The sequence below is a fragment of the Vibrio sp. 10N.247.310.17 genome (genome assembly GCF_041466605.1).
In the GTDB taxonomy this organism is placed as follows: Bacteria; Pseudomonadota; Gammaproteobacteria; order Enterobacterales; family Vibrionaceae; genus Vibrio; species Vibrio tasmaniensis_A.
The window spans coordinates 1-51,090 of the sequence record NZ_JBFSTC010000031.1 but is presented as its reverse complement, the minus strand read 5'-3'; the positions used below and the strand labels follow the sequence as shown (position 1 = coordinate 51,090).

Sequence of the window (51,090 nt, the reverse complement as noted above, 5' to 3'; positions counted from 1 at the left end):
ACAACGGTATGCTAAGAACAAAAATGCCGTTCACTCTTAAGTGAACGGCATTACTCCAGATTGCCGCTTTTTTAATTGTGACGTTCCCACCACGAGTCTGATAGATATCAATAGAGACGAGAATCACTGTTAGCAGGAAAAAACCCGCATAAGTCGTCATGATTGGCGATGAAAAAAAGGATTCACTATTTGTAGATAATAGAGATTGAGTTGAGTTCATTATTCCTCCGGGCGGAAGAACTTTACAAAGACCTTCCGCAAACAAAACATATCAAGTTCCACGACGGATCTTGATTGTGATTGCGTTGGTCTCGTTGAAGTGAAATATGGGATTTCACCTTTACATACCGGATAGGCTCTTAGCCTAACGAGATGACGACATGTAAACTTGCGCTAACTACTCCCCAAACGCGTGGATAATATTCCCCTATTTGTGTTTCGTCTATTAAAATTTGCACTAGAAATACAAAAAAGGAGCAAATGCTCCTTTCTTATTGATGCCACCCTGTCAAATAGACACTCGAATTGATTCTAAGAATAAATCCGCTAACCAAATTCACGATGGCACTGCATAGTTACACTGCAAAACGATCAAGTAATAATTCTGCGCAAATTACAATCTTGCGTAAATTACAATCCTGCAGTCGGTATCAAATACACTAACGCAGACCAAACCGATACCCAACCAACCACCGCTACTGCATCTAACCAATCTTTCTTATCCATGCTTATCTCCACAAGAAGTGTGACCTGCAGGAATAAAGCATAAACAGTGCCAAATTTATAAACAGCTAGAACTAATAATGTTAAGTGCAAGCATTGGCGCTGATTATCTAAAACACTCCATGCAATTCAGCGGTTCATTGTGTTTAAGAGATTCTGGGTATTCTTGTAGAAACTCGATAAAACAGTCTGCCATAGAATCGGTCGTCACCACGCCATCACCTATCATATCTAAGACGGCGTTATAGCCCTCTTTTCCTTTCATGGTGTAGGCTGACGACGCGCCTCGGTAAATACGTTCACGCACAACAGCTTGCCAACCCGATACTTCAGAGTGAATTTCTAAATGGTGAATCCTATGTCCTAAGGGTGCTTCTTTGTGATAACAAAATCTCAAGTTATGAGTATAAGGAAAGCTGCCAGAACCCGTACCGACCACACCATTATCAATCGCGTTATTGATTGCACCTTCAAGCATGCCAGCAATCGTTTCACCTTTTACTTCATACACACCAATGGGTACGGCAAACGGTAGTAGTTTTCCGGCAATATCGGCAACAGAAACATCGCCGCTATTCAGTGAATTTCTAACACCACCTGCGTTGTGAATGGCAAAGTCAACCTGATGCCCTTTCTTGTTCATTAGATGGTGAAATGATTGAGCAACCAAGGGCGCGAGTTGACTCGGGCCTTTATCATCTGGAATACGTACATGGCGAAGTTTGGTATCTGCATGAGCAATCACTTGTTGCTGAAGCTTTCGAACTCGCGGCTGGTATTTATCCGTAAGAATGCTCTGCAGCTCAGGATCTTTCTTACACACTGCGATATTGGGGTGATTATTCAAAAACTCACACGCCATGTCATGAGCGTCGTCTTGCCCGACTTCACTTAGCTTTGCATCTATAAAGAGTCGACGGCCTAATAACAGTTCGTTCTTACCGTTAAAGTGAGCCACTTTGCCTTCAGCATCGAACTCGATTTCGCAGTGTCCTAGGCTCATGGCGTGGAAACCCGCTTGCACAACATAGGTGTCACCGACTTTCACACCGTAGTCATCGTCTTTGACTAAGCCGATATCAGAGAAGTCGCCCTGCAAGCGGTGGCTGTGCCCTCCCACAATGACACCAATACCTGTTACGTTGGCTGCTAACTCTAAATCCGCTTCGTAACCAAGATGACTAAGTAACACAATCTTGTTGATACCAGCTTTATGAATCTGCTCAATGGTCGCTTTTGCGGTTTCTAAAGCATTTTCAAATGGTGTATCGATATCTGGATTAGCAATGCCTGCCATCTTATCGATGCTTAAGCCGAATATTGCAACCTTCTCGCCATCAAACTCTTTCGTTATAAAAGAAGCACTTCGCGTTTCAGTCAGATAAGGCTTAACAATTTCGTTGTCCGCTAAGGTATGAGTTTTATTGATATCCTCATTCGATAGGTTCCAGTTACCGGACAACAGTGGGAATTTGATTCTTTTAGCGAAAATCGCAACGGGCTCATTACCCATGTCTAGCTCGTGATTGCCGAGCGTCATGGCATCTATATTAAGGGCGTTCAACAAATCGGCGTTGGCTTTTCCCTTGAATAAAGAAAAGTACAAAGTGCCCTGGAAGCAGTCACCAGCATGCAGGAACAGGGTTCCAACCTTCTGACGCTGGGCATCTTGTTCTATTTGTTTGAAGCGTGTTGAAATTCGAGCAAAGCCACCAGTACTGACATAAGGTTCAATGATGTGGTTGTTCATTTTAAGTGATAGCTGTAACGAGGTTGGTTCAAAGTATGAGTGGGTGTCGTTGATGTGTGCCAACACTATTTTTGTCGGCTTATTCTTTTTAGTCATATTTTCTTCTCTCTTTGTCCCTTCATACTAGGTCGAGAATCATGACAGAATCGTGAATTTTATGAAACTGCACTGCAAAAAAATACTCGAGATAGATCGAAAATCTCATTTTGCACCGTATAAATAAACAACGGGTTTTGTGACAGGTGAGCATACCAGATTTGTGTTTTTCGATTATGATTAAAGATATCTGTTAGCTTTCAAACAATTAGCAGAGCCTTCCGTTAGGAGTAAGCCTATGCAACTAGAAAGAATCGAGATTTCTGGCTTTCGAGGTATTAAGCGCATGTCTCTTGCGTTTGATGAGCTAACCACGCTTATTGGTGAAAATACTTGGGGTAAGTCTTCATTATTGGATGCCCTTTCCGTCGTTCTCCCTTCAGACGGAGTTCCATATCACTTCGAAATGACCGATTTCCATGTCGATTACTCAGTTTCACATCCACAGTCTCAACACCTTCAAATTGTTCTCGCATTAAAAGCCAACGATAAAAGTGAGCTAAATGCAGGACGTTATCGCAAACTCAAACCGGTTTGGGTTCAAGACGAGTTTGGTGTTTTTCGTATCTATTATCGAATCAGTGCCACGTTAGAACAATATGAAACCACAACACACTATGCATTTTTGGGGTTGGACGGAAACCCTCTCAAGCTTCATCACTCAGAAAAGCTCGCTCAAGAATTAATGACGTTACACCCTGTAATTCGTTTGAGAGACGCAAGGCACTTCGATCGCCCTTTCAACGGCAATTCACTTAACCACAATGCTCATCTACCGGGTAATGTTCACACTAACACCGTTCATGCTAGTAACGGGCACGCTAATAATGTGAGTGGAAATGGTAACGGCCAGAGTCAAACAACCAATGGTAATGGCAGCAATGGAAACGGAAATGGGCGTCAGGCAAGGATAGAAAAACGCATCGACAACACCTGCCGTCGCCTTATGGCGATACCCGGACATGTTAATAAAGGTGAAATGCGCAGTAGTCTTGAGTCAATGCAAAGCTTAATAGAACACTACTTCTCATTTAAGAGTGTCTCACGTAAGAATCCGAGAAAACCGCGTGACGGGCTACTGTACTCAGCTGGAGCGAACGACAAGAGCATTCATCAATTGGTCGAGGAGACCAAGAATAAACAAACTCGGCTGTTATTCATGGGGTTACTTAACGCTTATCTACAGGCCAAAGGGCCGACAGACTTAAGACGATGTGCGCGCCCTCTTTTGATCCTTGAAGATCCAGAGGGTCGACTGCACCCAACGCACCTAGCAAGGGCTTGGAGCTTGATGCAGAAGTTACCCATGCAAAAAATCCTTACCACCAACAGTGGCGATCTACTTGCTGCTGTACCACTTCAATCGATTCGTCGTTTGGTACGTCAGTCAGATAAAACCATAGCCAACCAGCTCAATGTGAACCACTTCAGCAAAGATGAACTTCGTCGAATTGGTTTTCATATTCGTTTTCACCGGTCCGGCGCTCTGTATGCTCGCTGTTGGTTGTTGGTAGAAGGTGAAACCGAAGTCTGGTTGTTTAACGAGTTAGCCAACCAATGTGGGTATAACCTTGCTGCGGAAGGCGTTCAAATTATTGAGTTCGCGCAGTCTGGTCTTAAAGCGCTCATTAAAGTAGCGCAAGAGTTTGGCATCGATTGGCACGTGGTGACTGACGGAGACGCTGCTGGTAAGAAGTATGCGGCGACTGTGCTATCTAAACTTGGTAATGATCAAGAACGACATCGCCTCACAGAACTGCCTGATAGAGACATCGAGCACTACTTGTACATGAATGGGTTTGAGAACTTTTTCAGAGACATGGTTAAGATTCCTTATGATCACCCTATTCCAGCGAAAAAAGTTGTGGCTAAAGTTCTCAAGAAACACGCAAAACCAGACCTGGCTTTAGCGATCGTGTCTCATTGTGAGAATCAAGGACAAGACTGTATTCCATTGTTGTTGAGATGGACTTTGAAACGCGTGATCACCATGGCAAACGGAAATACCTAGCTTCTTGCTTATCTGATAAGTGCTATTAGTTCTTCTGTTGATAATTTCTTGAATTGATTAAGAAACCAAAACCAGAACCAAAAAAGGCACACCAAGTGGTGTGCCTGTATAAATCGATATACAAATTAATTGGGGGTTATCTTGCAAGAGTTCACAGTGACTAAACTAAGGTTAGGTTAACGAATTAAGGCTAGGTTAACGAATTAAGCCTTGGCTTGCTTAGCGTGTTGTTCAACCGCTTCCGAAGATTGAGTCGATTTTTCGTGAAGCCAAAGCCCCGTTGCTTTCATCAAGTATCCAAAGACACCACCAAGCAGTAAAGATGGCACGACAAGTTGCCAATCGCCGCCGGCTGCAAACGTCGCGCAGCAACCAATGAAGGTTCCTGGGATATAACCTAGCCACGCTTGTTTGGCTTGAATACACATAAAGAAAGCGACAACAGCGGTAATCATATAGCCTAATATCTCTAACCCTGCGAAGGTTGAGCTTTCGATAATCACCATTGCCCAGAATACACCTGTCATGTTGGTCAGTAAGCTGCCTGCTAGTCCTTTAACACCGCCCGTTGGCGAAGCAAAATAACTGGTGCAACCTAAGAAACCGGCCCATGACAGCAAGCCGAAAGAGATAGCTATCCATCCCCATAGACCTGACAAAATACCTGTTGTTAATGAAATCGCGACTAATGTACTCATACTATTTCTAAAGCCTAATTACGAAATTCATCGCACCGGATTTAGCCTCACTTAAAATCAAGTAAGCATATTATGGGAAGAACGCCTTCTTTTAGCCGATCATGATCACATTAATAATGTACGCGAATGTGCATTTATCACCAGGTAGAGACCGGTATCGCTTATTCAACATATTAGGTTATCAGAATATTATCAAATTACCGTTATAGAACTGACGGTTTGCCTTTCATCATGCGCTTGCCTTCTCGCTTAATACATTCAGCAAGTGGGTTTTCTGCCATATCCGCACGCCAAATAAACGAAAGCGTACGTTCCATTTCAAGCTCAGGAACATTCAAAGTAACGAGCTGGCCAGATTCAACAAACTGCTCGACATCGAGATAAGGTAAACACGTTAAATATGGGCCGTTTGCTACCAAACTTCTTAAAACAGGAACGTGTTCATATTCTCGCCAAACATCAAGATCACCAATTAAATGATGAATAGAGCTATCAAAAACTTTGCGAGTACCTGAACCATGTTCACGCAATACCCACTTCGCTTGTTCTAGTTGCGCCAAACTGACACGTTCACGCTTTGCAAATGGGTGATGAGCCGATGCAACCACCGTTAAATGGTCGGTACACCACACTTCTTGATGAACTCGGTTATCGTCGCAGCGACCTTCGATAACGCCAAGGTCATATTGGTAATCTAATACGCCATCTATAACCGCATCGGTACTTTGTACACCAAGCGAGATTCGCATCTCAGGAAAGTCGTTATCAATAATACTGATGAGGTCTGGAACCAGGTGTTCTGCCGGGGTTTGGCTCGCACCGAGTTTGAGCTCTCCACTCAATAAATGCTGCTCGTAAAACCCCATTTCAATTTGCTGTGCATCTTGCAGTAAACGCTTCGCTTTTGGCCTAAGCCACATGCCCCAATGAGTGAGCGCCATTTGCTTGCCCTGCCTTTCAAACAAAGGCCTGCCGAGCATTTTTTCCAACTGTGCAAGAGACATACTTGTCGCCGACTGAGTCAATGCAAGCCTATCAGCTGCCTGACTTACGCTTCCCGAATCTGCTACCGCGTCAAAGACGGCGAGTTGCTTTAATGAATAACGCAAAATCTATCCTTAATTCTTTTAATAACTTATGTCCTGCTGCTCGTTTTTTGTTAAGCCGATGAGCAATCAATTTCATTCTACGCCTAACCAAATCTATATCAATATTTTTGATGTGGTTTCTAAAAATTATCAATTTTACCTCTACCCCTCAACACCCTAATCTGGAATGGCAGGACACAACGAGCCCTGCAAAACATTACTGATTAACCATTACGGATTAACCAAGTCATTAACACTAGGAATTACACATGACGGATTGTTTAAGGGGGGGATATGGCAACCAGCACTTCTGAAAATCAGCAACTGTTCTCGCCAACAGAAATGATGGCGGAAGCCGAGAAATTTGCATTAAGCAAAGCAAATAAAACCAGCAGCATGACATTGAGTTTGGCAATCATGGCTGGCGCATTCATCGGGCTTGCTTTTTTATTCTACATCACGGTGACCACAGGTAGCGCTGATGCAGGATGGGGATTAAGTCGCTTAGCCGGTGGTCTTGCATTCAGCATGGGGTTAATCCTGATTGTGATTTGCGGTGGCGAGCTGTTTACCAGTTCAGTTTTATCAAGCATTTCATGGGCTAACAAGCAAATCACCTTCACTAAGATGTTGTCTATCTGGGGCAAGGTCTACGTCGGTAACTTTATCGGTGCCATGTTCCTATTGGCTTTGGTAAGCGCAGCAGGCTTATATCAACTGGATGGCGGGCAATGGGGCTTAAACGCTCTGAACATTGCTCAACACAAGCTACACCACAGCCCTGTTCAAGCTTTCGCTTTGGGTGTGCTTTGTAACTTACTAGTGTGTTTAGCAATTTGGTTAACGTTCAGCTCAGCTAACGCCATGACTAAAGCAATGATGACCGTATTACCCGTTGCAATGTTCGTTAGCTCAGGCTTTGAACACTGTGTGGCGAATATGTTCATGGTTCCATTAGGCATCACAATTCAAGCATTCGCACCAGAGAGTTTTTGGATGCAAATTGGCGCAACATCAGCCCAGTATGCAGACCTGAACATCATGAAATTTGTCACTGCAAACTTAATACCAGTGACATTCGGCAACATTGTAGGTGGTGCGGTATTGGTCGGCTTAGCCAATTGGAGTATCTACCGTCGCCCGCAGCTTAAAGCGGCAAAAATTACAGCAATAACTCAAACAACAGAAATTACGTCAGTTAAGGAAACCACTATGAACACTACAACTACTATCAAGCAAATCATGAACACTCAACCAATTACACTGAGCGTAGAAATGCCTACTTCAGTGGCGATTGATTCACTTTTAGATGCTCAACTTGTTAGCGCTCCTGTTTGCGATGTTGAAGGCCGCCTAGTAGGTATCCTATCTGTTCACGACGTAATGGTTGACCTTTGGTGCCAAGACTACATTCCGACTAAAGGTCAGAAAGTGGTAGACCTAATGAGCCGTGACGTAGTGGCTATTGATGCAAACGACAAACTGGTCGATGTTGCTGAGTTCCTATGTATCGATAAAGAACAACTGTACCCGACAACAAGCATGGGCTATGCCACTCGCCTGACCTCTCTTTCTTTAGAAGAGCGTGCAAAAGCGATGAAAGTAAGCCAACCACATATGCTTCCAGTGCTAGAAAATGGCGTAATGGTCGGTGTGATGACTCGTACTGAAGTTATGCAAGCACTACGTCCAATCTATGGCGACCGCCTAAACGTGGTTCCAAAGGCTGAACTAGAAACGGCTTAACTAGCGACTGTTTACAAAGCAAGCGTTTCATTAGAAACAAAGTAACGAATCGTAGGCTGAACTATTAGGGATTAGTCGTTCAGCTAGATAACTCAGTCATTGCAACGTTGACTGGCAGAGGTAAATGGTGGCTTAAGACGCAGTAAAAGGTTTGACACAAAACAGACCTAAACGCGTGGCCATTTACCTCAATAAAAAAGGCGCAAAGTGAAAACTTTGCGCCTTTCTCTATATTCTAGCTGCTTTGCTACTTTCCATATGACTAAATAACCGGCTAACAGCCGACCTATCTCGTATCGACTAGGATTTTGATCTTTCTAAATATGTTGATAGCGATTATTGATAGCTAGATTACTTCTTTACACCTTCAACATGCAGATCCATGTCGACATAGCTTGAAGCGCCCATTACTGGGATATTGAAGTCAGCAAGCTCTAGACGAGTTGTACCAACAAAACCAGCACGCTCACCGCCCCATGGGTCTTGACCAGCACCGATGAATTCAGCTTCGATTACGATAGGCTTGGTTACACCGTGAAGTTTAAGGTCACCCATAACTTCAAGTTTGCCGTCGCCTTTATCAACCACTTTTGTGCTGTTGAATGTCGCATCAGAAAACTTACCAGCATTGATGAAATCACCGCTACGGATGTGCTTATCACGCTCTGCGTGGTTTGAGTCAAGGCTAGTTGTATCAACCGTTACGCTGATTTTAGACGCTTCAACGTTGCTCTCATCAAATGAGAAGTCACCTGAGAATGTGTTAAAACGACCTTGGATAAAGCTGTAACCTAGGTGGCTAACTTTGAAGTTAACTGAAGCATGCGCACCTTTTGTATCAATCACGTAATCAGCGGCGTTCGCAGCGAAAGGCATTGCCATAGCAAATGCTAATCCTGTAGCGATAATTGACTTTTTCATTTTGAAGCTCCTATCATTTTTCGTAGCGTATCGTCTTTGTCGATAACGTGGTGTTTTATCGCCGCTAAGGCGTGCACTGATGCCATAATGATCAGTACCCATGCAGCATAGTAGTGAACCGTTCCTGCGAGATCAGATTGGTTTGCAAATAGTTCACCCATACTTGGTACAGTGAACCAATTGAATACCTCGATCCCACGGCCATCTGATGTCGAAATCAAATAACCTGAAATAAATAAAACCGCTAAGTTAATGTACATAAATCCATGAGCGATCTTCGCCGCTACAACTTCATAGCTTTTACCTTCCACATTAGGTGACGCGGTAACCAGCTTCCAAAGCAAGCGGATAATGGTAACGGCAGCCAAAAGAATGCCTACCGAACGGTGGTAGTCTGGTGCTGTTTTGTACCACTCACTGTAGTAAGAAAGATCAACCATCCATAGGCCTACATCAAATAGGCCAAATATTGCGAGTGCTGAGATCCAATGCATTGCTCTTGCTAAAGGATTGTAATTTTTGACGTTGTTGTTCATGCATCTCTTCCGAATGTTACGTGTCGTGTAGTTTTGAAAAGCGTACCCTACACCAAGTTTGCGTAACATATTATTTACCAAGTTTTACATTAGTTACATCATTTCAAATTAAACGAGTTATTCAAAAATTTTGAACAAGTTGCTTTATGGACAAATTTCTTTGTCGAACAATCGCTTGCTGAGTTATATCTCAACGATTTGTTCAATTTCATAGAGCTCATCTGATATGTCTAACATCTTACGTTCCATCACTTTTTGAGCGTCTTCTATCCCCTTGTTGTAATACACGGCTCCAAACTTTTTACTGATGAAGTCGACTAAGAATTCAGTGTCGAACTGACCAAGCTCTACATCGAGCTCATCTTGTAGATACTTTTGAAGTGTATGAGTGAGTTCGGATTTTTGCTTTGAATCTAATTGAATGGTCATGGGTGTTTCCAAATAAAGAGTATGTAGAACAATTGTGATTAGCCGACTAAGCTATAATTTCGTTAGCTCACTGCAACTCTGCCAATCAGTTCAAGTTTTCTAACTAGCTATAATTCCTCATAATTTAGTTTACAGACCAGTAGAGTGCCAGTGCTATCCATAAAATCGCTCAGTAATGGTTAATTTTGATAGAGGGATCAAGAACTCGCACTTTGACAATAGGTAATGGCGCCGAAATTACCGTACTATTGCCCATCAATAAGATAGCAACCGTGTATAAGAGGCTTCATTGTTATTAGATCTGGTGATTAAAAGCGTCAATCAGTTTCAAGACGATTGCTTGAAACTTTGTGAGCGTCATTACCCTGCCGTACACAATCAAGGGATCAGTGAACATCACATAGGCAAAGCGTTTGCGAGACGAATGGAGCACACTTTCGTTAGCTTCAATCATGCAAGCAACGTAAGCCCACTAGAAATGCTCTCTTCTGGTGAAACGCCACGACACTTCCGAATCTCTTCTGAAATTGGTACCGTTTGGATGATTAGCCACCATATGGTGAGCGCAGGAAAGACTTGTCGTAAAAAGTTGATGCTGGACATTCATAACTGGCAGCAAGAGTACGGATTTGCCATTCAACCCAATGACCTATTGATTATTGTCTCCGACCATTGGATAAGTCGAAGCAAAAACAGTGGTGAACTCTTGCATTGGTGGATGGGGGAACTCCCAGACCAGATTAGCGACTACAGCCTACAAGGTATCACGCTAAGAGAGAGTGATACTCAATTCGCAGATGATTTAAATAGTAACTTCAAAATCAGTCCGTGTTTTATCCGATTCGCTCACCCGCTAAAACGCTCTGGAAATCAACAACTAGTTCGTAAATACCTGCAACTTTATGCGGTAATACAATGGCAGTAAAATACAAGCCAATTTTCAATTTGATATATAATGTAAATAATTATACCTACACTATTATTTTATAAAATAACGCCTATATTCCACTCATTTATTATCCGGATTCTCCAGTTTACTAATTAATAACTTAACAACCTCAATATTAATTTTGAGAGACAGACATCATTTTTATGTAACCACAAAGATCTATTTATTTTATTATTTTGATACTCCCCCAGAATGCAAGCCTTTAACCATATTTATTTCAGGTGTATACGTGTTAAGGCTTTATATTGATAGGGTTGATATGATATAGGTTACTCAGACATCAAATTCACTGAACCTATTAAACAAGCTAAGCAATATATACCCTTGATACATAATGACCTTTATCATCCTGATTTTTCGCTGACTTTAATTATTTAGATGTTACCGTGACAAATTAATTTTTATTAATTGACAATTTATCAACACCTGTCAATATTATGACAACTGTGACGTATATTCTCGTCACTGAATAAACACCTTTTATTAGCGATTATGATTTTATCAGACAGAAGTGAATTTATTAGTTGTATATCTGTGGATGCCGATATGCAGTTTATTGCGAAATACCAAGACTTAACACTTACAAGTGTCTACCAACCTATATTTGATTCTTCTTTGACTCAGATAGGTGTAGAGGCTTTGGTTCGTATTTCCAATTGTAAAGGTGATGTCGTTCGCCCAGATCACTTCTTCCATTCAGACGAAACCTCATACACAGACAAAATCAACGTAGAGAGGCTGAGCCGAGCAATTCACATCCGTAACTTCGCACAATCGACGGTCCGTCACTTAAACCTTTTTTTGAACGTTCTTCCAAACGTTGGTGAGTTGTTTGCATCAGAAAAAGTAAAAGACACTCTGTTAGCTAAACGTCTTCACGAGCTTAACTTATCGTGCGAACAAATCGTCATGGAGTTGGTCGAACTTAATGTAGAAAGTGAAGAGCGTTTAAAAAACGCGGCCCACTCACTTGCAGATAATGGTTTTCAAATCGCGGTTGATGACTTTGGAGCACAGGCGTCAACAGAGCAACGTGTTCGTCATATCACTCCTCATATCATCAAAATCGATCGCTCTGTGATGTTGGATTTTGAAAACGGTGATACTCAAAAAATGGAGTTAGTAGTTAAGCTTGCCAATCAAATCAGTGCAAAGACGGTCATCGAAGGGATAGAAACCCAACAGCAACTGACTGCGATGCAAAGTTTAGGCTTCGATATGTATCAAGGCTATCACTTAGCCATGCCAAAGCCGATTGAGTTGGATATCCGCCTAGCAATCTAGAATCTAGCCCCTATTCTCTATTATACCGGAAGCCGCTTTACCATTGGCTAACCACTTTTGTAATACCTATCTTTTAAAACGATCCTTGTTAAGGCACGCATTGCTATCGCAACGTCCTCTTAGTTCGGACCTATCTTCGTCTTGTTTTATTAAATCATATCCGTAAAAAAGCCCAATCAAAATTGACTGGGCTGGCTTAAAAGAATCTGTTTTATATCAATCCCTAATAACCCGCAGTGGACGGTTTGATTCTATATAGAATGGCGAACATCACTGGTACTACTATTAGCGTTAGTACTGTAGCAAAGCCTAAGCCTGCCATGATGGTAATCGCCATCGAGCCGAAAAATGCATCGAATACCAAGGGAATCATGCCCAAGATAGTCGTTAGTGCTGCCATAGATACCGGTCGTACACGACTGATCGCGCTGTCGACAACCGCTAAATATGGGTCTTTGCCTGTTTGTAGCTCACTGTTGATCTGGTCAAGCAGTACGATACCGTTCTTCAAAATCATGCCACTTAAGCTCAGTAAGCCTAGGAAAGCCGTGAAACTGAATGGCATATTGGTACCTAACAGACCAATCGAAACACCAATGATAGAGAGTGGCACCGTAAACCAAATTACAAGTGGCTTACGAACCGAGTTGAACAGAAGCATAGTGATGATAAACATCAACAAATAACCCATTGGCAGTGAACCAAATAGAGATTCTTGTGCATCTTTTGAACTCTCGTACTCACCGCCCCAACTGATGCTGTAACCTTCTGGTAGAGCCAATGCTTCTACTTGTGGTTTTACGCGAGCAAACAAGCTAGCTGGTGTTTCATCACCCAATACATCGTGATCAGCCAGAACCGTTAACGTACGCTTTCTGTCACGACGTTGAATCAGTGGCTCAGACCATTGAAGCTCAACCCCATCGATCACTTGTTCTACAGGAATGTAGGTTTGCAGTGATGGGCTCCAGATCTTCACATTGTTCAGTGATTCAAAGTCAAAACGCTCTTCTTCAGGCAGGCGTGCCACGATAGGTAACATGTGCGTACCATCGCGCAGTAAACCGATGTTGTAGCCACCAAACGCCATCTGTAGTGTCTCAGACAGATCCGTCTTTGAAATGCCAAGGCGACGTGCCTTTGATTCGTTAAACAGTGGCACGAGCTCTTTGGTGCGTTCACGCCAGTCGTGACGCACATTTCGAGAACCAGGATCCGCCAACAAGATATCTTCTACCTCAACAGCTATGCTGCGAAGGATCTGCGGGTCTGCACCGCTAATGCGAGCTTCGATTTTTGACGCTGGCGACGGGCCAAACTCAATCAATTTAAATTGGAACGTAGGTTGTTCAAATTTATTGGCCAAGTCCTTGTCTAGCCCTTCTAGGACTTTAAACATGGTGTCTCGGTCAGTCGTTCGTACCTGCAGTTGACTGTACGCTTCGTAATTTTTCTCGGGTTGGTATGTCAGCGCAAAACGTTGCATGCCTTGGCCAACTGTTGTAGTTACAAACTCAACGTCATCTTGCTGGCGAATGTAGCTTTCAACTTTTTCTGTCTGCTTAATCGTTTCACGTACATCGGTACCTTCCGGCATCCACATATCGACGTAAAACATGGGCGTATTTGATGGCGGGAAGAACTGCTGCTTCACCATACCAAAACCAACCACAGAAACTGCTAATAGCGCGACCATACTTACTACGGTAAGCCACCTAAATCGAAGTGCTACTTTCAGACACGCGCCGAATACAACGAACAGAATACCTTTGTATGGGTCTTCGTTCTCATCGACCTTGTCTTCTTCTTTCAGCATCATTTCTGCAAGGAACGGAGTCAGCGTTAGCGCTGTAACCCAGCTCAAGAACAATGAAAAACACAAAACCCAGAACAGTGAGCCCATGAATTCACCTGTCGCGTCTTTCGACAAACCGATTGGTGCAAAGGCCGTGATAGCAATAATGGTCGCACCCAATAGTGGCCATTGTGTTTGTGTCACGATGTCTTTCGCTGCTTGAAGCTTGGTTTTGCCTTTCTTCAAGCCAACCAAAATACCTTCAACGACAACAATCGCATTATCCACCAGCATACCGAGAGCGATGATAAGTGCACCCAGTGAGATACGGTGCAGTTCGACATCGTTGTAATCCATCAGGATGAAGGTTCCAAATACCGTCAATAGAAGCACTAGACCGATGATCAAACCACTGCGTAAACCCATTGCAAAAAGCAGTACGATGATAACAATAGCAACGGCTTCTACTAGGCTGATTAAAAAGTCAGCCACTGATTTGTCTACTTCTTGCGCTTGGTTGTAGAAGTAGTTCAGCTCTACACCGGCAGGCTTAATGCTTTCTAAACGATCCAGTTCGGCATCTAACGCGTTACCAATTTCGACGACGTTTACGCCTGAAGAGAACGCAATACCTAGGTTGATCGCTGGTTTGCCATTGTAAGTTAATACGTTACCTGGCTTTTCTTGGATACCGCGAGTCACGTCAGCGACATCTTTCAAGCGAATGAGGTTGCCCGTATCACGACCATGAATGATCAGGTTTTCTAACTCTTCAACCGTGCTCAAAGTGCCGTTAGGCTTGATCGTTAGGCTTTGACCATTCAGCATCACCTCTCCAGCCGAAACCACACTGTTTTGTTGTGATAGCAGTGAAGTAACCATCGACATATCTAGATTCAGCGCGGCTAAACGCTCAAGTGACATCTCAACAAACAATTGCTCTTGTTGGTCACCCGCAATACTCACTTTGCCAACACCGTCAACCAATTCGATTTCACGCGTTAGGTAATCTGCGTACTGTTTTAGCTCGACATAATCGTAACCATCACCGGTCAGCATGATCATCACACCAAATACGTCACCAAAATCATCAATAATCTGAACTGAATTAACACCAATGGGCAGTGTTGGCTGTAGATCGTTGATTTTACGACGCATTTCATCCCAAATTTGGGGCAACTCGTCTGGACCGTAGTCCATCTTCATGCTGACCATAATTTGAGACATACCATTCGACGACGTTGAAGTGATCTTGTCGATATAAGGCAGTTGTCGTATCTCTTTTTCAAGTGGATACGTTAACTCTTCTTCAACTTCCATAGACGTAGCGCCAGGGTAAGTTGAAATAATCATTGCATCTTTAATGGTAAAAGCTGGGTCTTCTAAACGGGATAGCTTGCCAAAAGACGACACACCGCCAATGGCCAAAATGACTAGAAACAGCCAGCTGATTACTTTGTTTTTAATTGAATATTCTGCGATGTTCATTCTGCTTTTCCTGACAATTCGATTCCGTCACGGAGTTTTCTTAGATTCGAGTTTACGAGTCGATCACCTTGCTCAACACCATGAGCGATTAATGCGCCTTGGCCACTGATTTTGTCGACTTCTACTTCGCTTTTGAATGCTTGTCCGTCTTCCATTTTCCACACATAGAACTGATTAGCTTCAGAGCCCGCTTCTAGCGTTGTCATTGGTAACTGGTAACCTTGAACATCACTCAGACCCGCTTTCGCCATATCCACATTGACCGTAACGCTCGTGCCCGGCAGAATTTCACTTTCAGGCTGCTGCATCTGCATCCAAAACTCGTAGGTACGTGATTGTGGGTGCAATTCGCTAGTGTGCTCTAGATACGTCAGAGGATATTCCCCCGAGTGACCTCCAAAAGTTGCTTGTGGGCGGTAACTGCTCGAACGCATGTCTGGGCTGATCGACGCCAAAATAGAATCTGACACTTGAATTCGCACATACACCTTATCGTTCTGGTACACACTCAGGAGTGTTTCTCCAGGAGTCGTGTTTTCGAATCGTTGCTTATCGACGGTTGAAACTGTTCCTGAGAATGGCGCTAAAAGCTCTGTGTAACTTAACTTGCGTTTTGCTGCCGCCAAATTCGCCGATGCTAGTTTGTAGTTAGCCGTCAGTTGGTCGTGTTCTGATTGCGATAACATCTTGCTGCCAAACATCTCCGTACCACGGGCCAACTGTTTGCTCGCCAGTTTGAATTGAGATTTAGCATCAGTTAGATCTTGAAGGTACGTTGCGTTATCTAAGGTGGCTAATAACTGCCCTTTTTCGACTTTGTCACTGGCTTCCACCAATACTTGTTGAATTTCGCCTGCAAGCTTAAATGCCAACGGTGTAAGTTCTGCAGGCATCACCTGTCCATTAAAACTTCTGAACTGATCAGTCAGCGGCGCGCCAACGTCAAAGGTAGAAACCAATAAAGGCGGTTGTTCACGGTGTACAGCTTCATTGTTACAGGCTTGAAGTAACAAAACCGACGCGACAACAACTGATAATTTTAAAAGGTTCATTAAATACCCCCCTCACGAAGCCAAGCTTTTACCTGCTGTCCGTCAGATAACACATCCACACCGGCTTCAACGATAAGATCACCAGAAGAAAGACCTTCTATAACTTTACCTTGCTCATCAAGCAGGACTTGTACTTTAGAAATCGATCGAGAGTCTGGGTTATAGCGCCATAGCTCGCCATGGTCAGCTTGTTTGGTTAGCCAAGCTGAATCAACAATGCCAATACCGTAGTCTGACTTACTCTTCTGAACTTCAACTTGCGCTGTCATTCCAGAAAGTAGATTGATGCCTACCGGCTTGTCGATAGATACAACCGCTTGGTAGCTGTTGGTGTCTTCATCTGGTTGTGTAGAGATCTCTTTAAAACGCGTTGGGATACGAATACCGCGGTGGCTATCATTACAACCCACATGTTTGAGCTCGTTAGGTCTTGAATAGAACGGTCTTCAAGCTTAGATACCGGAATAGAGAACGTCACATCCATTTCACTGTGATTCAAAATATTAAGAACTGGCTGCTTTTCAGCAATTAACTGATATTGCTTACCAAACACCATCGATACCACGCCATCGAATGGAGCAACTAATGTGGTGTAACCAAGGTTTGTTTTTGCTTGTTCCAACTCAACGTCAGCGGCAGTAAAGGTGTTGACGGCTTGATCGTAGTAATCGGTACTGGCTAACTTTTTCGAATACAGCTCAGAAGCTTGCTTGTATTGGCTGTTCGCCAAGTCAAATTTAGCTTGAGCTGCATCAACGGCAATACGGTAATCCGTCGCGTCTAATACGGCTAGCACCTGACCTTTCTTAACTTCTTGTCCCATACGAACATCGAAAGCTTCGATATCGCCACCCACTTGAAATGAAAGCGCAGCACGGTCGGTTGCATCCACTTTTGCGATAAAACTATCAAGCTCGATATCTGCCTGCAGAGGAATCTCAAATAACTTTACAGGCTTGATTACCTGCTCATTTCCCTCTGACTGAACTTTGTTACATCCAGTTAGAGAGCCTGCGAGCAATAGTGCGGCAATAACCGCGCCCGTACGCTTGGTCGGTATCGCTTTGATAGACAAATTGGATTGCATGATGCTTCTCCATTTAATTATTATGATTTATTACACAGGTGGGCAGTATATTTATTATTAAAGAATTCTCAAGCTTTACTTTCCACCTGTGCAGTATTTTTTATTTCAAGGAAAACAGTGTAGAATGTGGTAATCAGGTAAATGTAGAAATGAAGATGACTGAAAAGAAACAAGGCAGAAGAAGCGCGAAAGACGCTGAAGAGACGAGATTTTTGATCATGGGTGTAGCTGCGGATATGTTCTGTGAGCATGGTTATGACAGTGTTTCTCTTCGTAACATCAGTGAGAAAGCAGGCGTATCTCATAGCCTTATTCGCCACCATTTTGGTAGCAAAGAGAAAATCTGGCATGCTATAAGTGATTGTTTACATGATTATTTTCAGTCATACATTGCTAAAATCGTAGAAGAATTACCAAAAGGCGTCGCGCCAAACATTACTATCTATTTATTCAGTATGCGCCTCTTTAGCAACATGATTCACTCACGCAAACCGATGCAACTTATCACCGACTCTGTTCGCCAAAAAGACAACTTGGTCGATTACTTTATCGACAATGTTGGTGATATCGAAAAACAAATCAATATGTTGGCAGATGAATATAATGATGCGAATCCAGATAATTTGATCAACATTTACGAAATTAAATGGCAAATGATCATGTATGCGCACGGAGCGGTATGTCTTACTCCTTTCATGGAAAGCACATGGAATGAAGGCGCCATGCAATCGACCCCTGAAGAAGCATTGTTAAATCATTGGCAATTGTTCAACAAGCAAATGATCAGTACGTTCAATATCAGTGATGAATGGGTATTGAATACAAGTTCGATTGAAGAGCTTATTTATGAAGTCCCTTGTGTGTGGAAATGTGAACATTAGCAAAACAAACACTAAAATCGCGGCTTCAAGTTTCATGCTTAGTGCTTAGTGCTTAGTGCTTAGTGCTTAAAATGAAAACGAAAACGAAAATGCCCCGCTACTGATAACAGTAGCGGGGCATTTTTATGTCTGAGTGAGTCTGCTTATGTTTTAAACGATTCAACCAGTAGCAGGTTTAGCGACGTGCTTTACCGCGGTTTTGGTGAATCTTAAGCTTCGCTTTCATCTTACGTTTTTCTGATGAACGACTTTTACTGCGACCACCTCGATCGGGGGCTAGATCTTTTTCTAGGCTTGGTTCAAAGCCCTCTAACCACTCTTGAGGCAAGCGCGTATCCAGCAATCGTTCAATATCACCCAGTAGGTAAGCTTCATCCTGGCTCATCAAAGAGATCGCTAAACCACTGTTGCCAGCACGGCCAGTACGACCAATACGGTGAACGTAGTCTTCCGCTTTAAATGGCATATCGTAATTCACAACTTGTTCTAGCTGCTGGATATCAATACCTCGAGCTGCCACGTCGGTTGCAATTAACGCACGTACTTTGCCTGACTTGAAATCGTCTAATGCTTTTTGGCGCGCACCTTGGCTCTTATCACCATTGATTGATGCCGCTTTAATGCCATCTAGCTTAAGCTCTTTAACTAGAGCATCGGTACCCTGCTTAGTCTTAGTAAACACCAACACTTGTTGCCAGTTCTTTGAGCCAATCAAATAAGCCAATAATTCACTCTTGCGCGATTTATCAACGGGATAAACCATCTGGGTAACGGTGTCAGCGGTACTGTTTTTTGGCGTCACTTGAATTTCGCTTGGCGACTGCATCATTCGATGTGCCAGAGCTTTAATTTTGTTATCAAACGTTGCAGAGAAGAACAGAGTCTGTCGCACCTCATTCATACGAGAAAGAATGCGTTTGATATCAGGCATGAAACCCATGTCTAGCATGCGGTCTGCTTCATCCAGTACCAACACTTCAGTGTGGCTCAACATGATGTTCTTAGTGAACATATGGTCGATAAGACGGCCCGGAGTCGCGACAAGAATATCAGCTCCCCCGCGTAGGTTTTCAGTTTGAACCTTCATACTAACGCCGCCGTAAGCCACCACGACTTTGATGTCGGTGCCCTTTGCGTAGCTGGTTACGTTATCGAAAACCTGTTGCGCTAGTTCACGTGTTGGTACCAACACAAGCGCACGAACTAGCTTCGGGTTTGGAATAACGTTGTCTTTTGTCTCGATTAATCTTTGGATAATTGGTAAACCAAATGCGGCCGTTTTACCTGTACCCGTTTGAGCACCAGCCAATACATCTTTGCCTTCTAATACCAATGGAATCGCTTGCTCTTGAACACTGGTAGGAGCCGTAAAGTTAAGCTCTGATAGCGTAGCAAGAAGATGCTCAGATAATCCTAGTTGGTTAAAAGATTTTGTAGATTCAGACATAGTATGATGCTCAAAGATTAAATAGGCGCGGATTGTAGCAAACCTGCATTACGCTGTTTACCTTTCCTTTTGATTTTTCTTCATTTGAAGCGAATTAAACTGCTTCGCTTCTTCTAAAACACTAGGATAAAGCTCATAAAAGTGACACTGCAACGTGTTGTAGTGATACTCTAGGTCGTGATAGCAAGATTTAAGCATCCCAAGCTTTGGCCGTCTCAAAGCCATGCGTTGCAATACCACCTCAATGGAAGACATGTCTTGATAACTTAGCAACCAACGTTGTTCTGCCATTTTCTGGTGAACAGTAATGAAGTGCTCAGGCCAATGAGGCTCTTGGTGTTCAAAGATCTGTTGATGGCTGTCTACGCAAAAGCGCTCAAGTGATTGCGTTGAGAACTGAGCCCAATGATTGGCTAAGCAGTGATCCCAAAATACATCGAGTGCGATAGGTGCAAAGCGTCGTGTTTGGTGTGAGAAAAGCGATTTTGCAGAACGAGACACATCATGAAGATCAGTATAGCTATCAACGAATCGATGAAGTCTTATTCCGTCTGAAAGTGAGTTTGAATAGTATTTACTAGGGTCGCCTTTAACGAAGTCACCTAACAGATTACCCGCTAAGTTACTTTTACAATGCTTGGCGATGTGGAGGTGTGCGAGAAAGTTCATTGAACCTCATTAAAGTATCGAGAACTAAGTAACATGGTAAACGTACTCGTTTATCTTCGCGAACTTTAATGAGGATAATTTTGTTATGACGTGTGAGCTAATGAGATTTGCTCAGTTTAAGAATTGTTTAATTTGAGAACGTTGAACTACAGAAACCTTTAGCTCAGTAAAACCTAATTAAAGATTTTAAAAACTTAGTTCGAAGACTTGAAAAGCTCTTCTGCTAATTGTTTAACCGTCTGTTCATAGTCAGATAAATCGATACCAATTTCCATAGCATCTAACAACTCTAGACTTTCGTCATTATAAGATTGGTCACTCATAGTGCCCCCTCTATTCCTTGGTGTGGACATGTTGTCCGATTAACTAGTGCACCATCTTGGACTTATATTATGTCACTTTGATGAACGCACTCTACTCTACCCATTCCATATTTATAGCTTGAAGCTACTCGCGATCATTAGCGCTTGTTTACGCTAAAGGGGCATACGCGAACGACATATGTACTGCCACCTTACACCAATTACAACAAATTACCCTATAAATTTTGAAGCAAATCACACTCAAACGTTTGCTTAAGCATTTTTAATTCCTTACGCACCAATCGCTGTACATATTTATATACAGTGGATATTTTTAATTACATTAAACATTGCATTTGGAATTAAACTCAATCAAGATACTTGAAAATCGAGATATTCTTTGGGTTTATTCTCTTAGACCAGAAGAAATACAACGAAAACCCACCCTAACGTAAAGAATTATATACAATGAATAAATCAAAGGTTTTTGGTAGTACTTTGATCATTGCAGGCACAACCATTGGTGCCGGCATGCTCGCTCTTCCACTCGCATCTGCAGGAATTGGCTTTTCAACCTCACTATTTCTAATGCTTGGCTTATGGGCTCTAATGGCCTTCACCGCATTATTAATGGTAGAGCTTCATCAATTCGCTGAATCGGACGCAACTCTACACACGTTAGCTCACACGATTTTGGGAACGAAAGGAAAGTGGATCGCAAGCTTCGCCGTGATGTTTCTTTTCTACGCTTTGTGTGCCGCATACATTGCAGGTGGCGGAGCGCAGTTTAACCAACGTATCTCGGATATTGCAGGCATTGAACTCAATGGCCAAGTCACTACACTCCTATTTACACTGTTAGTTGCGGGAGTTGTTACGATTGGTACACACAGTGTTGATAAAGTTAACCGCGTTTTATTCGGACTTAAACTGATTGCGATGGTACTGGTACTCAGCTTCCTAGCACCAAACATCAGCTCTCAATACCTAATGAGCATGCCTTTTCAGCAAGGCCTGATTGTTGCTGCGATACCGGTTGTGTTTACCTCTTTTGGTTTCCACGGCAGCATCCCTTCAATTGTTCGATACCTGGATGGTGACGTTCGCTCTTTACGTAAGGTCATGATTATTGGCTCTGCACTGCCTTTGGTCATCTATGTTTTCTGGCAGAGTGTTACGTTGGGTGTGGTTAGCCAAGAGCAATTATTGTCTGATACTAGCTTGGGTGCGCTTCTAGTCTCACTATCGCAAACTGTTCATCAATCCAACCTGAGCGTGATCGTCGGTGTGTTCGCGGACCTTGCACTTCTTACTTCTTTTATTGGCGTAAGCTTGGGCTTATTTGAATTCATGGGTGATTCTCTAAGCAAGAAACTAGGCAATGCCAAACGCGTTAAAACGGCCGCTATCACTTTTTTACCACCATTAGGTTTTGCCTTGTTCTACCCACAAGGTTTTATCATGGCTTTGGGTTACGCTGCCATTGCACTTTCAGTGCTCGCAATTCTGCTGCCGACAGTGATGGTATACAAAGTTCGTTACACAGATTTATTAGTAAAACCTCACGCTACAGAATCAACTTACCAAGTGTTAGGTGGAAGCAAAGCGCTGTTTTTAGCGGGTAGCGTTGGCGTGTTTATCATTGCAATTCAAATCCTTATTTCAGTAGGGTTATTACCATCATTAGGCTAATAAACCCATCGAGAGTAAAAATACTTGATTGATGTCTCATGAACGATATGTTGCTATCATGAATTTTCATAATTAATCGATCGGAATCACATTTTTATTGAGGTCGGTTATTTAGAGTCCACGGTAAAGGATTTGCCGTGGAGTTTTTATGAAAGAAGTACAATTTAGAACGATAGACAAACTGTTTATTAAAATGTCGATTAACGACAAGTTTTGGGTCATTTTCTTGATCTTTTTCGCCGCTGTAGCAAGCCTCGCTGGCTTCAACTATGTCAACAAGGTAGAACAAATTGACGCAAGTGCAAAACAGCAGGTTGAGTTTCAATTGCAAGGCATTTTATCAGCGTCAGATTCCCCAGCTTCGGTTCGTTCTGTTAGCCAACAAACACGCCTTCAAGAAACCACTATTTCAAACACGGGTTCGGTGACTGCTACGGCACTGGCACAAGATGGCAACTACTACTCTCTTACCGTTTCAACTACTGATACACAGAACCAAAAGCAGCAAGCTCTGTACACATTATTACTCAGTCTTTTATGGTGTTTGCCTTTTGGTCTTTTCTGTTACTGGGTTGCAACCTTCCTAGGAGGCGCACTTTGGGTTCTTTACTCAACCACTCAAAAGATTGGTGATGGTGATTTAACATCTCGCCTTGGCTTCCATCCAGGCCGAGATGAGTTTGGTACGATTGGTTGCGCCCTTGACCGTTCAATGGATACGCTAAGTGAACTAGTCAATAACGTAAACCAAAACGCAGCGACACTGAGTGAAACGTCAGCTTCTTTCGAAAAAGAGATGAAGCGCAGTGAAACACAGATTATGAGCCAGAATTCATCTCTAGACTCTGTTGCAACTGCAATGGACCAAATGACGGCATCAGCGAATGAAGTATCTAATATCTCTGCGCGCTCTACAGAGCAAGCAGAGCAAGATGCTCAACAAATCAATGATAGCCATGCTATGGTTCAGCAAGCAATCTCAGAGATAACCACCCTTTCTTCTTTGATTGAGCAAACCTCGTCTTCTGTTACGAGCTTGAATGTAAATACAAGCCAAATCAACGAAGTCATCACCACGATCAACGCAATTTCAGAGCAAACCAACTTACTTGCGCTAAATGCCGCGATTGAAGCAGCTCGTGCGGGTGAACAAGGTCGTGGTTTCGCCGTTGTTGCTGATGAAGTGAGAACGCTTGCTAGCAGAACTCAATCCGCTACAGTTGAGATCCAAACGATGATTGAACGCTTACAGCAAGAGAGTCAAAATATTGCTAAGATCACGGTGCAAACGGTTGATCAAGCGCAAACCAGTAGCCAACTCATTTCACATATCGGTGATGACGTAAACTCGATTGCAGATTCCGCACAAGCGCTAATGGACATGAGTCTGCAAATAGCAACGTCAGCTGATGAACAAAGCAACGTAGCGAATACCATCGCTGCTGAGCTTAACGATATACGAGGCCAATCAGACGTAATCAAAGATGTCGCTCAAAACTCTTCAAAGGGCGTATCTAAGCTGACTGAAGCATCGGTTTCTCTGTCTCAAACTTTGGCAAGATACCGCACTTAGATTTGAGTGATCATTTAGGCTGACCAAGTTAAATTCAGCGAAACTAAAAAGGACTCATCATGAGTCCTTTTTTATCGACGCCCGTTTATAGCAGCGTCCGTTAATAGCAACTTTCACTAATAACAACTTCCGTTAATAACAGCTTCCCTTAATAACAACAGGAAACACATGGTCTTTAACGATGAGATTATCATTACCATGAAGCAAGTCGCAAAGGCGAGATTATCAAGTGTCAAAACTGTCTAATATTCGAGCTTAGGGGTAATCTAATTAAACGGGTCTTTTTTCGCTTACCCTCTTGCTGCAGGTGACACATAATGAATAAAACAGATGCACCATACACCGACGACATCACATGCCCTTTATGCCAACATGACGAATATCTACTTTCAGAAAGTGGAGAGAAGTTCACTTGTGCTGCATGTGGTTTCCACACAACACAATTAAGCAAAGTAGTCAGCCTTCAATTAGGCTTTACCCCACCAAAGCTCCAGAGTGCGGTATACCACCACTTGAGCAGCGCTTGCCATTAATCCAAATCGATATTTCTTCCAAACTGTAAATATCCTGAGCCGCTAGCTCTGCTATGTCGGCTTCGGTATTATCACTCAATGAACCTTCAAACGTTGGTCGCAATCTAAAAGATTGAATACCCGCACGAACCCCTGCTTCAATGCCTTTCACCGTGTCATCAACATAAATACATTCGTTTGGTAAAAAGCCCATATTCATTGCGGTATACATGATCAGGTCGGGCTCCGGTTTCCAGCTATTGGCATCAAAAGCTGAAAATACTTTGCCTTTGAAGTCGTCGAGCATTCCTGTCATTGCCAATGAGGATTCAACTCGATATTTAGGCGCATTGGAAGCGATACAAAACTCAATGTCTTGTTGCTTGAGGAATTCAATAAGCTCAATAGCACCATCCATCGGCTTTAAATGGCGTTGGAACAAGGCTTCTAATTCAGTGCGATAAAGCGGCTCGAGTGTATCGATGGAGATAGATAGCCCTAAACGTGCTTGCGTATCCATTAAGATGTCAGCTAGCTTCCCACCTTGAAAGTGCACATAGCAGTCATTAACGCTTAACTTAGCCCCAAAGCCAGAAAACACATTCACTAAGGCTTGGCAACACAGCTTCTCGCTATCGATGAGTGTTCCATCACAATCGAAAATTACACATTTAGTTTGTTCTAACCGCATAGCTCTCTCACTCGCATTGAATTCAAGTTTTATCCTATAGTGTTCTTTCAATACGCGTGATGATTAAGGTAACACTTTACCTATCGCCCCTTATTTCTCTACGCGAAATATGCAGTGGATCACTTTATGCTTAACCATAAGCAACAGCACTCATTAAATTAATATACTTTGAGCGTCACCAATCACGACTTTATTTGCCAATAAACCGTTAATTCACGGCCAATTCTTCAATAACAATAGGTTTATCCGTTAATTCAATGCGACATTCAGCGGTGATGGTATCTGGATACGAATCACGGATAGCAACAAACTCGGGTAAGTGGCTCAGTAGTAACTGAGTAAGCTCAGGGTCGAACTGACAGCCGCATTCTCTCTCGAACAAATCGATAACCATCTCTAATGGCCACGGCTCTTTGTAACAACGGGCACTGAGTAGTGCATCAAACACATCCGCGACGGCCGTAATACGGGCAAACAAGTGAATTTCGTCACCCACTTTGCCATTAGGATATCCAGCCCCATCCCAACGTTCATGATGCTCGTTGGCAATGATAGCAGCCAGATTGGTAATATCACCGGCTCCACTCTTCAGTAAGTTATAGCCTGCCGTTGTGTGAAGCTTCATCACTTCCCACTCTTGCTCGGTCAATTTACCTGGTTTATCCAAGATTGATTCTGGGACTGAAATCTTACCCACATCATGCATCGGACTGATGATCTCTATCATCTCGACCTCGCGATGGCTCAAGCCACGATACTTAGCAAGCAACGCAGACAACTTGGCGACACGTTTAACGTGATTACCGGTTTCGCCAGAGCGAGTTTCAATCGCCTCTCCGAGAACATGAATCATATCTTTTTGAATATTCAGTGTTTGTTTCTGGAGTTTTAAGATTCGTTTGCTCTTTTTAGCCAGTTCTTTCTTTTGGCGTAGAGTGACAAATTGCATCAAAATAATCAGGCTCAAACCTGCAATGACCATCGACAATCCCAATAGCAACTGAAAGTTTTTACGAATAAAGGATGAAGGCTCATTAATGAATACAGCCTCATCAGGTAGCGCACTCTCACGGATACCGAAATTTGTCATCGCTGGATAATTGAAAACAAAACGTTTGTTCTCACCTGGAGTTAAAGGTTCGTCGAAACCAAGAGGTAGGTACTTATCGAGCGCCTTAACCGTCTCTTCACCCATGCTTTGAGAGTGATTCACATAGCCACCAAGTACATCTCCCGAAATATAGAACTGCCACAAAGCAAACACTGGAGCAGCACTTGCTTTAGACAAAGTATCCGAAACCTCTTGATAAGTATGATACACGCCTCGATTCAATTCGGTATTGTAATGACTGAGCAAAACCGCGTCATCAGCAGAGATACCTTCCAAAAACTGACGGGTACGCACTAACGATAAATCGCGTATTTCAACCAATGTGATATTAGGGAACTCAGTCATCACGCGATTCATCTCTTTGCGAATTAACTCAGAAGTGACACTGTAATCATTGATGAAATACAGTATTTTTAGGTTAGGTCTTAACTTCGAAATTAGATCAATATTGACGTCTATCTGATCGTTCTCATAAAGCACGGTTGCTCTATCAGACACCGAATACATGTCGGTACTGAAATCGTTAATACCGGCAGCAACGACAGGTGTGGAGCGATCGATCAAACTAGGCAGAGATTCAAGGAAGTTAGCCGCGTTGTCGTCAGTCGCGATTACACCATCAAACTTATAATCTGCATATTTGGTACGTAAGTAGTTTGCGATAGAATCGTAGTACTCAGGGCTATGGACGCGCTTTGAATCCAAATACTCGATTGAGAGTTTAACTTCGGCTTGAGATTGGCTGAACGCACTGTCTATCCCTTTTTGGAAGTCAGCGGTCCACTGATAAGAAGGTTCGTATGAGTGTAAAACTAGGATGCGTTTGATATCCCAGTCATTAGCAAAACTGAGTGAAGAATAAGCGCTAACACACAATACAGCGATTGAGAACAATAGCTTGTACATACAATACCCTTTAAATAAGACGGGGTATTTTACTTAGATTAACGCTTTCTCAAAGAACCTTTAGTTCTCGACCCACACTTTATCGCGAGAAGCATGATCTTGTGCCCAAAAATCAAGGATCTGCTTAGCAAAAGCGTTGATACTTTGACCACTTCCAACCACAACGTCTGAGATTAGCAGAGAATCCTCCGCTCCTGTAACGATAGCGCTCGCTGCTACATCACCATTTTGAGTCCCTATGTATAAGACATGTTCGTCAGATAACATAATCTGACTCAAAAACTCTAACATGTACGCCCTTTCGGTTTCATCTTGGTAAGCGCTGGCTTGGTTAAGTGAAAAAAGTACGGTCAGTTTATGGAAGTCGACTTTATGCAGTTCATCAATTTGGGAAGGTGTTTGATCTTGGGTGAGGAGTTGGTATGTCTTGGACGGGAGTTTGCTTTGATAAAGTTCTCGGCCTAGCAGGCTCTCTTTTGCGGGGTAGGCAATATCGAGTTGACTAAACAGCCATTGGTTTTTCTTCTGTACAATTTCAGGTATTTCGTTATTCATTCTTTTAGTACCTACGGTTAGTATCCCCAAATGTCACAGCTATTTGGAAGACATATATTCGACTGAGGTGCCGAGCTACAAGCACAGAGCATACAGAGCATGACCAAGGCCAACAAGTACTTTAAATGCTTCATATTTTCCATTATCCAACAACATCCTTTAAGAACTTAACGAAAAGCTCTACACTCGTATTCAAGCTTTCAATATCCTTATAGTAAACAGAACTCTATAAATAAAAAGGACTTCTTATGAAAAAAGCCTTAATAGCAGCGGGTATCATCACAATGTTGGCTGGCTGTTCGGACAACGAGGTTGGCGACGTCTCTCTTGGATTCTTCACAATGAAGGATATCAAAATGTCTTCTTTAGATGATGATAAAATCGCAGGTGTGACTTGTCATATCGCTTCAATCGAAGCAAACCTTAGCCTTTCCGATCCAAGCGATAGCTCTATTTCTTGTCGTCAAACCGGTGAAATTACATCAGAAATGATTGCTAAAATAGACAAAAGCAAATCTGGTGAAGTGGTGTTCAAACAATCAAAAAGTATCTTCTTTAAAACAATGAAGGTTCGTCGTATCTACGATGCAGAGAATCAATCGCTGCTTTACTTGTCATACACCACCAAAGAAACAGAAGGCAGTTTCAAGCATAGCCTTTCAACCGTTCCCCTATGGGGTACTGAGGCTTACGTTGATCCAGCAACACTCCTCCCAGCGGAATAGGCTCACGTAAATGCCCTCAAGCGAAAAGTAAAACGAGTCACCTGTACAGACATCGTACAGGTGATTCTAAATGTAATAAAAATGAAAGAATCAGAAACAAAATGTGATATCATTCGGCAAAATTTTTTCACTGTATTTTTCATATGAAGTTTCCTGGACAGCGTAAATCTAAACACTACTTTCCAACTCACGCACGTGATCCGTTGGTCAACCAAATGCAACAAACGCCTAAGCTTCACCGCGCAACAATTGTCGGTGTTGGTCAAACGATTGTTGATATCGAAGCCCGTGTTGATAACGCGTTCCTTGAAAAATATGAGCTGAGTAAAGGTCACTCACTGGTATTGGAAGAGAGTAAAGCAGATGCGCTGTACGAAGAGTTAGTTGAGCGCGGTTTGATCACGCATCAATACCCTGGCGATACTATCGGCAACACACTGCACAACTATTCCGTACTTGCAGACAGTAAATCTGTATTGCTCGGCGTTATGTCTAAGAAGATTGAAGTTGGCTCATTTGGTTATCGTTACCTTTGCCGCACTTCTTCTCGTATGAATCTAAATCACCTTCAAACGGTTGATGGTCCTATTGGTCGTTGCTACACGCTTATTTCTGAAGATGGTGAACGTACGTTTGCAATCAACGAAGGCCACATGAACCAACTGCTTCCTGAAAGCGTTCCTGAAAAAGTGTTCGAGAAAGCATCAGCATTGGTTGTGTCGTCATACCTAATGCGCGGCAAACCTGAAGATCCGATGCCAAAAGCGGTACAAAAAGCGATTGAATACGCGAAAGCGCACAATGTGCCAGTTGTACTAACACTTGGTACTAAGTACGTGATCGAAGGTAATGCGGAATGGTGGCAAGAATATCTGAAAGAAAACGTAACCATCGTCGCGATGAACGAAGACGAAGGTGAAGCGTTAACGGGTGAAAAAGATCCGCTTCTAGCTGCTAACAAAGCACTTGAGTGGGTTGACCTCGTTCTCTGTACTGCAGGCCCTATCGGTTTATACATGGCTGGCTACACTGACGAGCCTGCGAAACGCGAAACCACTCTGCCATTATTACCGGGTAACATTCCTGAGTTCAATAAATTCGAGTTCAGCCGTGCTATGCGTAAGCAAGACTGTCAAGATCCGGTAAAAGTATACTCTCACATTGGCCCTTATCTTGGTGGCCCGCGCGAAATTAAAAACACCAATGGTGCTGGTGATGGTGCACTTTCTGCACTTTTACACGACATGGCAGCAAACAGCTACCACCACGTGAATGTACCAAACTCAGAAAAGCACGAGCACTCGTGTCTAACGTATTCTTCTCTGTCTCAAATTTGTAAGTACTCAAACCGTGTAAGCTATGAAGTGTTGACTCAGCACTCTCCTCGCCTTTCTCGTGCACTACCTGAACGCGAAGATAGCTTAGAAGAAACATACTGGGATCGTTAAGCGACTCTATTAGGTAGTTAACTCTTAGAGGTTAACGCCAAGTTGGATTACCCATTCCTTGAAGGGCTGCTATATGCAGCCCTTTTTGTATTCAACACCAATATAACGGCAGCTGAAGGTAATCAGATCGAATATTTTTCTCGTTTAAGATTTGATCTCGCGCAATGACTCTTTAGATCTGTTATCTTCCAGCACATAATTGATGTGGTTTGCCTTTACTTGGCAAATTTATACAGTACTATCGCCACGCAAACGTTTACGTACCACCTTTCGGTTCTGATATAAGGATCAAATATGCTGTCTGATATTGATATTTGTCGCTCTACTCCCCTTAAAAACATCAGTGAAGTTGCCAAGCAAGCTGGCCTGCACCACAACGAACATCAGCCATTAGGGCAATACAAATCTAAAGTGTCTCTCACATCACTTGAACGCCTCGCTAGCCAACAAGATGGTAAATTAGTCGTGGTTACGGCCATCACACCGACGCCTCTTGGTGAGGGCAAAACCGTCACCACTATCGGACTAGCACAAGGTCTAGCAAAGATTAACCAATCCGCTATGGCCTGCATTCGCCAACCTTCAATGGGCCCGGTATTTGGTGTAAAAGGTGGTGCAGCCGGCGGTGGCTATTCACAAGTTGCCCCAATGGAGCAATTGAACCTTCACCTGACTGGCGACATTCATGCCGTAACAGTCGCTCATAACCTCGCATCTGCCGCTATTGACGCTCGTTTGTATCATGAGCAACGTGAAGGGTTAGAAGCCTTTGAGGCTCGCTCAGGCTTAAAAGCTCTGGATATCGACCCACGCAGAATCGTGTGGCGACGTGTACTTGACCACAATGACCGCGCACTGCGTATGATCACGGTTGGCAAGAACGAAGCAGACAAAACAATTAATGGCTTTGAGCGCGAGGATGGCTTTGACATCTCAGCCGCTTCAGAGCTGATGGCTATTCTTGCTCTCACTGATGACCTCCAAGATTTAAGAAAGCGTATCGGACGAGTGGTACTCGCATACAACAACCAAGGCTTGCCATTAACTGCAGATGACTTCAACGTAGCAGGTGCTATGACAGTCACAATGAAAGACTCCATAGAGCCAACATTGATGCAAACCCTTGAAGGGGTTCCTACCCTAATCCACGCGGGGCCATTCGCTAACATCGCACACGGTAACTCTTCTATTATTGCCGATAAGGTTGCGTTAAAGCTAAGTGACTTTGTCGTGACGGAAGGTGGCTTCGGCTCAGATATGGGTTTTGAGAAAGCATGTAACATCAAAGTGAAAGCATCGAAAAAAAATCCAGATTGTGCTGTTATTGTCGCAACATTACGTGGTCTAAAAGCCAACTCAGGTTTATACGATTTGAGACCAGGAACTCCGCTACCAGATTCAATCTTTAATGATGACCAAGACGCGCTTATTGCAGGGTTTGAGAACCTTAAATGGCACATCAACAGCGTTAAGCAATACCAAGTGCCTACCGTTGTTGCGATCAATCGATTTCCACAAGATTCAGCTCAAGAGCTCGATGCTTTGAAACAGATGATCACCGACTTCGACCCAAGCGTTAGTGTTGAAGTAAGCGAAGCATTTGGTCAGGGTGGCGAAGGGGCGACTAAATTGGCTCACGCCGTAGTAAAAGCTTGCCAAAAACAGAGTGAATTTAAGCCGTTGTATCACTCAAAGCAAAGCCTAGAAGAAAAACTGATGGCCGTCGCTGAAGTTGGCTATGGCGCAGCAAGTATCTCGCTATCTCCACTGGCTAAAAAACAACTGGCCGAATTCAAACTGCATGGCTATAACGACCTATCGGTTTGTTTAGCAAAAACACCACTATCGATCTCGACAGAAGCACACGTAAAAGGTGCACCATCTCAGTTTGACGTACCCGTTAGGGAGCTAAAACTGTGTGCTGGTGCTGGCTTTATTTACGCGCTGTGCGGCAATGTAATGACCATGCCAGGCCTACCGGATAAACCGGCTTTTATGTCGTTGGACATTGATAGCAAAGGAAACATCGTTGGCTTAAGTTAATTACGACCAGACATAGGCTAAAAATCCGCTTTATCTAGAATAACCTGTCCGTACTATGCTCCCCATTATATTTGCGGACAGGTCTCGTTTCTGATACCTAATTGCTCAATTAACACCCCAAGTGCAATAAATTTCATTAAAAACGAAATAATATGCACATCTGATTATAAGTTTTGGGTCAAGATCACATTAATAGGCCTACAAAATATATAGTATTGCGCTGATTTTTCGAGGACAGTGATGAATACGAGTATAAAAAAACTGATCAGCCAATTTCTATGTACCTTGTTTGTCCTAGGATTAGTCCCTGCTCTCTATATAAACTCTGAATTTGAACGGGTTGAAGCCCAGTATGCGCTAAACATCAAACAGTCTAATCAAAACCAAATCGAATACAGCTTCCATCAACTCGCTATTATTGTTGAGCAAATATCAAACGCGGTTCCCTCTATTGCCGCCTCACAGACCCTACTTCGTTCCATTTCCGAGCCTTCAGTTACTAACAAACAAGCACTGCAGGATCTGTGGGTTGTATTGGCACACGGGCAACAATACTACTCTCAACTGCGTTTCCTAGATCTAGACGCTAATGAAGTATTCCGCGTCAACTATAAAGATGGCCACGCAAGTGTCACTCCAGACCACGAGTTACAAAACAAATCCTCTCGCGATTACTACAAAAAGCTACAAGAATTAGAGATTGGAGAAGTTAAAGCTACAGGCATTGATCTAGAAGTTGAAAATGGAGAGTTAGTTCGCCCCTTTTCGCCGACACTTCGCATTATGACGCCTGTCACTGTAGGGGAGCACATTATTGGCTATTTCATTGCTAACCTAAATATGCGCGAGATCTATGACCGCTTACATTACCAGATAGGTACATCAGCGACAGTTCCGGTCATCCTTAATAATACTGGTCATGTCATCATGGGTCCCGACCCTGAGGATTCATTTGGGCATGTGATTGAATCACGTTCAGACAAGACGTATGCAAAACTAGCCCCAGGCCTGTGGCAGAATATTCAAAGCGGCACCTCATCCAGCTATTTTGATGGTAAAAACTGGTATTTTCACTCTGACATCAGCCCTAAGATTAAGCAGTTTGAAGGACCAATTTATATGGTTCTTCATATTGAAGAACATCAATTTAACACTCAGTTTCAACAAGAAAATCACGCCATAGTCGTTCAGATAATCATACTCTCGATATTGATTTCAATGATATCTGCAGGTTTCGTACTGTGGAACAGAAATCATAAAAAGAACAGTATCGAAAGCCAACTCGCCAAAGCGGCAATGAACGGTATGTCTGCCCTATTAATCACAGACAAAAATAACCGAATCATAAAAGTAAACCAAGAGTTCACCCGTGTCAGTGGCTACGAGTTAGAAGATGTAAAAGGTAAACAGCCTTCATTGTTTAACGCTGGCCGATATAATGAAGAGTTCTACACTAAAATGTGGAGCGTCATTAAAGAGACAGGGATGTGGGAAGGCGAAGTGGTGAACCGACGAAAGGATGGCACCTTCATCACGGAAATTCTTCGAATACAAACCATCAAAGACTCAAAAGATGTGATTCAATTTTATGTTGCATCATTTGTTGATATCAGCAAACGCAAAGAGCTCGAGAATAAATTGAGAAACCTTAGCGAAAAAGATGCACTATCTGGCTGTTGGAATAGACGAAAGTTCGACCTGGAGCTTCGTGACGAGTGTTCTCGCGTTAGTCGTTACCCTACTCGCGAGCAATCTTGCTTAGCCATATTGGATATTGACCATTTCAAACGCATTAACGATAGATTTGGACATGATTATGGCGATAAAGCCATACAAACCGTAGCACAGGTACTGCAACGTGAATGCCGAGATACCGATTTCGTGGCTCGTATTGGGGGAGAAGAGTTTGGGGTTATCTTGCCTCACACGACACCACAAGAAGCCGACTATGTGCTTAATAGGCTGAGAATCGCGATCAGTATCGAGTTCGACAACGTCGTTACAATAAGTGGCGGAATAACCAACCTAACAGGTGAACCTGCACTCAATTATAAGTGCGCCGATTTAGCTCTTTACGAAGCAAAAGCAGTAGGTAGAAACAGTGTATGTTTGTTCCTTGATAGCGAAATGAGCGAAATTGCATAGTGGGAGCCTGCATCGCACCACCGCCCCGCTAACTTATTCATTTCACTCTAGAGTCGTTCACTCAACAATCAACTTGGTGCGGGGTAGAACTCCAGCGTATTCCCTTCGACTACCAGAATGCAATCCATATTCGCAGCATGGGCTGCCTGCTTACCAAGGTGAGTATCTTCAAACACAACACACTGCTTTGGCTGTAAACCCATACCAAAACAAGCAGCTAAGAAAGTATCAGGGTTTGGTTTATGATTCTTCACATCTGTCGCTGTCACTAAGATATCCAACTTACTCAAGATATCCGTTTTATCTAACAGTTGTTCTGCGCTCTTGCGTTGACTGCCCGTTCCAACCGCAATCTTCTTGTCACCGAGATGGTCTATCAAAAGAGAATACGTACAAGGGATAATATCTCCTTTGTCTTCAATAGCTGCAAACGAAGCCATTTTAAACGTAGAAACCGCTTGTGGGTCGAGCGATAAACCGTACTTACTATTTACCTCACCAGCGATCTTATAACTCGGCATTCCACCTAAGCTATGCAGCCAAGACGCTTCGAAATAAAAGCCGAACTCTTCCGCCGTTTGTTGCCATGCTTTCACATGTGCTGGCATTGTATCGATCAACGTACCGTCCATATCAAAGATTAATCCTTCATACGCCGTTAAATCAATTTTCATCACTACTACCACTCTTTAAGAAAGTTACTGATACCATACCCAATATTCAGTATCATGACCCCATATTACTGTTCAAAATGGATGTTTATGTTACAAATATCTAACTCTGTTTCAATTCAAGACTGGGAACTCCAGCTAACCGCGATCAGAGCTCAAGGAGCCGGAGGTCAAAACGTCAATAAAGTATCGAGTGCGATACATTTACGTTTTGACATAAAGCACTCAACCCTACCCGATTTCTATAAAGAAAAACTCCTGGCACATAAAGATGGTCGTATCACTAAAGATGGTGTGATTATCATTAAAGCTCAACAGTACAGAACTCAGGAGCAAAACCGAGACGATGCTTTGGTACGTTTGAAAGAGCTGATCTTAGAAGCAACAAAAGTTCAAAAAGTGAGACGAGCAACCAAGCCAACACGCGGCTCTCAAAAAAGACGTTTAGAAAGTAAAAAGCAAAGAAGCACCACCAAACAACTTCGCGGAAGAGTAGACTAATTGTTTCATGTCCGTAGTGAGCACCTCACCATGAAACAATCATTTTAGCTCTAACTAGCTGGACAAAAGACGATACCTGACATTGTTTATTCGAAGACTGGTTCTTTGAGGCTACATATTCGCAATACTATTGATTAGAAAGTGTCTATTAGAACAAAACGCTACTTCTGTTTTTTGACCGACAAAATCAGTTTAATCAACAGCATTCGCTCTTCACTGGTTAACAAACGACTAGCAGCAGCTACATCTTCCGCTGCTGCTTCAGACGCTCCTACAACGTCGAGTACGACATCCAAGTCCGTAACTTTCAAGGTTCTCGTGATCGAACGATACTAAGACATTTTGATATCAGCCTCTCCCCGCTCAATTCGTTGATAGGTTTTCAAGCTCATCCCTGCGCTAGCCGCTAATTTTTCTTGAGACCAATTGCCTAGCTTCCTACGCTCAATCAGCGCAATGACTATAGGTTCTTGTGACATAAGCACCTCCAGAATAGACAGTTATGACCTAATTTCAGCAAGAAGCAGACCATATTGACTTAGAACAGTTTACATAAGTGATTAAAGGCATATTATTCGGCCGATAAAAACGTTACGTTTCATGGACTTTCATACTTACAACGGCGTTAACTCACGGGCAGATAAGTTTGAATTATCAAGAGCTAGGAAATAAGAAAAATTGCAAATTGCGAATAATGATAGCGTGAAATTGGAAATTGCGAATCTCTATAAATTGGCATTTCCTTGCATACAACAGGCTTTAGAATCAGAAGATACCCGTAATGAAATTGTTGCGGTACAGCAGAGATTACTGACTTACAAAGAAGTGCTGTTACACGGAAATATGCTGGAAGATAAAGAATTAAAACAGGCCTTTTCTGCATTGAACCAAAGCGAGAAAGGTGTTGTACAAGGTGGTATTCAAAATATCAACGATGCCATAAAGCAAATGGATGAAATTGTCGAAAGGTATAGCAGGAAGGCGAAAATCAATAAGCAGGCATATCGACAAGTTTGAAGCGATAGTACACCGAAATAACCAAGTCGACGCTGATGCTTTTTAGCGTCGACTTAATCTAAGACTTCTTTCATTAATGCTTAAATGAACAACCTGTCGAGGTATAGCCCTCAATCATGCTGATGAACGTCTACTTAACTTTAAATAGATTGTCTTCTTAAAATAAGTAAACCAAGCGCGAATATCGACAAGAACCCCAAAGAACCGCCGCTACTAGAGCCTGAGTTGGTGCCTGAATTAGACCCGCCCGATAGGCTTATCTTCGGCATTGACGTTTCATTTAACAAAGCAGAAGATGAATCAACGGTTTCACCATCGCTCACTCGTACGAGAACACGAGAACTCGGTGTACTTCTAACTTCAAAAGTTGCGTTTTCAGTGCCTGAAACAACTCGATCTATCCATCCTGCATAATCATAAACTTCCGTAAAAACAGACGTGTATTTTTCAGTAAGGCTTCCACATGTAGCTGGCCCGTAACTCGTAATGCCTATTTGCTGATAGCTAACCCCATCCCACCAATAGACAGGACCGCCTGAATCACCATTACAGGTCGAGTTTTTGTATCCATTGAACTGCGCTCCATCAAAACAAAGCTGTTTGTCTGTTGAATTACAGCTATTTGTAGCATCGAAGGTTAAATTCGCTTGATTTACTACATTGGTAGCAGTTCTAGAAACAGTTTTGCCTTGGTCATCAGTTATATGACTCGTCAAGCCTCGGCCAACTGCCTTAAACGTATCTTGACCACGATTCAATGCATAGACATTGTCGAATGTAGAGTTAATTGAAGAAGAGTAGTCTCGTACATTTAAGGCTGTTTTGAGTTTCAAGATAGCAATATCGTTTGGTAATACTTTCCCGTTGATGGGATCAAGATTATTACTATAGTCACTTGGATAATATATCTTTTCGACTCGTGCTGATTGGTATCCACCGTTGTTATATTTTGTTTGATCTGCCATTCCTGGAACAACCCAAGTATTAAGCATCCACGCGTAACTTTCATACACACAATGGGCAGCGGTAAGCACGAATTGTGCATCTATAATGGTTCCACCACAGTAGTTAGAAAATTTTGAACCATCATGAAAGTACAGGCTAGTAAACGTTGGATAAGTATTAGTTAGTTCTGCATCTGTTGTGGGGCTACCATTGATAATATAAGGTGAAACACCGACATTAGGAGCACTTTCGACCGAGTTTTCCGTCGCCATAACACTTGATGTGTAAATCAATGGAGCTAACAGCCCTAAAACGGCTTTACGAACCGGACTCATTGTATGGTTAACATTCATAGATAACTCCTTGTAACCCCTACTACTTATTTACAAAAATGATGAATCGTCACCATAACACGTACCACTAATATTATAGTAAGCAATTTTAATGATATAGCCATATGTCTCGTTTTAAAAAACGAACTTTCAGGTATCTGGGCTTGTAGCGATATAGAAAGTTATACGCTCTTAAAATTAGATACGTTTATAAAAATAGATACGTTCATAAAAAGGGAGACAGGCTTAAACAAAAAAGCCTACCGTTGAACTTCTCTACACAGAGAAGCAAACAGTAGGCTTTGCTTAGCTTAGCTTAGCTCAATAGTTTCTCTTAAAATAGATTAGCCACGGTAGTAACGTTGAGGTACGAATGGCATTTTTTCTACTGTCATTGGTAGCTTCTTACCACGAACTTCAGCGAATACTTCAGTGCCAATTACTGCTAGATCAGTGCGTACATATGCCATAGAAACAGGTTTGCCTGCATTAGGCCCCGCTGTACCGCTTGTTACAACACCAATCTTGTTGTCTTCAGCATCGAACAGCTCAGCGCCTTCACGTACTGGCGCTTTAGTTTGACCAACAAGACCAACACGCTTACGTTGAACATCTTTGGTTGCGATTTGCTCAAGGATGATATCAGCGCCAGGGAAACCGCCTGCACGTTCACCGTCTGTACGACGCACTTTTTGAATGCCCCATAGAAGGCTGGCTTCTACTGGCGTTGTCGTTGTATCTAGATCGTGACCATATAGACATAGACCACACTCAAGACGAAGTGAGTCACGAGCACCAAGGCCAATCCACTCAACTTCCGCTTCTGATGTTAGCTTGCGTGCCAGTGCTTCAGCGTGATCGTTAGGAACAGAGATCTCGTAGCCATCTTCCCCCGTGTAACCACTGCGGCTCACGATGCATTCAACGCCATCGATATCGACTTTTTGAACGTCCATGAACAACATGTCTGCAACGCTAGGTTGGAAACGAGCAAGAACTTCAGACGCTTTAGGGCCTTGAAGGGCTAATAGAGCGCGGTCATCAATCACTTCCATTTCGACGTCAGCTGGAAGGTGCGCCGTTAGATGGTCGATATCTTGTGTCTTACAAGCTGCATTCACAACAACAAATAGGTGGTCGCCTAAATTAGCAACCATCAGGTCATCCATAATGCCGCCCTGCTCGTTAGTAAAGAACGCATAACGCTGTTTACCAGAAGGAAGGTCGATAATATCTACAGGAACCAACGATTCTAAGACAGCAGCTGCGTTTACACCATGTAGACGAAGTTGCCCCATGTGAGAAACATCAAAAAGACCAGCAGCATCACGAGTATGTAAATGCTCTTTCTTTACACCAAGTGGGTACTGGACTGGCATATCGTAGCCAGCGAAAGGAACCATCTTTGCACCCTCTTCAACGTGAAGTGCATGCAGTGGTGTTGTTAGTAGGTCTTGATTAGCGTGTTCTTGAGTCATTTTATTCTCCATGAAGCGTTGCAGGCTGTCCAAAATCGAGTCTGCCGCTTATATCTCTATTTAGAGTCGCCTCTAACGATACTGGTTAACGTTAGAAACAGTAGATAGTAAAAAGTGATGTCCTTTATATAGGCTTATATCGTTGGCTCTATAAATTATGAATAACTGTACAGAACCCATACAACTCACTTTCTAAGAATTCACTTCAGTAAACTTCAATCAACATGAGTAAACCATGTTCACTATAATAAACAAGCCTGCGTCAGTTTTACACCCTTAACAATAGTCAAACAGCTCAAAATGTGACATTTAACAATTTAAAAACAATTGTTCGGTACATGCAAAAACGCGATATTGATGATTTTCGCATCAATATCGCGTCTATTAGCTAACGTTCAAAACAAAAGCAAACGTTTGCATCCACTATAAGAAATTCAAAACTTGTTAGCTTATTTTGCTGTGACCTACAGTTATTTTGCAGTCACCCACAGAATGAGTGCATCTTCAGCACTAGTTGAAATCAGCATATGACCCATATTCGCATCGTAATACATGCTATCGCCTTCACTCATTGGCACGGGTTCGTAGAATTCTGAGTAGAACATCACATCACCCGATATGATCATTAAGAACTCTTCACCATCGTGGCGCACCCAATCGTTATACTCTTCAAAAGTACGAGCTCTCACTCGACTCTTAAACGGCATCATCTTCTTATTAGAGAGCTCTGTGGCAAGCAATTCGTGTTCATAAGTGGGTGTTGGGTGTGGTTTACCTTGGCCTACTTTGGTTAAATCACGACGTCCTGTAGCGACTTTTTTTCTTGGTGGTTCAAAGAGTTGCGGCATATTTATCTGCAACCCCATAGCCAATTTCTGCATCGCTTGAAAGGTCGGAGAGATCTGTTCATTCTCTATTTTACTGAGCGTAGAACGCGCCAAGCCTGTTCTTTGGCTTGCTTCTTCTAGCGTGATCCCAAGCTTACCGCGGATGTCTTTAATGCGCTGGCCAAGCCTAAGTGGTTCAATATTCTGGTCTAACGTTTCCTTCGCCAACGTTAGAGATGGGTACTCATCATAAATGTCTTCTGACATAGGTCCCTCACTAATTTTTTACTTCCTGTCTATTAATTTCATTGTTGCATAAAGCGCTTTGTTGATTAAAGAGCACACAGAGAAATAAAGCGTGCTCCCCGTAGCAAAACAAGAAAATCTGTTTCCTATTGGAAATTTTTGTTGAAAATTGATTTTAACGGAGCTATGTTATCGACTTGTTAGATGAAGGGATGCTACTTCGGCTTGCCGCAAATGATAGATTTAACATTTGTAAGAGCTGTTTTTTACCCGATTTTTTGGGAACCAATTCGTGCTGCATTGACCCTACAACGATCGCTTAGACGCTGTAAGAGTATATTTAATACGCAATCAACGTATGTCTGTACCTATATAGCGCAAACGATACCGATGCAGAAATCAACGTAAGACCTAATGGACTATAAAAACAATCACCATTAGCTTAATGAAAGGTCTCGACAATGAACGCTTACCAAAACCACAGCTTAGACAGTTTTTTCTCTACGAACCTATCAGGCACTGACGACGCCGTATTTGCTGGAATCCAAGCAGAGAACACTCGTCAAAACGAACAAATCGAACTTATTGCTTCTGAGAACATCGTTTCTAAAGCAGTAATGCAAGCTCAAGGCACTTGCCTAACCAACAAATACGCAGAAGGCTATCCAGGCCGTCGCTACTACGGTGGTTGTGAGCACGTAGATACCGTTGAAGCTATCGCAATTGAACGTGCTAAACAGCTGTTCAAATGTGAGTACGTAAACGTGCAGCCTCACTCTGGCGCTCAAGCAAACGGTGCAGTAAAACTTGCCCTACTTCAACCCGGCGACACAATCCTTGGTATGTCTTTAGATGCTGGTGGTCACCTCACACACGGTGCACGTCCTGCAATGTCTGGTAAGTGGTTCAACGCAGTTCAATATGGCGTAGACCGCGACACACTTGAAATCGATTACGAAGCAGTTCGCGCATTAGCTGTCGAAAGCCAACCTAAAATGATTATTGCAGGTGGTAGTGCTATCCCACGCGTTATTGATTTCGCTAAGTTCCGCGAAATTGCTGACGAAGTTGGCGCTATCCTAATGGTCGATATGGCACACATCGCGGGTCTTATCGCGACAGGTGCTCACCCTAGCCCACTACCACACGCACACGTTGTTACCACAACAACGCACAAAACACTTCGTGGCCCACGCGGCGGCATGATTCTTACGAACCACGAAGACATCAACAAAAAGATCAACTCTGCAGTGTTCCCTGGCCTTCAAGGCGGCCCACTAATGCACGTTATCGCGGCTAAAGCAGTGGCGTTTGGCGAAGCACTTGGCCCAGAATTTAATACTTATATTGATTCAGTGATCGACAACGCAAAAGTTCTCGCTGAAGTGTTGCAAACTCGCGGTTGTGACATTGTGACTGGCGGTACAGACACACATCTAATGCTGGTTGACCTTCGCCCTAAAGGCTTGAAAGGTAACGTAACTGAAGAAGCATTAGAGCGTGCAGGGATCACATGTAACAAAAATGGCATACCATTCGATACAGAGAAGCCTATGATTACTTCTGGTATCCGTTTAGGCACGCCAGCTGGAACCAGTCGTGGTTTTGGCACTGAAGAATTCAAACTTATCGGTGAATGGATCGGCGATGTACTTGATGGCTTAGTTGAAAGCCCTGAAGGCAATGCTGAAGTTGAGCAACGTGTTCGCAAGCAAGTTAAAGAGCTTTGCAAACGCTTCCCTCTTTACCGTTAAACCAATTTTAAGATTTAAATTAAAACCTCATAAATTTTTGGAGAATAAGCAATGGACAATACACTAAAGTTTGCAGACAGCCACGAGTGGGTTAAAGACAACGGAGACGGTACTGTAACTATTGGTATTTCTGAGCACGCTCAAGAGCTACTAGGTGACGTTGTGTTTGTTGACCTGCCAGACACTGAAGACGAAATTGAAGCTGGCGAAAGCTTCTCTCTGGTTGAATCAGTGAAAGCAGCTTCTGATATCTACGCACCAATCTCTGGCGAAATTGTAGAAATCAACGAAGAATTAGAAGATAGCCCAGAGCTAATCAACGAAGAACCTTATGAAGGCGGTTGGATTGTTAAAGTGAAGATGTCTGATGCGTCTGAACTAAACAACCTTAAAGATGCGGAAGAATACCTAAGCTCTGTAGAAGAAGACTAATAGGTAACCTCATTACGATAAAGCTGCTCTTTGGAGCAGCTTAATTTTAGGGGCTAGCTCACGGCTCCAGAGAGAAAGTAGAACATATCATGACTGAATTACTTCAAAGCCAATTACTGAAAGACTTGGGTACGCAAAACGAGTTTGTTGCTCGTCATAACGGCCCTAATAAAGCAGACCAGCAAAAAATGCTTGAAGCGATCAACGCGACTAGCCTAGACGCACTGATCGACGAAACGGTTCCTGCACAAATCCGTCTTGAAAAACCAATGACACTTGCTGCGCCACTGAGCGAGATGGACATGCTGACCTCTCTTAAAGAGATCGCTAACCTAAACCAAGTGAAACGTACTTTCATTGGCCAAGGCTACTACAACACATTCACTCCAAACGTTATTCTACGTAACGTTTTAGAGAACCCCGGCTGGTACACAGCTTACACACCATACCAACCAGAGATTTCTCAAGGTCGTCTTGAAGCTCTACTCAATTACCAACAAATGGTAATGGACCTAACCGGTATGGAAATCGCGAACGCATCCCTTCTTGATGAAGCGACAGCGGCTGGCGAAGCAATGACTCTGTGTAAGCGTGCTGGCAAAAGCAAGAGCAAAGTATTCTTCGTTGCTGACGATGTTCACCCTCAAACACTAGAAGTTGTTAAAACTCGTGCTGAGTACATCGGTTTTGAAGTAATGGTTGGTGCTCTTGAAACACTTCCAGAGCAAAACGTATTTGGTGCGCTTCTTCAATACCCAAGTACAACGGGTGAAGTTCGTGACCTAACAGACATCATTGCGAAAGCTCAAGCTAACAAGACTCTTGTAACCGTTGCAACTGACCTACTTGCTTCCGCTCTACTTAAGCCTGCGGGCGAAATGGGCGCAGACGTAGTCATCGGTTCAGCGCAACGTTTCGGCGTTCCTATGGGTTACGGTGGTCCACACGCTGCATTCATGGGTACTCGTGAAAAACATAAGCGTACAATGCCAGGTCGTGTAATCGGTGTATCTATCGATACTCACGGTAACCAAGCGCTACGTATGGCAATGCAAACTCGTGAGCAACACATCCGCCGCGAGAAAGCGACATCGAACATCTGTACAGCTCAAGCACTTTTAGCAAACATGGCGTCGTTCTACGCGGTTTACCACGGTGCAGAAGGCCTACGTACTATTGCTCGTCGTACACACCACATGACAGCTATCCTAGCGGCTGGCCTGACTAAATCGGGTTACGAACTAACGAACAACAGCTTCTTTGATACCATCACGCTGAACACAGAAGACAAGACAGATGCACTGTACGCGAAAGCGCAAGCAGCAGACATCAACCTTCGCCGACTTGTTGGTAAGATTGGTATCAGCCTAGATGAAACAACAACAATCGACGACGTGAACGCACTGTTCGCAATCTTCGACGTGAAAGAAGACGTTCAAGTACTATCTTCTGACATTGCATCAAACGAGTTTGCAGCAATTCCAGAAAACTGCCGTCGTGAATCAGAGTTCCTAACTCACCCAGTATTCAATACGCACCACAGCGAAACGCAAATGATGCGTTACCTAAAACAGCTTGAGAACAAAGACTTCTCACTAACGCACGGCATGATCCCACTGGGCAGCTGTACGATGAAGCTGAACGCTGCTGCTGAGATGATCCCAGTAACATGGCCTGAGTTTGGTTCTATTCACCCATTCGCACCTCTTGATCAAGCAGCAGGTTACACAGCGCTAGCGAAAGATCTTAAAGAGAAGCTTTGTGAAATTACCGGTTACGACGATTTCTCACTACAGCCTAACTCTGGTGCATCTGGCGAATACGCAGGTCTAATCGCGATTCAACGCTACCACGCAAGCCGCGGTGAAGCTCACCGTAACGTTTGTCTGATTCCAAGCTCTGCGCACGGTACTAACCCTGCAACAGCATCAATGGTGTCAATGAAGGTTGTGGTTGTTAAGTGTGATGAAGATGGCAACATCGACATGACAGACCTAGCAGCGAAAATCGAGAAGCACAAAGAAAACCTATCAAGCATCATGATCACTTACCCTTCTACGCACGGCGTATACGAAGAGCAAGTGAAAGAAGTGTGTGAACAAGTACACGCAGCGGGCGGTCAGGTTTACCTAGACGGCGCGAACATGAACGCTCAAGTAGGTCTAACTTCACCTGGCTTCATCGGTTCAGACGTATCTCACTTGAACCTACACAAAACATTCTGTATCCCACACGGTGGTGGCGGTCCGGGTATGGGTCCTATCGGCGTTAAATCGCACCTAGCACCTTTCCTACCCGGTCACATCGAAAACGGTGTACAAGGTTCTGACTACGCGGTATCAGCAGCAGATTTAGGCAGTGCTTCAATTCTACCTATCTCTTGGGCTTACATCGCAATGATGGGCGAACCTGGTCTAACAGACGCGACTAAAGTAGCGATTCTGAACGCGAACTACGTGATGGAAAAACTACGTCCTCACTACCCTGTTCTTTACCGTGGCACTAACGGCCGCGTAGCGCACGAATGTATTATCGATATTCGTCCACTTAAGGAAGATACAGGTATCAGCGAAGAAGATATTGCTAAGCGTTTAATGGACTTCGGTTTCCACGCGCCTACTATGTCTTTCCCTGTAGCTGGCACACTAATGGTAGAGCCAACTGAATCTGAAGATTTAGAAGAGCTAGACCGTTTCTGTGAAGCGATGATCGCAATCCGTCACGAAATGGCAGCAGTGAAAGCGGGTGAATGGCCACTAGACAACAACCCTCTAGTGAACGCACCGCACACACAAGTTGACCTTTCAGGCGCAGAATGGGATCGCCCTTACTCTCGCGAACTGGCTTGCTTCCCATCGAAAGCAACCAAGAACTCGAAGTACTGGCCTACTGTTAACCGTGTAGATAACGTATACGGCGACCGTAACCTAATCTGTTCTTGCCCAAGCATCGACAACTACGAAGACTAATTCGTAGCGGCGCTAAGCAGAACAACATAACAAAAGGCGAACCGAACGGTTCGCTTTTTTGTTTTTCGGATTCCAGATTATATGACTAATAAAGCATTGACCTTACCGTAAGGGAAAGGTTTAAGGTGATATGACATTCACGACAAATTAGGAATCAATGATGGGATGTTGCAATAAAGCGCCAAAAGGTGGTGCCCCTCTTGGCTTACTTCTAAAGGTCACGCTTGGGATTGGTCTTTTTGTGTTTCTGCTGGCGTTGTGGCAGTAGAAAACTTATAGGGCTTTAGCTTTAAAGCTAAAAAGTGATGGTCTATAAAACAGGAATAGCGCCTAAATAGCCATTGACGCCATAGTCGTTTGTTATGACTCAGTTTCGTCGATGTACTCAATCTGCTTATTCACAAAAATGGCTAAAACTATTGCAAAAACAATCGCGATCGAGATTCTAAGAAAAGTAGATGGGATAATAGATTGTGTTGAAATGACAAACGGACCAGCGAAGCCACCGGAAACAGCTCCTAGATAGGTTCGCCTACGACTCCATTTCATCAGCGAACCACATCCAATACAACGATACTTAGTCCAATGAGAACTAAAGAAAAACCAGCTACATGCCACATTTTTCCGACACTTGGGACATTGTCTAGACTTCATAATTGCCTCGTAAAATTTAACTAAGCCGATATAAAACAAGCCGATTAAAGAAACATCAAATCTTCTAGCTAGAGTTTCGAGCGAGTTCATGACTTATAAAACCTTACTAAGTGGCGGATAACGCACACTCACCCTAAAGGCACACACTTTAGACACAAAACCCAATAGGAACTTAAAATGCCACACCTTAGCCGTTCACCTTGATAAAATCTCAAGGCGAAGTGCCCTTCAAATCCGATCGTACAATTTACTTAATAAAGTGGCTTCGGGCTTGTTCAACACGCGGGATTTAGTGTTGGCTGCGCAACACCTTAATCCTTATTTGTTATGTCTCTGTCTTACCAAAACTCTGCTTGTTCAAGCTTAGAAAGCTGATTTTCAATAGAATTTACAAGTAACTCAGACTTTTCGACCAACAGCTTTACTGATTCAACTGATATGGCTATTCGATTACCCTCTTTGTCTAAACCAGCTCGATGTACACAGTGGTGGCGAAGGTTTACCGCTGAAAATAACCATGAAATATCACCAAAATCACAACCTAATACATCTTTGAACATCGGCTTAACCTTCTTCAGATCATGGAATATAAGATCCTTTAGATAAGTTGCCACTGTTAGTTTTAAACTCTCTTGTTTTTCGTATATCTCTTTCAGAGTAAACTTCATTTTTGAGAACGTTGGGTCAGTCTCTACCAATTTTCGTATCAACTCTTGAGAGTTAGTTACATTTTGAATGAACTTGGATGCTAAATACGACTCAAGCGAAGCTACAGTATGACCATGCAACATCACTAACAGGCTAAATTGAGTTTCATTATAGACTTGGACATTTAGAAGAGCTTTAACACTCTGTATTTGAGTATTAAACATTCCAATTTGAGATTGGCTATAAATATACCATTCCAATTCATCGTGCCTATACCACTCTTCTTCATATCGAGATCGATCCTCACAATATACCTCGAAAGCTAATACCGCTTCCTCCCATTCGTCTGATCCTTCTTCACCAGCGTCATCACCATAGTTTTCTTCGATCCAGTCATACATCGGCTGCAGCTCTTCCTGCCGCATCATTTCTTCTTTCTCTCTACCCATAGAGGTTTTCCTATCAAAGTCACAATACCCGTTGAGACATAACGAATGACATGGATTCCCCCTTCCGAGGATCTGCCACACTTATGTGGTACTTAAATGCATCGGAGGCAGCATGTCTGATTATTCTTATTTCTGCGGTATCGACCTAGCTAAAAACCACTTTAGTCTTCATGCCGTAGACCAAAATGGTAAGGTCTTACTTCATAAGTCAGTAACCCGCTCTAAATTACTGACTACAATAGCAGATATACCACTCGTGCATATAGGCATTGAAGCGTGTGGTGGTGCACATTATTGGGCAAGAACACTCAATAAATTGGGGCACGATGCCCGCATTATGAATGCTAGCTTTTCGTGCGTTGGGGTGAGCCGCCCCACCTAGCCGAAAGGCATTTGATAATAAGGAGAATGGCATTGACGAAAACAGAGGAGATGTGACGACGAAAGAAACGAAAAACAGCTAACTGGTTGATAAGATTGCTATCGCAACCTTATCTTGACCTCGCTCGCCTTGAGAAAAGCCTAAAAGCGATGTGCTCTTCAAATGCAATCGTACAATTTACTTAATAAAGTGGCTTCGGGCTTGTTCAACACTAGGGATTTAGTGTTGGCTACGCAACACCTTAATCCTTGTTTGTTATATTTTACTACGTCGTAGCAAAATTGATCGTGTGCACCTTAGTTAGATTCACGTTTTGTTTTGCTTGCCATAGATCGTAATTATCTTGCATTGTTAGCCAACTTTCAGGCGTACGACCTAGTGATTTTGAAAGACGTAATGCCATTTCAGGTGAAATTGAACTCTTACCCTTTATCACTCGATTTAGAGTTGAAGCAGCAACATCAAGTTGTTTAGCCACAAAACGACAACTATAGCCAAATGGTTCCATATAAACGTCATGGATAAACTCACCTGGATGTGGGGGGTTGTACATAGCCATTAATGGTAATCCTCGTAATTTAAAATGTAAGCATTACCATCGATAAATTCGAAAGTAACACGCCAGTTACCATTTACTGTAATTGACCAAATTCCATCTCTATCCCCTTTCAGAGGATGAAGTTTGAAGCCCGGCAAATCAACATCATCAATAATAGTTGCAGTATCTATCGCGGCTAATTGCATTCTCAACTTGCGATCATGTTTCGCTTGGATGCCCGCTTTACTGCCAGTCTCAAAAAACTTTTTAAGACCTTTGTGCTTAAATGATTTAATCATACGAAAAGTGTAGCGCGTTGCGCATTGTGACGCAACTTTCAATAAGACATATAACGAATGACATAGACTCCTCCTACCGAGGATCTACCACACTTATGTGGTACCTAAATGGTGTGTTGCCTGATGAAGACATCATCCATATCACCGACGATACCGTCACCTTCCGCTATAAAGAGAGCCAAACCAAAGCATGGCGAACACGCACCTTTCCGACTCTCAAGTTCTTGCTGCTTATTTTGCAACACGTGCTGCCCAAAGGGTTACAGCGAGTAAGAGACTACGGATTTTTACGTGGTCAAGCACACGCCTTAAGAGTTCGACTTCAACTGCTGTTATTGAGCTTGGTCTATAGGATGCCGCCACTCACCGCCCCGATAAGGAGCAAAGCGATAAGAATATGCCCTTGCTGTGCACATGAGATGGCGTGCGTTGGAGTAAGCCGACCCATGTAGCCGAAAGGCATTGATAATAAGGAGAATGGCATCAACGAAAACAGAGGAGATGTGACGACGAAAGAAACGAAAAATGGCTAACTGGCTGATAAGATTGCTATCGCAACCTTATCTTAGCCTCGCTCGCCTTGAGAAAAGCCTCAAAGCGATGTGCCCTTCAGATACAATCGTACAATTTACTTAATAAAGTGGCTTCGGGCTTGTTCAACACTCGGGATTTAGTGTTGGCTACGCAACACCTTAATCCTTATTTGTTAGAAAGCGGTCGACAATAAATAACGCCTCAACCAATCTTCATCTAATTCTAGACGCACGTTTCTCCAAATCCCCCAATCTTTCCGGATAACGAGATAGACGAAAAATTCTCAGACTTGGTTTGTGCGACTCTCCGACGATCACCCCATTGCGATTCCATCTTAAAAACAAGTTGCGGGGGTAAATGAAATTGAAGCTCAAACCACCTTGGATCATTACGGTCAACTATTCCAGAAGGACTAAACGTCCAACCATCCACATCACCGTGCAATTCACATCTTATTGTGTCCTGACTAAATTGTTCTGATGTTAACTCGTTGTCAGTAAGTAAATGCATCGGCCATCGACCTTGAAGCATGCCAAAATACGATCCACGAATTTGCTGCAATCCGTTAATAGCGGCTCTAACATGCTCTCGTCCATCAATACTGATAGTCTGCGCACTATCAACTTGCAACGTACCGTTGATTAAGCCGTGAAAATCTTCTCTAAGTCTTCTTAAATTGACTTGCTGACCAGCTGCAAAATGACTTAGCTCGCACGAGTTTATTGCCTCGATCAAAGGCTGAATTATCGCGATCGACTTATATTCAATTAAGAATATTTGATGTGCAAGAGCATATTCCATTGCAGGCTTTGTATATGAGGAAGAACTGAATATCGCTGACTGATAATTAAACCTTATTGAGCTAGTATCAGAAGGTTCTAGATGTTTCGTGAAGTAATTTTCTTCAATATCTTTTTGCACGCCTAAAGCATTCCTTACAATACCAATTCCCACAGGGTCACTAGGGTAACACTTAGCCTCAACGAGCAAACGCAACGGATATATGAATGCTGGTGTATGATATTGCTCTACCAAACCATCGATTTGGTGCCAAGCACCACGTCCTTGGACTTCCATTCCCGCCCTATTCAATCTTAAATCACTAGGATCAATTGAATCATGTCTTTCTCTGATAATCTTGTAACCAACTTTTCCCAACAAATGCAAAACTGACTCTTCAAGTAATGCACCTCGGACTTGACCTATACTTGCCAAAATAGCCTCCTAAGCTTTCTAACGCCCAATAAGGTACCACCCTACCTAAAGCATTTTACCGTAACCACTAAAATTGAAGTAAAAGCAAGAAAGCCAAGCGTTGAGAATCCCTCTTAGATTGCTTTTCATACAAATACTTACCACTTAAATCTACGTATAAACTCTATAAACGCACCCGTTGCCAATGTTGCTGAGAGATTTTTCGTAACCAAGTAAACAACAACATCAACGATAATATTCATAGTTACCCAAATGCTATTATAAGCTAGCTTGAGCTCTGTAAGTTGATGAATGTTATCATGATTTAAGCCATAGCAATTTTCAATATCTGCTACATCGTCTCTAGATGTAAGTAACTGGTAGTGAGCGACGTATTTATATTCCAATAGTTCAAGAATGGATGAACAAAGCCACTTATTAATCATAGTTGAAGGGATGTAGTAAACGAGGGGTTTAGACCACCCATTTAGAGAGTCACCAAATTGAACCTGACCTGTTTTTTCGTATTGATCATCTTCATTATAAGCAGCAGTAGTGGAAATCATTTCAAGCAACTGCTCACCAAGGTATATTTCTAAGAGTAAGAATTTTATCCACTTCCCCAACGAAATCTCATTATTTCTTCTCAAAAAGACTAAAGAAAAGATGCTATCTCTCACATGGCCACCTCTATCTGTATCACGCCCTATTAAGGGGTGAGCAACGCAATACTGAAGCTGCAGCAACCACCTTAATCACTTAAGCCAACGCACAGTAAAAATGCCACGCGTTGAGAATCAATTTTGAACAGTTTGTTGAACGAAGCCGCTGCGCGGCAGAGTAAAGCGAGTGCAAGCCATACTCTTG

At 42.9% G+C, this 51,090-nt stretch carries 40 protein-coding genes and 4 pseudogenes; 18 read left to right on the top strand and 26 right to left on the bottom strand.

Features of this window, described 5'->3' with window-relative positions:
• Positions 1 to 220, bottom strand: a pseudogene (locus AB6D80_RS11095) (hypothetical protein); the annotation flags it as partial.
• 609 nt (positions 221 to 829) lie between these two features.
• Positions 830 to 2,569: a bifunctional UDP-sugar hydrolase/5'-nucleotidase gene (locus tag AB6D80_RS11090; RefSeq protein WP_372188514.1), complete on the bottom strand. Its 1,740-nt coding sequence runs from the start codon at positions 2,567 to 2,569 to the stop codon at positions 830 to 832.
• A 238-nt stretch (positions 2,570 to 2,807) separates the two neighbouring features.
• On the opposite strand from AB6D80_RS11090, the gene AB6D80_RS11085 reads away from it, so the two are divergent.
• On the top strand, positions 2,808 to 4,580 hold the full coding sequence (locus AB6D80_RS11085; protein WP_372188513.1) for a DUF2813 domain-containing protein: 1,773 nt from the start codon (positions 2,808 to 2,810) through the stop codon (positions 4,578 to 4,580).
• Between the two features lie 203 nt (positions 4,581 to 4,783).
• Here AB6D80_RS11085 and AB6D80_RS11080 read toward each other — a convergent pair whose 3' ends face one another.
• Positions 4,784 to 5,278, bottom strand: a complete 495-nt coding sequence (locus AB6D80_RS11080; RefSeq protein ID WP_012600670.1) for a DUF1097 domain-containing protein — start codon at positions 5,276 to 5,278, stop codon at positions 4,784 to 4,786.
• 203 nt (positions 5,279 to 5,481) lie between these two features.
• Positions 5,482 to 6,387 carry a LysR substrate-binding domain-containing protein gene (locus tag AB6D80_RS11075; RefSeq protein ID WP_009845304.1) on the bottom strand — a complete coding sequence of 302 codons (906 nt, stop codon included), beginning with the start codon at positions 6,385 to 6,387 and terminating at the stop codon, positions 5,482 to 5,484.
• 273 nt (positions 6,388 to 6,660) lie between these two features.
• Here AB6D80_RS11075 and focA point away from each other — a divergent pair, with 273 nt between their 5' ends.
• Positions 6,661 to 8,112: a formate transporter FocA gene (gene focA / locus AB6D80_RS11070; RefSeq protein WP_009845303.1), complete on the top strand. Its 1,452-nt coding sequence runs from the start codon at positions 6,661 to 6,663 to the stop codon at positions 8,110 to 8,112.
• A 351-nt stretch (positions 8,113 to 8,463) separates the two neighbouring features.
• On the opposite strand, the gene AB6D80_RS11065 is transcribed toward focA, so the two are convergent.
• From AB6D80_RS11065 to AB6D80_RS11055, 3 genes are all read right to left on the bottom strand, one after another.
• Entirely contained in the window at positions 8,464 to 9,033 is a 570-nt protein-coding gene (locus tag AB6D80_RS11065) for a YceI family protein (RefSeq protein WP_102250470.1), read from the bottom strand.
• Entirely contained in the window at positions 9,030 to 9,569 is a 540-nt protein-coding gene (locus AB6D80_RS11060; RefSeq protein ID WP_017097945.1) for a cytochrome b, read from the bottom strand. Before AB6D80_RS11060 ends, AB6D80_RS11065 begins: the two co-directional genes overlap by 4 nt.
• 183 nt (positions 9,570 to 9,752) lie before the next feature.
• The gene (locus AB6D80_RS11055; RefSeq protein ID WP_017059821.1) at positions 9,753 to 9,998 is read right to left on the bottom strand and encodes a DUF2164 domain-containing protein; all 246 of its coding nucleotides are present in this window, start codon (positions 9,996 to 9,998) and stop codon (positions 9,753 to 9,755) included.
• 289 nt (positions 9,999 to 10,287) lie between these two features.
• Here AB6D80_RS11055 and AB6D80_RS11050 point away from each other — a divergent pair, with 289 nt between their 5' ends.
• Both AB6D80_RS11050 and AB6D80_RS11045 read left to right on the top strand, forming a co-directional pair.
• Positions 10,288 to 10,923, top strand: a complete 636-nt coding sequence (locus AB6D80_RS11050; protein WP_372188512.1) for a hypothetical protein — start codon at positions 10,288 to 10,290, stop codon at positions 10,921 to 10,923.
• A gap of 570 nt (positions 10,924 to 11,493) precedes the next feature.
• The gene (locus AB6D80_RS11045; protein ID WP_050546544.1) at positions 11,494 to 12,231 is read left to right on the top strand and encodes an EAL domain-containing protein; all 738 of its coding nucleotides are present in this window, start codon (positions 11,494 to 11,496) and stop codon (positions 12,229 to 12,231) included.
• 223 nt (positions 12,232 to 12,454) lie between these two features.
• Here the strand turns inward: AB6D80_RS11045 and AB6D80_RS11040 are convergent, their stop codons facing one another.
• The 3 genes and pseudogenes from AB6D80_RS11040 to AB6D80_RS11030 all read right to left on the bottom strand — a co-directional run bounded on the left by AB6D80_RS11040 (position 12,455) and on the right by AB6D80_RS11030 (position 17,653).
• On the bottom strand, positions 12,455 to 15,514 hold the full coding sequence (locus AB6D80_RS11040) for an efflux RND transporter permease subunit (protein WP_372093652.1): 3,060 nt from the start codon (positions 15,512 to 15,514) through the stop codon (positions 12,455 to 12,457).
• On the bottom strand, positions 15,511 to 16,566 hold the full coding sequence (locus tag AB6D80_RS11035) for an efflux RND transporter periplasmic adaptor subunit (RefSeq protein ID WP_372188509.1): 1,056 nt from the start codon (positions 16,564 to 16,566) through the stop codon (positions 15,511 to 15,513). The genes AB6D80_RS11040 and AB6D80_RS11035 overlap by 4 nt, the downstream gene beginning before the upstream one ends.
• A pseudogene (locus AB6D80_RS11030) lies at positions 16,566 to 17,653 on the bottom strand (efflux RND transporter periplasmic adaptor subunit). The gene AB6D80_RS11035 and the pseudogene AB6D80_RS11030 overlap by 1 nt, the downstream one beginning before the upstream one ends.
• 149 nt (positions 17,654 to 17,802) lie before the next feature.
• Here AB6D80_RS11030 and AB6D80_RS11025 point away from each other — a divergent pair.
• Positions 17,803 to 18,534 (top strand): TetR/AcrR family transcriptional regulator, encoded by a 732-nt coding sequence (locus AB6D80_RS11025; RefSeq protein ID WP_017097950.1) that lies wholly within the window; start codon positions 17,803 to 17,805, stop codon positions 18,532 to 18,534.
• Between the two features lie 175 nt (positions 18,535 to 18,709).
• On the opposite strand, the gene AB6D80_RS11020 is transcribed toward AB6D80_RS11025, so the two are convergent.
• From AB6D80_RS11020 to AB6D80_RS11010, 3 genes are all read right to left on the bottom strand, one after another.
• Positions 18,710 to 19,981 (bottom strand): DEAD/DEAH box helicase, encoded by a 1,272-nt coding sequence (locus tag AB6D80_RS11020; protein WP_012600681.1) that lies wholly within the window; start codon positions 19,979 to 19,981, stop codon positions 18,710 to 18,712.
• 57 nt (positions 19,982 to 20,038) lie between these two features.
• Positions 20,039 to 20,650 (bottom strand): ACP phosphodiesterase, encoded by a 612-nt coding sequence (locus tag AB6D80_RS11015; protein WP_017097951.1) that lies wholly within the window; start codon positions 20,648 to 20,650, stop codon positions 20,039 to 20,041.
• Between the two features lie 194 nt (positions 20,651 to 20,844).
• Positions 20,845 to 20,973, bottom strand: coding sequence for a hypothetical protein (locus AB6D80_RS11010; protein WP_017059831.1), 129 nt, complete (start codon positions 20,971 to 20,973; stop codon positions 20,845 to 20,847).
• 447 nt (positions 20,974 to 21,420) lie between these two features.
• Here AB6D80_RS11010 and AB6D80_RS11005 point away from each other — a divergent pair, with 447 nt between their 5' ends.
• Both AB6D80_RS11005 and AB6D80_RS11000 read left to right on the top strand, forming a co-directional pair.
• Entirely contained in the window at positions 21,421 to 22,644 is a 1,224-nt protein-coding gene (locus AB6D80_RS11005; protein ID WP_017097952.1) for an aromatic amino acid transport family protein, read from the top strand.
• Positions 22,645 to 22,792: 148 nt separating this feature from the next.
• The gene (locus AB6D80_RS11000; protein ID WP_017097953.1) at positions 22,793 to 24,217 is read left to right on the top strand and encodes a methyl-accepting chemotaxis protein; all 1,425 of its coding nucleotides are present in this window, start codon (positions 22,793 to 22,795) and stop codon (positions 24,215 to 24,217) included.
• A 474-nt stretch (positions 24,218 to 24,691) separates the two neighbouring features.
• Here AB6D80_RS11000 and AB6D80_RS10995 read toward each other — a convergent pair whose 3' ends face one another.
• The 3 genes from AB6D80_RS10995 to AB6D80_RS10985 form a co-directional block, all read right to left on the bottom strand.
• Positions 24,692 to 25,420, bottom strand: coding sequence for an HAD-IA family hydrolase (locus AB6D80_RS10995; protein WP_029222776.1), 729 nt, complete (start codon positions 25,418 to 25,420; stop codon positions 24,692 to 24,694).
• 208 nt (positions 25,421 to 25,628) lie between these two features.
• Positions 25,629 to 27,437 carry an HD domain-containing phosphohydrolase gene (locus AB6D80_RS10990; protein ID WP_017097955.1) on the bottom strand — a complete coding sequence of 603 codons (1,809 nt, stop codon included), beginning with the start codon at positions 27,435 to 27,437 and terminating at the stop codon, positions 25,629 to 25,631.
• Positions 27,438 to 27,497: 60 nt separating this feature from the next.
• Complete coding sequence (locus AB6D80_RS10985; protein ID WP_372188507.1) at positions 27,498 to 27,992, bottom strand: hypothetical protein; 495 nt, start codon at positions 27,990 to 27,992, stop codon at positions 27,498 to 27,500.
• Positions 27,993 to 28,240: 248 nt separating this feature from the next.
• Here AB6D80_RS10985 and AB6D80_RS10980 point away from each other — a divergent pair, with 248 nt between their 5' ends.
• The 4 genes from AB6D80_RS10980 to AB6D80_RS10965 all read left to right on the top strand — a co-directional run bounded on the left by AB6D80_RS10980 (position 28,241) and on the right by AB6D80_RS10965 (position 34,353).
• Positions 28,241 to 28,717 (top strand): CreA family protein, encoded by a 477-nt coding sequence (locus AB6D80_RS10980; protein WP_017097956.1) that lies wholly within the window; start codon positions 28,241 to 28,243, stop codon positions 28,715 to 28,717.
• Between the two features lie 143 nt (positions 28,718 to 28,860).
• The gene (locus AB6D80_RS10975; RefSeq protein ID WP_017097957.1) at positions 28,861 to 30,165 is read left to right on the top strand and encodes an inosine/guanosine kinase; all 1,305 of its coding nucleotides are present in this window, start codon (positions 28,861 to 28,863) and stop codon (positions 30,163 to 30,165) included.
• 294 nt (positions 30,166 to 30,459) lie between these two features.
• A complete protein-coding gene (locus AB6D80_RS10970; protein WP_017100522.1) occupies positions 30,460 to 32,208 on the top strand; it encodes a formate--tetrahydrofolate ligase in 1,749 nt (582 codons plus the stop codon).
• Between the two features lie 240 nt (positions 32,209 to 32,448).
• Positions 32,449 to 34,353, top strand: a complete 1,905-nt coding sequence (locus AB6D80_RS10965) for a diguanylate cyclase (RefSeq protein ID WP_065678984.1) — start codon at positions 32,449 to 32,451, stop codon at positions 34,351 to 34,353.
• 68 nt (positions 34,354 to 34,421) lie between these two features.
• On the opposite strand, the gene AB6D80_RS10960 is transcribed toward AB6D80_RS10965, so the two are convergent.
• Positions 34,422 to 35,027: a beta-phosphoglucomutase family hydrolase gene (locus AB6D80_RS10960; protein WP_009845180.1), complete on the bottom strand. Its 606-nt coding sequence runs from the start codon at positions 35,025 to 35,027 to the stop codon at positions 34,422 to 34,424.
• Between the two features lie 87 nt (positions 35,028 to 35,114).
• Here AB6D80_RS10960 and arfB point away from each other — a divergent pair, with 87 nt between their 5' ends.
• Positions 35,115 to 35,525 carry an alternative ribosome rescue aminoacyl-tRNA hydrolase ArfB gene (arfB, locus tag AB6D80_RS10955; protein ID WP_012600691.1) on the top strand — a complete coding sequence of 137 codons (411 nt, stop codon included), beginning with the start codon at positions 35,115 to 35,117 and terminating at the stop codon, positions 35,523 to 35,525.
• A gap of 161 nt (positions 35,526 to 35,686) precedes the next feature.
• Here the strand turns inward: arfB and AB6D80_RS10950 are convergent.
• Positions 35,687 to 36,004, bottom strand: a pseudogene (locus AB6D80_RS10950) (helix-turn-helix domain-containing protein).
• 199 nt (positions 36,005 to 36,203) lie between these two features.
• On the opposite strand from AB6D80_RS10950, the gene AB6D80_RS10945 reads away from it, so the two are divergent.
• The gene (locus AB6D80_RS10945) at positions 36,204 to 36,542 is read left to right on the top strand and encodes a hypothetical protein (RefSeq protein WP_009845170.1); all 339 of its coding nucleotides are present in this window, start codon (positions 36,204 to 36,206) and stop codon (positions 36,540 to 36,542) included.
• A gap of 140 nt (positions 36,543 to 36,682) precedes the next feature.
• Here AB6D80_RS10945 and AB6D80_RS10940 read toward each other — a convergent pair whose 3' ends face one another.
• The 3 genes from AB6D80_RS10940 to AB6D80_RS10930 form a co-directional block, all read right to left on the bottom strand.
• Positions 36,683 to 37,840 carry a trypsin-like serine protease gene (locus AB6D80_RS10940; protein ID WP_017097961.1) on the bottom strand — a complete coding sequence of 386 codons (1,158 nt, stop codon included), beginning with the start codon at positions 37,838 to 37,840 and terminating at the stop codon, positions 36,683 to 36,685.
• A 323-nt stretch (positions 37,841 to 38,163) separates the two neighbouring features.
• Positions 38,164 to 39,297, bottom strand: a complete 1,134-nt coding sequence (gcvT, locus tag AB6D80_RS10935) for a glycine cleavage system aminomethyltransferase GcvT (protein ID WP_029223950.1) — start codon at positions 39,295 to 39,297, stop codon at positions 38,164 to 38,166.
• Between the two features lie 470 nt (positions 39,298 to 39,767).
• Complete coding sequence (locus tag AB6D80_RS10930) at positions 39,768 to 40,391, bottom strand: helix-turn-helix domain-containing protein (protein WP_017097963.1); 624 nt, start codon at positions 40,389 to 40,391, stop codon at positions 39,768 to 39,770.
• A gap of 440 nt (positions 40,392 to 40,831) precedes the next feature.
• On the opposite strand from AB6D80_RS10930, the gene AB6D80_RS10925 reads away from it, so the two are divergent.
• The 3 genes from AB6D80_RS10925 to gcvP all read left to right on the top strand — a co-directional run bounded on the left by AB6D80_RS10925 (position 40,832) and on the right by gcvP (position 45,525).
• On the top strand, positions 40,832 to 42,124 hold the full coding sequence (locus tag AB6D80_RS10925) for a serine hydroxymethyltransferase (protein ID WP_017097964.1): 1,293 nt from the start codon (positions 40,832 to 40,834) through the stop codon (positions 42,122 to 42,124).
• Between the two features lie 51 nt (positions 42,125 to 42,175).
• On the top strand, positions 42,176 to 42,556 hold the full coding sequence (gene gcvH, locus AB6D80_RS10920; protein ID WP_009845137.1) for a glycine cleavage system protein GcvH: 381 nt from the start codon (positions 42,176 to 42,178) through the stop codon (positions 42,554 to 42,556).
• An 89-nt stretch (positions 42,557 to 42,645) separates the two neighbouring features.
• On the top strand, positions 42,646 to 45,525 hold the full coding sequence (gcvP, locus tag AB6D80_RS10915) for an aminomethyl-transferring glycine dehydrogenase (protein ID WP_102250381.1): 2,880 nt from the start codon (positions 42,646 to 42,648) through the stop codon (positions 45,523 to 45,525).
• 992 nt (positions 45,526 to 46,517) lie between these two features.
• On the opposite strand, the gene AB6D80_RS10910 is transcribed toward gcvP, so the two are convergent.
• Positions 46,518 to 47,276, bottom strand: coding sequence for a hypothetical protein (locus AB6D80_RS10910; protein ID WP_102250379.1), 759 nt, complete (start codon positions 47,274 to 47,276; stop codon positions 46,518 to 46,520).
• Positions 47,277 to 47,388: 112 nt separating this feature from the next.
• Between AB6D80_RS10910 and AB6D80_RS10905 the strand changes: the two are divergent.
• A pseudogene (locus AB6D80_RS10905) lies at positions 47,389 to 47,628 on the top strand (IS110 family transposase); the annotation flags it as partial.
• A 295-nt stretch (positions 47,629 to 47,923) separates the two neighbouring features.
• On the opposite strand, the gene AB6D80_RS10900 reads toward AB6D80_RS10905, so the two are convergent.
• Together AB6D80_RS10900 and AB6D80_RS10895 are read right to left on the bottom strand one after the other, a co-directional pair.
• A complete protein-coding gene (locus AB6D80_RS10900; protein ID WP_102250378.1) occupies positions 47,924 to 48,217 on the bottom strand; it encodes a HigA family addiction module antitoxin in 294 nt (97 codons plus the stop codon).
• The gene (locus AB6D80_RS10895; protein ID WP_102250391.1) at positions 48,217 to 48,495 is read right to left on the bottom strand and encodes a type II toxin-antitoxin system RelE/ParE family toxin; all 279 of its coding nucleotides are present in this window, start codon (positions 48,493 to 48,495) and stop codon (positions 48,217 to 48,219) included. The genes AB6D80_RS10900 and AB6D80_RS10895 overlap by 1 nt, the downstream gene beginning before the upstream one ends.
• 95 nt (positions 48,496 to 48,590) lie before the next feature.
• Between AB6D80_RS10895 and AB6D80_RS10890 the strand changes: the two genes are divergently transcribed.
• A complete protein-coding gene (locus AB6D80_RS10890; protein WP_241909288.1) occupies positions 48,591 to 48,947 on the top strand; it encodes a transposase in 357 nt (118 codons plus the stop codon).
• A 304-nt stretch (positions 48,948 to 49,251) separates the two neighbouring features.
• Here the strand turns inward: AB6D80_RS10890 and AB6D80_RS10885 are convergent, their stop codons facing one another.
• Both AB6D80_RS10885 and AB6D80_RS10880 read right to left on the bottom strand, forming a co-directional pair.
• A complete protein-coding gene (locus AB6D80_RS10885) occupies positions 49,252 to 50,244 on the bottom strand; it encodes a hypothetical protein (protein ID WP_372188505.1) in 993 nt (330 codons plus the stop codon).
• Positions 50,245 to 50,381: 137 nt separating this feature from the next.
• The gene (locus tag AB6D80_RS10880) at positions 50,382 to 50,903 is read right to left on the bottom strand and encodes a hypothetical protein (RefSeq protein WP_133151493.1); all 522 of its coding nucleotides are present in this window, start codon (positions 50,901 to 50,903) and stop codon (positions 50,382 to 50,384) included.
• Between the last annotated feature and the right edge of the window lie 187 nt (positions 50,904 to 51,090).

What these genes read in the sequence shown, in the direction of transcription:
- AB6D80_RS11090 (WP_372188514.1), bottom strand. Translation starts at nt 2,569, where the DNA reads ATGACTAAAAAGAATAAGCCGACAAAAATAGTGTTGGCACACATCAAC.
- AB6D80_RS11085 (WP_372188513.1), top strand. Translation starts at nt 2,808, where the DNA reads ATGCAACTAGAAAGAATCGAGATTTCTGGCTTTCGAGGTATTAAGCGC.
- AB6D80_RS11080 (WP_012600670.1), bottom strand. Translation starts at nt 5,278, where the DNA reads ATGAGTACATTAGTCGCGATTTCATTAACAACAGGTATTTTGTCAGGT.
- focA (WP_009845303.1), top strand. Translation starts at nt 6,661, where the DNA reads ATGGCAACCAGCACTTCTGAAAATCAGCAACTGTTCTCGCCAACAGAA.
- AB6D80_RS11065 (WP_102250470.1), bottom strand. Translation starts at nt 9,033, where the DNA reads ATGAAAAAGTCAATTATCGCTACAGGATTAGCATTTGCTATGGCAATG.
- AB6D80_RS11060 (WP_017097945.1), bottom strand. Translation starts at nt 9,569, where the DNA reads ATGAACAACAACGTCAAAAATTACAATCCTTTAGCAAGAGCAATGCAT.
- AB6D80_RS11055 (WP_017059821.1), bottom strand. Translation starts at nt 9,998, where the DNA reads ATGACCATTCAATTAGATTCAAAGCAAAAATCCGAACTCACTCATACA.
- AB6D80_RS11045 (WP_050546544.1), top strand. Translation starts at nt 11,494, where the DNA reads ATGCAGTTTATTGCGAAATACCAAGACTTAACACTTACAAGTGTCTAC.
- AB6D80_RS11040 (WP_372093652.1), bottom strand. Translation starts at nt 15,514, where the DNA reads ATGAACATCGCAGAATATTCAATTAAAAACAAAGTAATCAGCTGGCTG.
- AB6D80_RS11035 (WP_372188509.1), bottom strand. Translation starts at nt 16,566, where the DNA reads ATGAACCTTTTAAAATTATCAGTTGTTGTCGCGTCGGTTTTGTTACTT.
- AB6D80_RS11025 (WP_017097950.1), top strand. Translation starts at nt 17,803, where the DNA reads ATGAAGATGACTGAAAAGAAACAAGGCAGAAGAAGCGCGAAAGACGCT.
- AB6D80_RS11020 (WP_012600681.1), bottom strand. Translation starts at nt 19,981, where the DNA reads ATGTCTGAATCTACAAAATCTTTTAACCAACTAGGATTATCTGAGCAT.
- AB6D80_RS11015 (WP_017097951.1), bottom strand. Translation starts at nt 20,650, where the DNA reads ATGAACTTTCTCGCACACCTCCACATCGCCAAGCATTGTAAAAGTAAC.
- AB6D80_RS11010 (WP_017059831.1), bottom strand. Translation starts at nt 20,973, where the DNA reads ATGAGTGACCAATCTTATAATGACGAAAGTCTAGAGTTGTTAGATGCT.
- AB6D80_RS11005 (WP_017097952.1), top strand. Translation starts at nt 21,421, where the DNA reads ATGAATAAATCAAAGGTTTTTGGTAGTACTTTGATCATTGCAGGCACA.
- AB6D80_RS11000 (WP_017097953.1), top strand. Translation starts at nt 22,793, where the DNA reads ATGAAAGAAGTACAATTTAGAACGATAGACAAACTGTTTATTAAAATG.
- AB6D80_RS10995 (WP_029222776.1), bottom strand. Translation starts at nt 25,420, where the DNA reads ATGCGGTTAGAACAAACTAAATGTGTAATTTTCGATTGTGATGGAACA.
- AB6D80_RS10990 (WP_017097955.1), bottom strand. Translation starts at nt 27,437, where the DNA reads ATGTACAAGCTATTGTTCTCAATCGCTGTATTGTGTGTTAGCGCTTAT.
- AB6D80_RS10985 (WP_372188507.1), bottom strand. Translation starts at nt 27,992, where the DNA reads ATGAATAACGAAATACCTGAAATTGTACAGAAGAAAAACCAATGGCTG.
- AB6D80_RS10980 (WP_017097956.1), top strand. Translation starts at nt 28,241, where the DNA reads ATGAAAAAAGCCTTAATAGCAGCGGGTATCATCACAATGTTGGCTGGC.
- AB6D80_RS10975 (WP_017097957.1), top strand. Translation starts at nt 28,861, where the DNA reads ATGAAGTTTCCTGGACAGCGTAAATCTAAACACTACTTTCCAACTCAC.
- AB6D80_RS10970 (WP_017100522.1), top strand. Translation starts at nt 30,460, where the DNA reads ATGCTGTCTGATATTGATATTTGTCGCTCTACTCCCCTTAAAAACATC.
- AB6D80_RS10965 (WP_065678984.1), top strand. Translation starts at nt 32,449, where the DNA reads ATGAATACGAGTATAAAAAAACTGATCAGCCAATTTCTATGTACCTTG.
- AB6D80_RS10960 (WP_009845180.1), bottom strand. Translation starts at nt 35,027, where the DNA reads ATGAAAATTGATTTAACGGCGTATGAAGGATTAATCTTTGATATGGAC.
- arfB (WP_012600691.1), top strand. Translation starts at nt 35,115, where the DNA reads ATGTTACAAATATCTAACTCTGTTTCAATTCAAGACTGGGAACTCCAG.
- AB6D80_RS10940 (WP_017097961.1), bottom strand. Translation starts at nt 37,840, where the DNA reads ATGAATGTTAACCATACAATGAGTCCGGTTCGTAAAGCCGTTTTAGGG.
- gcvT (WP_029223950.1), bottom strand. Translation starts at nt 39,297, where the DNA reads ATGACTCAAGAACACGCTAATCAAGACCTACTAACAACACCACTGCAT.
- AB6D80_RS10930 (WP_017097963.1), bottom strand. Translation starts at nt 40,391, where the DNA reads ATGTCAGAAGACATTTATGATGAGTACCCATCTCTAACGTTGGCGAAG.
- AB6D80_RS10925 (WP_017097964.1), top strand. Translation starts at nt 40,832, where the DNA reads ATGAACGCTTACCAAAACCACAGCTTAGACAGTTTTTTCTCTACGAAC.
- gcvH (WP_009845137.1), top strand. Translation starts at nt 42,176, where the DNA reads ATGGACAATACACTAAAGTTTGCAGACAGCCACGAGTGGGTTAAAGAC.
- gcvP (WP_102250381.1), top strand. Translation starts at nt 42,646, where the DNA reads ATGACTGAATTACTTCAAAGCCAATTACTGAAAGACTTGGGTACGCAA.
- AB6D80_RS10910 (WP_102250379.1), bottom strand. Translation starts at nt 47,276, where the DNA reads ATGGGTAGAGAGAAAGAAGAAATGATGCGGCAGGAAGAGCTGCAGCCG.
- AB6D80_RS10900 (WP_102250378.1), bottom strand. Translation starts at nt 48,217, where the DNA reads ATGGCTATGTACAACCCCCCACATCCAGGTGAGTTTATCCATGACGTT.
- AB6D80_RS10895 (WP_102250391.1), bottom strand. Translation starts at nt 48,495, where the DNA reads ATGATTAAATCATTTAAGCACAAAGGTCTTAAAAAGTTTTTTGAGACT.
- AB6D80_RS10890 (WP_241909288.1), top strand. Translation starts at nt 48,591, where the DNA reads ATGTGGTACCTAAATGGTGTGTTGCCTGATGAAGACATCATCCATATC.